At 69.3% G+C, this 57,015-nt stretch carries 50 protein-coding genes (1 of these 50 only partly in view); 25 read left to right on the forward strand and 25 right to left on the reverse strand.

From position 1 onward, the window contains the following. Positions 1-97: 97 nt before the first annotated feature. Genes AC07NG_RS22400 through cysT form a run of 3 tightly spaced genes read right to left on the reverse strand, consistent with a single transcriptional unit; the run spans position 98 to position 2,841 of the window. Complete coding sequence (locus AC07NG_RS22400) at positions 98-1,117, reverse strand: sulfate/molybdate ABC transporter ATP-binding protein (RefSeq protein WP_494596429.1); 1,020 nt, start codon at positions 1,115-1,117, stop codon at positions 98-100. Positions 1,118-1,129: 12 nt separating this feature from the next. Next, positions 1,130-1,972 carry a sulfate ABC transporter permease subunit CysW gene (gene cysW / locus AC07NG_RS22405; protein ID WP_487289560.1) on the reverse strand — a complete coding sequence of 281 codons (843 nt, stop codon included), beginning with the start codon at positions 1,970-1,972 and terminating at the stop codon, positions 1,130-1,132. Next, positions 1,972-2,841, reverse strand: a complete 870-nt coding sequence (cysT, locus tag AC07NG_RS22410) for a sulfate ABC transporter permease subunit CysT (protein ID WP_492856193.1) — start codon at positions 2,839-2,841, stop codon at positions 1,972-1,974. The genes cysW and cysT overlap by 1 nt, the downstream gene beginning before the upstream one ends. 348 nt (positions 2,842-3,189) lie before the next feature. Here cysT and AC07NG_RS22415 point away from each other — a divergent pair, with 348 nt between their 5' ends. Further along, positions 3,190-5,154 (forward strand): rhamnogalacturonan lyase, encoded by a 1,965-nt coding sequence (locus tag AC07NG_RS22415; RefSeq protein ID WP_494596430.1) that lies wholly within the window; start codon positions 3,190-3,192, stop codon positions 5,152-5,154. Beyond that, positions 5,151-6,473, forward strand: coding sequence for an oligogalacturonate lyase family protein (locus AC07NG_RS22420; protein WP_494596431.1), 1,323 nt, complete (start codon positions 5,151-5,153; stop codon positions 6,471-6,473). The genes AC07NG_RS22415 and AC07NG_RS22420 overlap by 4 nt, the downstream gene beginning before the upstream one ends. A 138-nt stretch (positions 6,474-6,611) precedes the next feature. On the opposite strand, the gene AC07NG_RS22425 is transcribed toward AC07NG_RS22420, so the two are convergent. Next, positions 6,612-7,541 (reverse strand): sterol desaturase family protein, encoded by a 930-nt coding sequence (locus tag AC07NG_RS22425; RefSeq protein ID WP_494596432.1) that lies wholly within the window; start codon positions 7,539-7,541, stop codon positions 6,612-6,614. Continuing rightward, the gene (locus AC07NG_RS22430) at positions 7,538-7,912 is read right to left on the reverse strand and encodes a hypothetical protein (protein ID WP_494596433.1); all 375 of its coding nucleotides are present in this window, start codon (positions 7,910-7,912) and stop codon (positions 7,538-7,540) included. The genes AC07NG_RS22425 and AC07NG_RS22430 overlap by 4 nt, the downstream gene beginning before the upstream one ends. 270 nt (positions 7,913-8,182) lie before the next feature. Here AC07NG_RS22430 and AC07NG_RS22435 point away from each other — a divergent pair, with 270 nt between their 5' ends. Continuing rightward, positions 8,183-8,566: a DUF805 domain-containing protein gene (locus tag AC07NG_RS22435; protein ID WP_494596434.1), complete on the forward strand. Its 384-nt coding sequence runs from the start codon at positions 8,183-8,185 to the stop codon at positions 8,564-8,566. 79 nt (positions 8,567-8,645) lie between these two features. Here the strand turns inward: AC07NG_RS22435 and AC07NG_RS22440 are convergent, their stop codons facing one another. Next, positions 8,646-9,182: a porin family protein gene (locus tag AC07NG_RS22440; protein WP_487289568.1), complete on the reverse strand. Its 537-nt coding sequence runs from the start codon at positions 9,180-9,182 to the stop codon at positions 8,646-8,648. 307 nt (positions 9,183-9,489) lie between these two features. Here AC07NG_RS22440 and AC07NG_RS22445 point away from each other — a divergent pair, with 307 nt between their 5' ends. Continuing rightward, on the forward strand, positions 9,490-10,605 hold the full coding sequence (locus AC07NG_RS22445) for a beta-ketoacyl-ACP synthase III (protein ID WP_494596436.1): 1,116 nt from the start codon (positions 9,490-9,492) through the stop codon (positions 10,603-10,605). A gap of 19 nt (positions 10,606-10,624) precedes the next feature. Here the strand turns inward: AC07NG_RS22445 and AC07NG_RS22450 are convergent, their stop codons facing one another. Next, complete coding sequence (locus tag AC07NG_RS22450; RefSeq protein ID WP_494596437.1) at positions 10,625-12,103, reverse strand: M48 family metalloprotease; 1,479 nt, start codon at positions 12,101-12,103, stop codon at positions 10,625-10,627. 169 nt (positions 12,104-12,272) lie between these two features. On the opposite strand from AC07NG_RS22450, the gene tcyJ reads away from it, so the two are divergent. The 4 genes from tcyJ to AC07NG_RS22470 are packed head-to-tail and all read left to right on the forward strand — an operon-like array spanning position 12,273 to position 14,848. Then, positions 12,273-13,070 (forward strand): cystine ABC transporter substrate-binding protein, encoded by a 798-nt coding sequence (tcyJ, locus tag AC07NG_RS22455; protein ID WP_494596439.1) that lies wholly within the window; start codon positions 12,273-12,275, stop codon positions 13,068-13,070. A 3-nt stretch (positions 13,071-13,073) separates the two neighbouring features. Next, positions 13,074-13,727, forward strand: coding sequence for a cystine ABC transporter permease (gene tcyL / locus AC07NG_RS22460; RefSeq protein ID WP_494596440.1), 654 nt, complete (start codon positions 13,074-13,076; stop codon positions 13,725-13,727). Then, the gene (locus tag AC07NG_RS22465) at positions 13,724-14,464 is read left to right on the forward strand and encodes an amino acid ABC transporter ATP-binding protein (RefSeq protein WP_494596442.1); all 741 of its coding nucleotides are present in this window, start codon (positions 13,724-13,726) and stop codon (positions 14,462-14,464) included. The genes tcyL and AC07NG_RS22465 overlap by 4 nt, the downstream gene beginning before the upstream one ends. A gap of 60 nt (positions 14,465-14,524) precedes the next feature. Further along, positions 14,525-14,848: a hypothetical protein gene (locus tag AC07NG_RS22470; protein WP_494596444.1), complete on the forward strand. Its 324-nt coding sequence runs from the start codon at positions 14,525-14,527 to the stop codon at positions 14,846-14,848. Here AC07NG_RS22470 and AC07NG_RS22475 read toward each other — a convergent pair. Further along, entirely contained in the window at positions 14,845-15,579 is a 735-nt protein-coding gene (locus tag AC07NG_RS22475) for an alpha/beta fold hydrolase (protein WP_494596445.1), read from the reverse strand. The two genes, AC07NG_RS22470 and AC07NG_RS22475, sit on opposite strands and share 4 nt — an antisense overlap. Positions 15,580-15,678: 99 nt before the next feature. Between AC07NG_RS22475 and recG the strand changes: the two genes are divergently transcribed. Further along, entirely contained in the window at positions 15,679-17,754 is a 2,076-nt protein-coding gene (gene recG, locus AC07NG_RS22480) for an ATP-dependent DNA helicase RecG (protein ID WP_494596502.1), read from the forward strand. Between the two features lie 177 nt (positions 17,755-17,931). Here the strand turns inward: recG and AC07NG_RS22485 are convergent, their stop codons facing one another. After that, complete coding sequence (locus tag AC07NG_RS22485; RefSeq protein ID WP_492856206.1) at positions 17,932-19,041, reverse strand: DUF3089 domain-containing protein; 1,110 nt, start codon at positions 19,039-19,041, stop codon at positions 17,932-17,934. A gap of 32 nt (positions 19,042-19,073) precedes the next feature. Next, positions 19,074-20,276 carry an acetyl-CoA acetyltransferase gene (locus AC07NG_RS22490; RefSeq protein WP_494596447.1) on the reverse strand — a complete coding sequence of 401 codons (1,203 nt, stop codon included), beginning with the start codon at positions 20,274-20,276 and terminating at the stop codon, positions 19,074-19,076. A 58-nt stretch (positions 20,277-20,334) separates the two neighbouring features. Between AC07NG_RS22490 and AC07NG_RS22495 the strand changes: the two genes are divergently transcribed. Beyond that, entirely contained in the window at positions 20,335-20,589 is a 255-nt protein-coding gene (locus AC07NG_RS22495; protein ID WP_494596449.1) for a type II toxin-antitoxin system VapB family antitoxin, read from the forward strand. Then, positions 20,586-20,972, forward strand: coding sequence for a type II toxin-antitoxin system VapC family toxin (locus AC07NG_RS22500; RefSeq protein WP_494596451.1), 387 nt, complete (start codon positions 20,586-20,588; stop codon positions 20,970-20,972). The genes AC07NG_RS22495 and AC07NG_RS22500 overlap by 4 nt, the downstream gene beginning before the upstream one ends. Positions 20,973-20,979: 7 nt before the next feature. Here AC07NG_RS22500 and AC07NG_RS22505 read toward each other — a convergent pair whose 3' ends face one another. The 4 genes from AC07NG_RS22505 to kdsA all read right to left on the reverse strand — a co-directional run bounded on the left by AC07NG_RS22505 (position 20,980) and on the right by kdsA (position 25,874). After that, positions 20,980-22,464: a hydroxymethylglutaryl-CoA synthase family protein gene (locus tag AC07NG_RS22505; RefSeq protein WP_494596452.1), complete on the reverse strand. Its 1,485-nt coding sequence runs from the start codon at positions 22,462-22,464 to the stop codon at positions 20,980-20,982. 87 nt (positions 22,465-22,551) lie between these two features. Further along, on the reverse strand, positions 22,552-23,790 hold the full coding sequence (locus AC07NG_RS22510) for an FAD-dependent oxidoreductase (RefSeq protein WP_494596454.1): 1,239 nt from the start codon (positions 23,788-23,790) through the stop codon (positions 22,552-22,554). 13 nt (positions 23,791-23,803) lie between these two features. Beyond that, the gene (gene rfaD / locus AC07NG_RS22515) at positions 23,804-24,805 is read right to left on the reverse strand and encodes an ADP-glyceromanno-heptose 6-epimerase (protein ID WP_494596456.1); all 1,002 of its coding nucleotides are present in this window, start codon (positions 24,803-24,805) and stop codon (positions 23,804-23,806) included. A gap of 202 nt (positions 24,806-25,007) precedes the next feature. Continuing rightward, on the reverse strand, positions 25,008-25,874 hold the full coding sequence (gene kdsA / locus AC07NG_RS22520; protein ID WP_492856213.1) for a 3-deoxy-8-phosphooctulonate synthase: 867 nt from the start codon (positions 25,872-25,874) through the stop codon (positions 25,008-25,010). Between the two features lie 79 nt (positions 25,875-25,953). On the opposite strand from kdsA, the gene AC07NG_RS22525 reads away from it, so the two are divergent. The 8 genes from AC07NG_RS22525 (at position 25,954) to AC07NG_RS22560 (ending at position 33,409) form a co-directional block, all read left to right on the forward strand. Then, positions 25,954-27,414, forward strand: a complete 1,461-nt coding sequence (locus AC07NG_RS22525) for a cryptochrome/photolyase family protein (protein ID WP_494596458.1) — start codon at positions 25,954-25,956, stop codon at positions 27,412-27,414. An 89-nt stretch (positions 27,415-27,503) separates the two neighbouring features. After that, the gene (locus AC07NG_RS22530) at positions 27,504-28,730 is read left to right on the forward strand and encodes a class I SAM-dependent methyltransferase (RefSeq protein WP_494596460.1); all 1,227 of its coding nucleotides are present in this window, start codon (positions 27,504-27,506) and stop codon (positions 28,728-28,730) included. A gap of 10 nt (positions 28,731-28,740) precedes the next feature. Beyond that, entirely contained in the window at positions 28,741-29,025 is a 285-nt protein-coding gene (locus AC07NG_RS22535; protein ID WP_487289588.1) for a hypothetical protein, read from the forward strand. Positions 29,026-29,246: 221 nt separating this feature from the next. Beyond that, a complete protein-coding gene (locus AC07NG_RS22540; protein WP_494596462.1) occupies positions 29,247-30,245 on the forward strand; it encodes a cysteine synthase A in 999 nt (332 codons plus the stop codon). Between the two features lie 73 nt (positions 30,246-30,318). Next, a complete protein-coding gene (gene sseA / locus AC07NG_RS22545; RefSeq protein ID WP_494596463.1) occupies positions 30,319-31,179 on the forward strand; it encodes a 3-mercaptopyruvate sulfurtransferase in 861 nt (286 codons plus the stop codon). A 233-nt stretch (positions 31,180-31,412) separates the two neighbouring features. Beyond that, on the forward strand, positions 31,413-31,586 hold the full coding sequence (locus AC07NG_RS22550; RefSeq protein WP_487289591.1) for a DUF1843 domain-containing protein: 174 nt from the start codon (positions 31,413-31,415) through the stop codon (positions 31,584-31,586). 6 nt (positions 31,587-31,592) lie between these two features. Further along, entirely contained in the window at positions 31,593-31,772 is a 180-nt protein-coding gene (locus AC07NG_RS22555) for a DUF1843 domain-containing protein (RefSeq protein ID WP_494596465.1), read from the forward strand. An 86-nt stretch (positions 31,773-31,858) separates the two neighbouring features. Beyond that, entirely contained in the window at positions 31,859-33,409 is a 1,551-nt protein-coding gene (locus AC07NG_RS22560; RefSeq protein ID WP_494596467.1) for a GDL motif peptide-associated radical SAM/SPASM maturase, read from the forward strand. 939 nt (positions 33,410-34,348) lie between these two features. Here AC07NG_RS22560 and AC07NG_RS22565 read toward each other — a convergent pair. Then, positions 34,349-34,825 (reverse strand): hypothetical protein, encoded by a 477-nt coding sequence (locus AC07NG_RS22565; protein WP_494596468.1) that lies wholly within the window; start codon positions 34,823-34,825, stop codon positions 34,349-34,351. A gap of 237 nt (positions 34,826-35,062) precedes the next feature. On the opposite strand from AC07NG_RS22565, the gene metC reads away from it, so the two are divergent. Next, entirely contained in the window at positions 35,063-36,217 is a 1,155-nt protein-coding gene (metC, locus tag AC07NG_RS22570; RefSeq protein WP_494596470.1) for a cystathionine beta-lyase, read from the forward strand. Between the two features lie 222 nt (positions 36,218-36,439). After that, positions 36,440-38,347, forward strand: coding sequence for a glucans biosynthesis glucosyltransferase MdoH (gene mdoH, locus AC07NG_RS22575; protein ID WP_494596471.1), 1,908 nt, complete (start codon positions 36,440-36,442; stop codon positions 38,345-38,347). 4 nt (positions 38,348-38,351) lie between these two features. On the opposite strand, the gene cobA is transcribed toward mdoH, so the two are convergent. The 8 genes from cobA to AC07NG_RS22615 all read right to left on the reverse strand — a co-directional run bounded on the left by cobA (position 38,352) and on the right by AC07NG_RS22615 (position 48,812). Next, positions 38,352-39,134 (reverse strand): uroporphyrinogen-III C-methyltransferase, encoded by a 783-nt coding sequence (cobA, locus tag AC07NG_RS22580; protein WP_494596472.1) that lies wholly within the window; start codon positions 39,132-39,134, stop codon positions 38,352-38,354. After that, positions 39,127-41,811: a molybdopterin-dependent oxidoreductase gene (locus tag AC07NG_RS22585; RefSeq protein WP_494596474.1), complete on the reverse strand. Its 2,685-nt coding sequence runs from the start codon at positions 41,809-41,811 to the stop codon at positions 39,127-39,129. Before AC07NG_RS22585 ends, cobA begins: the two co-directional genes overlap by 8 nt. Before the next feature lie 4 nt (positions 41,812-41,815). After that, a complete protein-coding gene (nirD, locus tag AC07NG_RS22590; protein ID WP_110121841.1) occupies positions 41,816-42,169 on the reverse strand; it encodes a nitrite reductase small subunit NirD in 354 nt (117 codons plus the stop codon). Further along, the gene (nirB, locus tag AC07NG_RS22595; RefSeq protein ID WP_494596476.1) at positions 42,166-44,631 is read right to left on the reverse strand and encodes a nitrite reductase large subunit NirB; all 2,466 of its coding nucleotides are present in this window, start codon (positions 44,629-44,631) and stop codon (positions 42,166-42,168) included. The genes nirD and nirB overlap by 4 nt, the downstream gene beginning before the upstream one ends. 25 nt (positions 44,632-44,656) lie before the next feature. Then, positions 44,657-45,880 (reverse strand): nitrate/nitrite transporter, encoded by a 1,224-nt coding sequence (locus AC07NG_RS22600; RefSeq protein ID WP_110121843.1) that lies wholly within the window; start codon positions 45,878-45,880, stop codon positions 44,657-44,659. 254 nt (positions 45,881-46,134) lie between these two features. After that, on the reverse strand, positions 46,135-47,301 hold the full coding sequence (locus tag AC07NG_RS22605; RefSeq protein WP_494596478.1) for a CmpA/NrtA family ABC transporter substrate-binding protein: 1,167 nt from the start codon (positions 47,299-47,301) through the stop codon (positions 46,135-46,137). Further along, the gene (locus tag AC07NG_RS22610; RefSeq protein ID WP_110121845.1) at positions 47,298-47,876 is read right to left on the reverse strand and encodes an ANTAR domain-containing response regulator; all 579 of its coding nucleotides are present in this window, start codon (positions 47,874-47,876) and stop codon (positions 47,298-47,300) included. The genes AC07NG_RS22605 and AC07NG_RS22610 overlap by 4 nt, the downstream gene beginning before the upstream one ends. Positions 47,877-48,026: 150 nt before the next feature. Beyond that, positions 48,027-48,812 carry a TOBE domain-containing protein gene (locus tag AC07NG_RS22615; protein ID WP_494596480.1) on the reverse strand — a complete coding sequence of 262 codons (786 nt, stop codon included), beginning with the start codon at positions 48,810-48,812 and terminating at the stop codon, positions 48,027-48,029. 120 nt (positions 48,813-48,932) lie between these two features. On the opposite strand from AC07NG_RS22615, the gene modA reads away from it, so the two are divergent. From modA to AC07NG_RS22630, 3 genes are all read left to right on the forward strand, one after another. Beyond that, the gene (gene modA / locus AC07NG_RS22620) at positions 48,933-49,691 is read left to right on the forward strand and encodes a molybdate ABC transporter substrate-binding protein (protein WP_494596481.1); all 759 of its coding nucleotides are present in this window, start codon (positions 48,933-48,935) and stop codon (positions 49,689-49,691) included. Between the two features lie 5 nt (positions 49,692-49,696). Continuing rightward, complete coding sequence (gene modB, locus AC07NG_RS22625) at positions 49,697-50,359, forward strand: molybdate ABC transporter permease subunit (RefSeq protein WP_494596483.1); 663 nt, start codon at positions 49,697-49,699, stop codon at positions 50,357-50,359. Positions 50,360-50,462: 103 nt separating this feature from the next. Then, positions 50,463-52,535 carry a transglycosylase domain-containing protein gene (locus AC07NG_RS22630; RefSeq protein ID WP_494596484.1) on the forward strand — a complete coding sequence of 691 codons (2,073 nt, stop codon included), beginning with the start codon at positions 50,463-50,465 and terminating at the stop codon, positions 52,533-52,535. Positions 52,536-52,708: 173 nt separating this feature from the next. Here the strand turns inward: AC07NG_RS22630 and AC07NG_RS22635 are convergent, their stop codons facing one another. Both AC07NG_RS22635 and AC07NG_RS22640 read right to left on the reverse strand, forming a co-directional pair. Then, positions 52,709-54,271 (reverse strand): alpha-N-arabinofuranosidase, encoded by a 1,563-nt coding sequence (locus AC07NG_RS22635; protein WP_494596486.1) that lies wholly within the window; start codon positions 54,269-54,271, stop codon positions 52,709-52,711. Between the two features lie 1,008 nt (positions 54,272-55,279). Continuing rightward, complete coding sequence (locus AC07NG_RS22640; protein ID WP_494596488.1) at positions 55,280-56,038, reverse strand: FadR/GntR family transcriptional regulator; 759 nt, start codon at positions 56,036-56,038, stop codon at positions 55,280-55,282. A 280-nt stretch (positions 56,039-56,318) separates the two neighbouring features. Here AC07NG_RS22640 and araD1 point away from each other — a divergent pair, with 280 nt between their 5' ends. Further along, a protein-coding gene (araD1, locus tag AC07NG_RS22645) for an AraD1 family protein (protein WP_494596490.1) crosses the window boundary here: on the forward strand, positions 56,319-57,015 show its 5' portion. It continues 302 nt past the right edge of the window; the window shows 697 of its 999 coding nt (coding positions 1-697); the start codon lies at positions 56,319-56,321; its stop codon lies off the right edge, out of view.

Raw genomic sequence — 57,015 nt, forward strand, 5'->3', positions numbered from 1 at the left:
CCCCCCCCCCCCCCCCCCCCCCCCCCCCCCCGGCGCCAGCGCCAGACCCCCTCAGTCGCTTCGCGACAGCTCCCCCAGCGGGGGAGCATATGGTGACTTAAGCCGCGTAGACGTGGCTCTTGGCCGCCGCGACCTTCACCGAGCCGACGAAGCGGTCAGCGTCGGCGCGCGAGGCGGCGATCTCGATCCGCCCGCCGCCGGCCAGGACGGCGTCGACGCGCACCAGGGCGCCCTGGACGTTGACGCGCTCGACCTTGGCCTCGACGCCGTCGTCGGCCAGCACGAAATCATGCGGACGCACGAAGCCCACGGCCGCGCCATCGGCGACGCCGGGAGCCGGCAGGACCAGCGGGCCGGCCGTGAAGCGATCGCCCGAGACCCGGCCCTCGAAGCGGCTGGCCTCGCCGACGAAGCCGCAGACGAAGGCCGAGACCGGATTGTCGTGCACTTCGCGCGGGGTGCCGATCTGCTCGATCTTGCCCTTGTTGAGGATGGCGACGCGGTCGGCCAGCTCCAGGGCTTCTTCCTGGTCGTGGGTGACGAAGATGGTGGTGACGCCGGTGGCGTCGTGCACGCGACGCAGCTCCTTGCGCAGCGACTTGCGGACCGTCGCATCGAGCGCCCCGAACGGCTCGTCGAGCAGCAGCACGCTGGGCTGCACGGCGAGCGCCCGCGACAGGGCCACGCGCTGGCGCTGACCGCCAGACAGTTGCGACGGATAGCGACCGCCCAGGCCGTCCAGTTCGACCAGTTTCAGCAGCTCATCGACGCGTCGGGCGATCTCGGCCTTCGGCGGCTTGTCCTTGCCCTTGCGCACATCGAGGCCGAACGCGATGTTCTTGGCCACGGTCATGTGCTTGAACAGCGCGTACTGCTGGAAGACGAAGCCCACCCGGCGCGCCGCGGCCGAGGCGTAGGTCACGTCGTTGTCGTGGAACAGCACCTGGCCGCTATCGGGGAATTCCAGACCGGCGATGGCGCGCAGCAGCGTGGTCTTGCCCGAGCCCGACGGACCCAGCAGCGCCAGCAGTTCGCCGTCGGCGATCTCCAGGTCGACATTGTTCAGCGCCGGGTAGCGGCCGAACTGCTTCTGGACGGAACGGATGGAGATGGTCATGGCGGCGTTCCGTTAGTGGCCGCCCCGGCGCACGGCCGGTTGGGCGACTTCGAGGGCGGTCTTGAGCACGAGGGTGACGATGGCCAGCAGGCAGAGCAGCGCGGCGACCGCGAAGGCCCCGACGAAGTCGTACTCGTTGTAGAGGATCTCGACGTGCAGCGGCATGGTGTTGGTCAGGCCGCGGATGTGGCCGCTGACCACCGACACGGCGCCGAACTCGCCCATGGCGCGGGCGTTGCACAGCAGCACGCCGTAGAGCAGGCCCCAGCGCACGTTGGGCGTGGTGATCCGCCAGAAGGTGTAGAGGCCCGAGGCGCCCATCGAGATGGCGGCCTCCTCCTCGCTGACGCCCTGCTCCTGCATCAGCGGGATCAGCTCGCGGGCGACGAACGGGAAGGTCACGAAGATCGTGGCCAGCACGATGCCGGGCACGGCGAATATGACTTTCATGTCGTGGTCCAGCAGCCATTCGCCAAACCACCCCTGCAGGCCGAACACCAGCACGTAGATCAGGCCGGCCACGACGGGCGACACCGAGAACGGCAGGTCGATCAGGGTGATCAGGAACGCCTTGCCCGGAAAGTCGTGCTTGGCCACGGCCCAGGCGGCGCAGAGGCCGAAGACGACGTTGAACGGCACGGTGATCGCCGCCGTGATCAGGGTCAGCTTGACCGCCGCCAGGGCGTCCGCGTGGGCGATGGCCTCGATGGCCACGGCCAGGCCCTTGCGCAGGGCCTCGGCGAACACCGCGGCCAGCGGCAGGATCAGGACGAGCGCCAGGAAAGCCGCGACAACAGCCAGGACCAGCGCCTTGACCCAGGTCGGATCCTCGGTGGGGTGACGGGCGCGGGCCATCAGACGAACCTCCGCGAGTAGGCCTGGATGGCGTTGATCACCAGCAGCATCAGGAACGAGACCACCAGCATGACCACGGCGATGGTGGCGGCCTGGGCGTACTGGAACTGCTCCAGCTGGATGATGATCAGCAGCGGCGCGATCTCGGACTTGTAGGGCATGTTGCCGGCGATGAAGATCACCGAGCCGTACTCGCCCACGCCCCGTGCAAAGGCCATGGCGAAGCCGGTCAGCCAGGCGGGACCAAGAGCCGGCAGGATCACCCGCCAGATGGTGGCCAGGCGCCCGGCGCCGAGGCTGGCGGCGGCTTCCTCGACGTCGGCCGACAGGTCGCGCATCACCGGCTCGATGGTGCGCACCACGAACGGCAGGCCGATGAACACCAGGGCGATGGTCACGCCGATCGGGTTGTAGGCGGCCTTGATGCCCAGCGGGGTCAGGAACTGACCCACCCAGCCGTTGGGGGCGTAGAGGGTGGCCAGGGCGATGCCGGCCACGGCGGTCGGCAGGGCGAACGGCAGGTCGACCAGGGCGTTGAGGATGGTCTTGCCGGGAAACTCGTAGCGGACCATCGCCCAGGCGGTCAGCACGCCGAACACGCCGTTGACGACGGCCGCGACCAGGGCCGCGCCGAAGGTCAGGCGATAAGCGGCGAGCGCCCGCTGCGAGAAGGCGGCGGCCAGGAACTCGCTCGGCGACAGCTGCGCGGCCTTCAGGGCCACGGCCGACAGCGGAATCAGCACGATCAGCGACAGGACCGACAGGGTCACGCCCAGGGTCAGGCCGAAACCGGGAATGGCCGAACGACGGCGAAACAAGGGACGGCGCGCCGCGACGGGGCGTTGCGCGGCGGGGGAATCGGCGGTCATCGTCTGATCGTCGTCCTGGATCCGTCTGCGGCCGAAGGCCTTGGAAGATAAGAATGCGCCAGCCATCCTCCCGGCGCCGGCGCGGCGTCAAGCTGGACCGCTTAAATCCCCACCACCTCTGTGGGGTCAATTGAGATTTAGCGGGCGAACCCCGCAGAAAATCTGTCTCGCCGTCACCCTGCCCCCGCGCCTCGAAACCGAGAAGCGAAATCGGCGGCTCGCTCAACCGGCGCCAAGCGAGTTTCACAATGTGAAGTCACAACGCAATTTATGGGAAATGTGTTGCGCGTTCTGGCCGTCGTGCGAAGATCGCGGCAACAAAGTTCAAGATCCCTTTGGGGGGAAATCATGCCTCGTCGCTTCCGCAAGGCCGCCATGCTGGCGTCCGCCGCCGCCTCGCTGCTGGCGCTTCCCGTCCTCGCCGCGCCCCGCCAGGCCGAACGCCTCGACCGCGGCCTGGTCGCCGCCCCCGCCATCGACGGCGGCGTGCTGGTCTCCTGGCGCCTCAGCGGCGACGACGCCCTGGGCCTGGCCTTCAATCTCTATCGCGACGGCAAGAAGCTGAACGCCAAGCCGCTCGCCTTCGCCACCAACTTCGTCGACAAGACCGGCGTCGCCGGGGCGCGCTATAGCCTCAAGACCGTGATCAAGGGCAAGGAAGTCGCCCTGGCCGGCGAGACCGCCGCCCTGAAGGACGGCTTCCTGACCATCCCGCTGCAGAAGCCGCCCGGCGGCGTCACCCCGGACGGGCAGGCCTACGAGTACACCGCCAACGACGCCAGCGTCGGCGACCTGGACGGCGACGGCCGCTACGAGATCGTCCTCAAGTGGGACCCGACCAACTCCAAGGACAACGCCTTCGCCGGCTACACCGGCCCGGTGCTGCTGGACGCCTACACCCTGGACGGCAAGCGCCTGTGGCGCATCGACCTGGGCCGCAACATCCGCGCCGGCGCGCACTACACCCAGTTCCAGGTCTTCGACTATGACGGCGACGGCCGGGCCGAGATCGCCGTGCGCACCTCCGACGGCACGGTGGACGGGACCGGCAAGGTGCTGGGCGACCCGAACGCCGACTGGCGCGAAGGCCCCGAGGAGCGGCCGACCAACGACAAGACCGGCGCCGAGATCAAGCCGGACGGCACGAAGGTGGCCAAGCTCACCGGGCGCATCCTCAAGGGTCCCGAGTTCCTGACCGTGTTCGACGGCCGCACGGGCGCCGCGCTCGATTCGGTCCGGTTCGCCGCTCCGCGCGACCCGACCACCGACCAGCCGACCGCCGAGCAGATGACTAAGCTGTGGGGCGACGGCTACGCCAACCGCTCCGACCGCTTCCTGGCCGGCACCGCCTATCTCGACGGCCAGCGGCCCAGCATCGTCATGGGCCGCGGCTACTACGCCCGCACCACGGTCAGCGCCTGGGACTTCCGCGATGGCAAGATCGTCCAGCGCTGGGTGTTCGACAGCGCCGCGCCCGGCGTGCCGGAAGGCTTCGGCGGCCAGGGCAACCACCAGCTGGCGGTGGCCGATGTCGACGGCGACGGCCGCGACGAGGTCGTCTACGGCTCGATGGCGATCGACGACGACGGCAAGCCGCTGTGGACCGCCAAGCTCTATCACGGCGACACCCTGCACCTGGGCGACCTGGACCCGACCCGTCCGGGCCTGGAGCGCTTCGGCGTCAACGAGAGCCCGAAGATGAACGGCGGCATCGGCTCGGCCATGGTCGACGCCAGGACCGGCGAAGTGCTGTGGACCACGCCGACGCAAAGCGACACCGGCCGGGGCGTGGCCTTCGACATCGACCCGCGCTTCCCCGGCGCCGAGGTCTGGGCCAGCAATTCCGACGTGCTCTACACCGTGAAGGGCAAGCCTATCGAAGGCGTGAAGCACCCGCGCCAGACCAATTTCGGCATCTGGTGGGACGGCGACGAGCTGCGCGAACTGCTCGACCGCAACCAGATCAGCAAGTGGGACTGGACCACGGGCCAGACCAAGGTGCTGTTCACCGCCGAGGGCATGCTGTCGAACAACGGCACCAAGGCCACCCCCGCCCTGTCGGCCGACATCCTGGGCGACTGGCGCGAGGAGCTGATCCTGCGCTCGGAGGACAACACCTTCCTGCGGATCTACGTCACGCCCTATCCGACCGACCGCCGTCTGGTGACCCTGATGCACGATCCGGTCTATCGCGCCGGGATCGCCTGGCAGAACACCGCCTACAATCAGCCGCCGCACACCAGCTTCTTCCTGGGTAACGGCATGAAGAACCCGGAACGTCCGGACATCGCCATCGTGAAGGTGAAGCCGTGAAGAACGCCCTGATCGGCCTGGCGACCGCCTTCGCCATCGCCCTGCCCGCCTTTGCGCCCTCCGCGCTGGCCCAAACGCCGGCCGCCGAGCCGCCGCGCGAGTGGATCGACAAGGACACCGGCCACCGCGTCGTGCGCCTGTCGGACGAGCCGGGCTCGAGCAGTCTCTATTTCAATTTCAACGGCTATACGCCCCAGGGCGACAAGCTGGTGATCTCCACGCCCAAGGGCCTGAGCACGGTCGATCTGGCCACCCGCAAGCTGGCGCCGCTGGTCGAGGAGAACGGCAAGTTCCTGTTCGTCGGCCGCAAGACGCGCTCGGCCTATTTCATCGTCACCGAGGGCGAGACCCGCGTGGTCAAGGCCGTCGATATCGACAGCAAGAAGGTCCGGATCGTCGCCACGTTCGACCGCGGCGACATCCAGACGATCAACGCCGACGAGACCCTGCTAGGCGGGGTGGTGGTGAGCGATCCAAAGATCGAGACCCGCCCCGACGGCGTGCTCAAGCGCGACAACCGCTATGATCAGGCCGCCTACGCCGCCAACGGCCCGGACGGCAAGCCCCTGCCCTTCGCCGAGGCCAAGGAGGTGCGGCTGAACGAGCGGCTCGACTCGAAGATCCCGATGGAGATGTTCGTCATCGACCTGCGCACCGGCCAAAAGCGCGTGGTGCACGCGGCGACCGACTGGCTGAACCACCTGCAGTTCTCGCCGACCGACCCGAACCTGCTGATGTTCTGCCACGAGGGTCCCTGGCACAAGGTCGACCGCCTGTGGCTGCTGCGCACGGATCAAGCCGACGCCAAGCCGGTGAAGATCCACACCCGCACCATGAACATGGAGATCGCCGGGCACGAATGGTTCAGCGCCGACGGCAAGACCGTCTGGTACGACCTGCAGACCCCGCGCGGCGAGGACTTCTGGGTGGCCGGCTATGAGATCGCCACCGGCAAGCGCACCTGGTACCACGTCGAGCGCAACGCCTGGTCGGTGCACTTCAACTCCAGCCCGGACGGCAAGCTGTTCGCCGGCGACGGCGGCGACGCCGAGATGGTCGCCCACGCGCCGGACGGAAAGTGGCTGTACCTGATGCATCCGCGCGGCATCCCGGACGTCGCCGGCATCCACGCCCCGGACTCCGAGCACCTGATCCGCCCGGGCGTCATCGACGCCGAGCGCCTGGTGAACATGAGCGGCCACGACTACCGCCTGGAGCCCAACGTCAACTTCACGCCCGACGGCAAGTGGCTGGTGTTCCGCTCCAACATGCACGGCGGCCAGCAGGTCTATGCGGTGGAGCTGGCGAAGGCGAAGTAACGTCCTTCTCCGCACCCGGACGGATCAGATACCCGTAAAATCCCCGCGAAAGCGGGGACCCAGGTGTTTTATCGTCGAGCACGGCGGGTTGCAGAAAAAGCCTGGGTCCCCGCTTTCGCGGGGATTTTACGGATGGGTTCAGCCGTCGACCTTCCCCTCCGGGAGAGGGGGTTTAAGAGCCTCCCGCGCCCGCCACCGGGCCTTAAGCGTATGCGAGGTCTCCCTCGAACCGTCCGGGCTCCAGCCCGGCGGTCCGAACAGATAGCCCGCCACCTCGCGCGGTGAACGCGCGCCCGCCAGATCCTTGCCGATGCCGATCCACTCGTGGAACACGTTGGTGAAGAGGTTGAAGTTCGCCAGGTTCCGCACGATCCCGTACCGGCATGGCTCGGCGTCGTCCTCGGGGATGAAGGTGCCGAACATCCGGTCCCAGATGATCAGGATCCCGGCGTAGTTGGCGTCGAGATAGCGGGCGTTGCGGGCGTGGTGCACCCGATGGTGCGAGGGCGTGTTGAACACCGCCTCGAACCAGGCCGGCATGCGGCGCACGGCCTCGGTATGGATCCAGAACTGGTAGACGAGGCTGATCCCCTTCTGGATCGCCACCATGGCCGGCGGAAAGCCCAGGAACGACAGCGGCAGCCACAGCAGCCATGTCCCGGCCACCCCGCCGGTCCAGGTCTGGCGAAGGGCCGTGGTCAGATTGTAGTGCGTCGAGCTGTGGTGGTTGACGTGGCTGGCCCACCAGAACCGCCGCTCGTGGCTCAGGCGATGGAACCAGTAGTAGGTCAGGTCTTCGGCGAAGAAGAGCACGACCCAGGCCCAGACGGCGTTCATCGGGATCGTGAATATCCGATGCTCGTAGACCCACAGGCTGGCGGCGAAGACCGCGCCGCCGGTCACTAGGCCGACGATGCTGTTGCCCAGGCCCATCATCAGCGAGGTGGCCGCATCGCGCGGCTCGTAATTGGCCTTGGCCTTGCCGAAGCGGGCCAGCAGCACCTCCAGCACGATGGCGACCACGAAGAACGGGATGGCCAGTTGGACGGGATCGAAGGCCGGCTTCACGCGGCCGTCTCCACCGGCGGCCAGGGCCGGTCGCCCAGGACCAGACGCGGCGCGCCGTCGACGCCGGGCAGCCTGATCCGGCCGTCCTTGGCCCCGTTGGCGACCACGCCAGCCCAGGGCGCGCTGCGGGCGACATAGCCGTCGCCGCGTCGCCACAGCACCAGCGCCTCGGCGCCCGAGCGGGCGACCAGACCGGCGCCGTCGCCGGCCAGCCAGACGCTGTCGATGCGGTGATCCGGAAACTCCTCGGCCAGCAGACGCATGGCCGCGTCGACATCGAGCGGCGGCGTCGGCCGGGCGAGTCGCGCCCAGGCGGCCAGAGCCACCAAGGCGGCTACGGCCAAGGCCGAGCCGACCAGCTGAATGACCATGATCAAACTCAACGTTTCCCCCGATGCTCTTGTTTTCCAAGAACGTTCGGACGCGGGGACCGCCGGGTCAAGCCTCGGCGGCGAAGGCCGCTTTACGGCGAGGCTTGCAACCCCCTAGACTTGACGAAACCGACCCATGCGCGTTCCGCGCGAAATTCTGGACCTTTTCGATGCTGATGCTGGAGCCGTTGCGCAAGTACGCCGAGTTCGAGGGTTCGGGCCACGCGCTCGGAATACTGGCTGTTCTTCCTGTTCCGCGTCCTGGTGTACATGGCCCTGACGGTGGTGGGCGTCGTCGCCATCTCGTTCACCGGCCTGACCACCACCGGGTCGACGCAGCCGGACGCCGCCGCGGGCATCGTCGCCGTGCTGCTGATCAGCCTCTTCGGCCTCGTCACTCTCGCCCTGTTCATTCCGAACCTGGCCGTCAGCGTGCGCCGCCTGCACGACAGCGACAAGTCCGGCTTCTGGCTGCTGCTCTGCTTCATCCCGTTCGGCGGCTTCGTGATCTTCATCTTCGACCTGGTCGACGGCACGCCCGGTCCGAACCGCTACTGGCCGGACCCGAAGGGGCGCGACGGCTTCGGCGGTCCCGGGACCGTTCACCACCACTATCACTACCCGACGGCAGAACAGGCTCCGCCCGTGGTCTGACCGCGCGCTCGGAAGCCGGACACGAAAAGGCGCGCCGTCCGCGAGGACGACGCGCCTTTCTTCGTTTCAGGCCTGAGGCTTAGAACTTCCGGGCGTAGCCGACCGAGACGACGTTGGCGTCGTCGGCGTCGTTGTCGCGGAACTGCTGGCGCGTGTAGTCGACGCGCACGCCGTTCTTGTCGTCGAACTTGTACTGGGCGCCGACGCCGTAGTTGACGCTGTCGGCGTCGTACTTGCTCTGCACGCCGGCCGTGGTCTGCTTGAACTGGGTGTTGCCGTAGCCGATGCGGCCGATCAGATCGATGTTCGGGGTCACCGGCAGGAAGCCGACGCCATAGACGGCGGCCGAGTGGGTCTGCTCGAGGTTGGAGCGGACGCCGGCGCGGTCGATATTGTCGTCCTTCACGCCGCCGGACAGTTCGCCCTCGACGCCGAAGTGCGGGGTCAGCTTCGCACCCAGGCGACCTTGGATCGCGCCGGTGTCGGCGCCTTCCGCGCGCGAGCTGTTGTAACCGAGGTTGCCGTAGATCTCCGGCGACGTCGATTGAGCATGGGCCAGAACCGGAACAGCAGCGACCGACGCGGCGGCCAGGGCCGCAGACATGAGAACCTTCATTTTTTTACTCCATGGTACTGGGATTTCTTGTGCTCCCTCAGCCTCCTCTGGGTATGGGGCCAACGCGGCCCGTATTTGACCGTCCGCGGACTTGTTTGGGGCCATTGCGTGTCGTTTCCGACATTTGCACCAGGGATTGTGGCCAGCCCCGGAAGGTTCCCCGACGGCAGGGCGAATAGCCGCGGCCGATGCGCCAGGGACACGGTCGCCAGCAGGTGACGCGGGCGCGGGGCGTGCTATTGATCCCGACCAAACAGTGATCAGATCGGCGCGCCCATGTCGCGCGCCGGCCATCGGGACAGTCGCCTTGCATCAAGCCGTCATCGCCGCCACGGGACTCTTCACCCCGCCGTTCAGCATCTCGAACACCGAACTGGTCGACGCCTTCAACGCCTATGTCGAGCGCTTCAACGCCGCCAACGCCGAGGCGATCGAAGCCGGCGAAGTGGTCGCCCTGGCCCCCTCCTCGCCCGAATTCATCGAGAAGGCCTCGGGCATCAAGTCGCGCTTCGTGATGAACAAGGACGGCATCATCGACCCCGAGGTCATGCGCCCGGTCCTGCCCGAGCGTCCCAACGACCAGATCTCGATCCTGGCCGAGATGGCGGTCAAGGCCGCGCAGCAGGCGATCGCCGCCTGGGGCAAGCCGGTTTCGGAAATCGGCGCGGTGATCTGCGCGGCCTCGAACATGCAGCGCTCCTATCCGGCCATGGCCATCGAGGTGCAACAGGCCCTGGGCATCGAAGGCTTCGCCTTCGACATGAACGTCGCCTGCTCGTCGGCCACCTTCGGCATCAAGACCGCCGCCGACTTCATCGCCACCGGCAGCGCCAAGGCCGTGCTGATGGTCAATCCGGAGATCTGCTCGGGCCACCTGAACTTCAAGGACCGCGACAGCCACTTCATCTTCGGCGACGTGGCCACGGCCGTGATCATCGAAGAGGCCTCGCAGGCGACGGGCGGCTGGGAGATCCTGGGCACGCGCCTGAAGACCCAGTTCTCCAACAACATCCGCAACAACTTCGGCTTCCTCAACAACGCCGCCCCGGAAGGGATCGGCGCCAAGGACAAGCTGTTCGTGCAGGAAGGCCGCAAGGTGTTCCGCGAGGTGGTGCCGATGGTCAGCGAGATGATCGTCGAGCACGCCGGCGACATCGGCCTGGACGCCACGGCCCTGAAGCGCCTGTGGCTGCACCAGGCCAACATCAACATGAACGACCTGATCGCCCGCAAGGTGCTGGGCCGCGATCCCGAGGCCGGCGAGAACGTCATCATCCTCGACGAATACGCCAACACCTCCTCGGCCGGCTCGATCATCGCCTTCCACACCGCCAACGACGATTTCGTCGCCGGCGACACGGGCCTGATCTGCAGCTTCGGCGCCGGCTATTCGGCGGGCACGGTGTTCGTCAGGAAGCGCTGACGCCTCGGCCGGAGCGCCGTCAGGCGATCGGCTGCAGCGTCACCGAGACCGGCGCTCCGCCCTCGGCGGCCAGGGTCCAGCCCTGGCCGCTACGGCCGATCGCGTAGCAGGTGCGCGCGCCCTTCTCGGAACTCAGGCACAGCCTGCCGCCGTCGATCGCATAGCGCCCCTGCTCCACACCGAAGTCGTGCCGCTGAAACCACGAACCGTCGGCGTTTAGAACGACGCCGCCCGTCCCCACGGGCATGGGCGGCGGGAACATCACCGTACGGCCGACAAAGGCCGCCCCGGCCGCCGCGTCCAGCGCCGCGGTCGGCGAAGCCTTCGGATGCGCCGCCTTCCACTCCATCGCCCGCTGGATCCGGCGGCCGACGGCGGGATGGTCGTAGAAGATGATCTCCTCCAGCCGGCCCGGGGTGGCGGCGCGGTATTCGATGGTCTTGACCAGGGCCTTGGACAGGCCGTCCGGCTCGTTGAAGTGCTCCAGGCTGAAGCGGTCGGCGTCGCTTTCGGCGACGCGGATCAGGCTGCTGGTCACCGGCGTCGCCAGCAGGAACAGCACGGTCAGCACGGCGCTCAGCACCGGCAGGCCGGCCGGATCGGCCACGCCCCTGACCTGGTCGGCGCCCAGCAGGCGCGCGACCGGCGCGAACAGGCGGTCGACCAGGAAGAAGGCGGCGATCGCCAGCAGGCTCATCACCCCGGCGATCCAGATCGCGTGCTGGTGGGCGTAGTGGCCCATCTCATGGCCGACCACGCCGCGCACCTCGGCGATGTCCGCGCCCTTCTTGAACATGGTGTCGCTCATGGCGACGCGGGCCGAGCCGAACAGGCCCGAGACGTTGGCGGTGTAGGCGTTGGACTGCTTGGAGCCGTCATAGACGAAAATCTTGTCGGACGGCACGCCGACGGTCTTGGCCATGGCCACGACCTCGTCGCGCACCGGACCGGCGGGCGCGGGCGTGTAGTGGTTGAAGATCGGCTCGATGTAGAGCGGCGCCAGCAGCAGGCTGGCGGCGATGAACACCGCCGTCAGGCCGCCGCTCCACACCCACCAGGTGCGCGGCGCCTTGCGGATCAGGGCGTAGAGCAGCGTGAAGAACAGGCCGCCGATCACGGCGGTGATCGCCAGCGAGATCGCCCCCTCGATCAGCCAGCCGCTGAAGGCCTGGCTGGTCAGGCCGTACTGCGTCTGCCGCCACCACTGGCTGTAGACCGCCCACGGCAGCGACAGCACGCTGTCGACGACCAGATAGACGACCCCGACCACGAAACTGGCCAGCACGGGCCGCGTGCGCCGCCCCTCGACCCTGCGCCGCAGCCCGGTCAGCAGGCCGCTGCGCACGATCAGGAACGAGACGAGCACGGCGACCAGCGCGCCCCACAGCAGCAGCCAGTGGCCGCCCTGGGTGTAGGCCGTCGCCTTGGCGTGCGCCTCCGGCGGCAGCTGCGCCAGATAGGCGGCGGTGGCCGCGGCCGGATCGAAGGTGTGGGCCATCTTTCAAGTCCCCCAACTGAAACTGGCGGCAGCAAGCCAGAGCCGATGCTCCGCGTCAGGTTAAATCGCCGTCAGGTCGCGCATCGACGGTCATACAAGCGTCTTCCCCCTGGCGGCGGCCAAGCCTCGGTATAGAACTGCGCGGATGACCTTTGCTTCGAGGCCCGCCATGCGATTCCTTGCCCGTCGTGACGTCCTGCTGGGCCTGGGCGCCGGAAGCGCCCTCACCTTGGCCGGCTGCGGCGGCAAGGACGCCGGCGCGGGCCAGAGCGGCGCGGCGCGGGTCGAGGCGACCAAGACCCTCCGTATCGGCCTCGAAGGCACCTATCCGCCGTTCAACTTCCAGGGCGCCAACGGCCAACTGACCGGCTTCGACGTCGACTTCGCCAGGGCCCTGGCCGAGCAGATGAAGGTGAAACCCGAGTTCTTCCCCGCGCCGTTCGCCGGCCTGCTGGGCGCGCTCGAGTCGGGCCGCACCGACGTCGTCATCAACCAGATCACCATCACGCCCGAGCGCGAGGCCAAGTACGACTTCTCCAAGCCCTACACGGTCTCGGGCATCCTGATCATCGTTCCCAAGGGCAAGAGCGGCGTCGTCGGCCCCGCCGATCTGGCCGGCAAGAAGGTCGGCGTGGGCCTGGGCACCCACTACGAGCAGTGGCTGCGCGACAACCAGCCGAAAGCGCAGATCCGCACCTATGACGATGATCCGACCAAATACCAGGATCTGCGGGCCGGCCGCATCGACGCGGTGCTCAACGACCGCCTGGTCGCCGCCGACTTCCTGAAGACCGCGCCCGACCTCGTGGCCGCCGGCCCGCCCTTCGCCCCGCAGAGCCAGGGCGTGGTCATGAAGCGCGATCCCGCCCTGAAGGTTCTGATCGACCAGGCCATCGACGCCCTGCGCGCCGACGGCCGCCTGGTCGCCATCTCGCGGAAATGGTTCGCCCAGGACGTGACGCTGTAGCCGATGACCGCCGCCGAGCTCATCGCCCAGTCGGCCCCGCTGCTGCTCAAGGGCGCGGTCTACACCGTGGCGCTCAGCCTGATCGGCATGGGCCTGGGCCTGGTGCTCGGCTTTGGCCTGGCCTTGATGCGGCTGTCGCGATCGCCGCTGCTGCGCTGGCCGGCGGCGATCTATGTCTCGGCCTTCCGGGGCACGCCGCTGCTGGTGCAGCTGTTCCTGATCTATTACGGCCTGCCGCAGCTGGGGCTGGAGCTGCCGCCGCTGGTCGCGGCCGGCGTCGGCTTTTCGCTGAACGTCGCCGCCTATGCCGGCGAGATCCTGCGCAGCGCCATCGCCGCCGTCGACAAGGGCCAACGGGAAGCGGCCGCAGTCCTCGGGCTGCCGCCGAGCCAGGCCATGCGGCGGATCATCCTGCCCCAGGCCGCCCGCACCGCCGTGGCCCCGCTGTCCAACAGCTTCATCAGCCTGGTGAAGGACACCTCGCTGGCCGCCACCATCCAGGTGCCCGAACTGTTCCGCCAGGCCCAGCTGATCACCGCCCGCACCTACGAGATCTTCGCCATGTATCTCAGCGCCGCGGCCATCTACTGGATCGTCTCCAGCCTGCTCGCCCTGGGCCAGGGCTGGCTGGAACGCCGCGCGGAGGCCCGCCGATGAGCGCCATCCTGGCCCATGGCCTCGTCAAGCGGTTCGGCGACACCACGGTGCTGGACGGCGTCGATCTCGACGTCGCCCCCGGCGAGGTGGTGGCCGTCATCGGCCCCAGCGGCTCGGGCAAGAGCACCCTGCTGCGGTGCCTGGCCGGGCTGGAGGCGCTGGACGGCGGGACGCTGTCGATCGCCGGCGTCTCGGCCGGCGGCAAGGTTCCCCTGGCCCGGGCGCTGAAGGGCCGGGTCGGCTTCGTGTTCCAGAGCTTCAACCTCTTCCCGCATCGCACGGCGGCGCAGAACGTCGCCGAGGCGCCGATCGTGGTGCGCGGCGATCCGCCCGCCAAGGCCCGCGAGAAGGCCCTGGCCCTGCTGACCAAGGTCGGCCTCGCCCACCGCGCCGACGCCTATCCCCGCGCCCTCTCCGGCGGCCAGCAGCAGCGCTGCGCCATCGCCCGGGCCCTGGCCATGGACCCCGAGGTCATCCTGTTCGACGAGCCGACCTCGGCCCTCGATCCGGAGCTCGTGGGCGAGGTCCTGGCGGTGATCCGCGACCTCGCCGCCGAGAAGCGAACCATGGTCATCGTCACCCACCAGATGGAGTTCGCGCGCGATGTCGCCGACCGCACGATCTTCATGGACGAGGGCCGTATTCTCGAAGCGGGACCGTCGGCGGAGCTTTTCGCATCACCCCGTCAGGAACGTACCCAAAGGTTTCTCAGTAAATTGCGAAGCTTGCAGCCATAATTTGGCCTCTGGCGCCCGGCACGCCTCCGGGCTACGCCGTGTGTCTAGAGGCGAGGATTCGTGAAACCCTATATCGACCTGAAAGGCGCCTCCGGCGCCGTGTATCGCTACAAGCTGGCCGAGGATCGCGACCCGCGGACCACGATCGCTGGCAATTACCTGTATCTCAACGCCGAAGGCGACGTGGTGTTCGCTGGTGAGGCCAACAATCTGCATGACTCCACGCGCGGCTTTTCCGAAGCCGCCGAGAAGCACGCGGCCGAATATCTCTATGTGCGCCTGAACGTCTCGGGCGCCGCCCGTGCCGACGAACTGGCCGATCTGCTGGCGGCGCTGTCGCCGGTCGGCAACCCCGAACCGTCCCCCGAAACGCCTGAAGACTAACCTCGAGCCTCGGCGAAGAACTCGCCGAGCCGCTCGACCACGTCAGAGGCCGGCGTGATGATCGCCCCCAGGTGATCGCCGGCCGTCGACACGAACGGCAGACCGTTCTCCGCCGCGAAGGTTTGGGACGGCCCGTGATAGGGATCGGCGATCCCATCCCACAGCAGCACCGGAACGCCCGCCCCGAGCACCGCCTCGGGCGCGCCGTCCAATTGGCCCAGCGCTTCGAAGCAGGCCTGCATCGCCGGCACCATCTCCGGCGTGACCCAGGCCACCAGCCCCGGCGCGACCTGCTGGGAGAAGCCCCAGAAGATGTCGAAGCGGATCGGCCCGGCCGGTCCCTTGGGCACGCCGCCCACCAGATCCCAGCCGCCGACGGTCAGCGACGCCAGGCGTTCGGGATGATGCTTGGCCACGCCCACCGCCATCCAGGCGCCCATCGAATAGCCGACCAGATGGGCCTTCTCCGCGCCCAGGGCGTCGAGCACGGCCACGATGTCGCCCGCCCGCTGTTCCTGGCCGTAGAGCGAGGGGTCCGACGGCTTGTCGCTGAGCCCATGGCCCAGGGAGTCGATGCAGGCCACCGTGAAGCGTCCCGCCAGGGCGGCGACAAACCCGTTGGCCCGCCAGCTGGCGGCGTCCATGAACAGGCCGTGCTGCAGCACCACGAGCGGCCCATGCCCCTCGACCGTGTAGTGGATCTTCTGGCCGCGATGGGTGGCGAAGGGCATGCACGACTCTCGGTGAAATGAGGCGCCAGTCGAGCCGATCCACAAATTCGCGCAAGGCGAACGGGACGGGAACAGCGCGGCTTGGCTATCCTGCCGCCGATGCGCCCCGAGTCGCTCTTTCCGCTGTACGCCGCGATCTCGACCCTGAAGGGGGTGGGGCCTCGCGTCGCGCCCCTGGTCGAGAGGCTGGCCGGGTCGCTGGTGCGCGACGTGCTGTTCAGCCTGCCCCAGGCCCTGATCCGCCGCACGCCGACCACGGCCGCCCTGGCCCAGGACGGCCAGGTGGCGACCTTCGTCGTCACCATCGACGCCCACCTGCCGCCGCAGCGCGCCGGCCAGCCCTGGCGGATCCGGGGCTGGGACGACACCGGCTTCGTCACCCTGACCTGGTTCAAGGGCCACGGCCCGCACCTGGAGCGCCAGCATCCGGTGGGCGCGCGGCGCGCGGTCAGCGGCAAGGTCGAGCGCTACGGCTCGGAGATCCAGGTCGCCCATCCCGACTACATGCTCGAGGCCGAGCGGGTCGACGAGATCCCGCCGGTGGAGCCCGTTTATCCGGCCACGGCGGGCCTGCCCTCGCGCACCTTCCGCAAGTTCGCGCTTGAAGCCCTGTCACGCGCGCCGCATCTGCCCGAGTGGCAGGACCCCGCCTGGCTGGAGCGCGAGGGCCTGCCGCCTTGGCGCGAGGCCTTCGAGCGGCTGCATGGCCCCGAAAGCGAAGCCGACCTCTCGCCCCTGTCGCGCGCCCGCCGGCGCCTGGCCTATGACGAACTGCTGGCCCACCAGCTGGCCCTGGCCCAGCGCAAGGCCGGCAAGCGCGCCCAGCCGGGGCCGCGCATCGTCTCCGGCGACCTGGCCGAAGCGGCGGAAAAGGCCCTGCCCTTCCGCCTGACCGGCGCCCAGGTGCGGGCGCTATCCGAAGTGCGCGGCGACCTGGCCCATGGCGAGCGGATGAGCCGGCTGCTGCAAGGCGACGTCGGCTCGGGCAAGACCGTCGTGGCCATGCTGGCCATGGCCGACGCGGCCGGCGCCGGCTTCCAATCGGCCCTGATGGCCCCGACCGAGATCCTGGCCCGCCAGCACTACGAGACCCTGGCCCCGCCGCTGGAGGTCCAAGGCCTGGCCGTGGTGCTGCTCACCGGCCGCGACAAGGGCGCGGCGCGGGCCGCCAAGCTGCAAAAGCTGGCCGACGGCTCGGCCGCCGTGGCGGTGGGCACCCACGCCCTCTTCCAGGACGACGTGGCCTTCAAGAACCTGGCCCTGACCATCATCGACGAGCAGCACCGCTTCGGCGTCAACGAGCGCCGGCGCTTGCAGGAAAAGGGTGACGGCGTGCACCTGCTGGCGATGTCGGCGACGCCGATCCCGCGCACGCTGGAACTGACCGTCTTCGGCGACCTCGACGTCTCGCGCATCGACGAGAAGCCGCCGGGCCGCACGCCGGTCGCCACCCGCGCCGCGCCGACGCCGCGCGTGCCCGAGATCGTCGATCGCCTGCGGGTCGCCATCGAGGGCGGCGCCCAGGCCTTCTGGATCTGCCCGCTGGTCTCGGAATCCGAGAAGGTGGACCTGCGGGCGGCCGAGGATCGCGCGGCGGACCTGAAGAAGATCCTGGGCTCGCGCGTCGGCCTGGTGCACGGCCAGATGCCGGCGGCCGAGAAGGACGCGGTCATGCAGGCCTTCGTCGACGGCGAGGTCGGGGTGCTGGTCGCCACCACCGTGGTCGAGGTGGGCGTCAACGTGCCCAACGCCAGCATCATGGTCATCGAGCACGCCGACCGCTTCGGCCTGGCGCAACTGCACCAGCTTCGCGGGCGGGTGGGTCGCGGCATGCGCGAAAGTTCCTGCGTGCTGCTCTACGACCCGCCGCTGTCGGAGGTGGCCCAGCAGCGGCTCGATATCCTGCGCCGCTCAGACGACGGCTTCGAGATCGCCGAGAAGGACCTGGAGCTGCGCGGCGGCGGCGATCCGCTGGGCCTCAAGCAGAGCGGCTTCCCCGCCTACCGCCTGGCCGACCCCGTCGCCCACCGCGACCTGATCGCCGTCGCCGCCGACGACGCCCGCCTGATCCTTGCCCGCGATCCCAGCCTGACCTCGCCCCGCGGCGAGGCGGTGCGCACGCTCCAAGCGCTGTTCGACTGGAAGCCGGCGTCAGGCCTGAACGACGCGGGGTAAGAGACCCTTCTCCCCTTGCGGGAGAAGGTGGCGGCCGAAGACCGTCGGATGAGGGGTCTCTCAAACACAAGACCCATCGCCCAGCCTACCCGCGGTATGCGGTTTCGATTTCTGAGAGACCCCTCATCCGACCTGCTTCGCAGGCCACCCTCTCCCGCAAGGGGAGAGGGACCGGGCTCACCGCTTCCCCAACGCCGCCACGCGCGCGGCCGCGTCGGCCTCGATATCCGCCCAGAACAGGTTGTAGCCGTCCACCTTGCGGCGATCGGTCCACGAGCCGGTGTCCCGCAGGGACGGCGACTTCGGCCTCCCGGTGTGCAGCAGGCCGTTCTCGCACTGGGCCCAGACCTGGCGCTTGAGGAAGGCCGGGCGGGCGCCCCATTCCAGCCCCGTGGCGTTGACGGCGCCCAGGTTCAGACGGGCCGGCGCACGCTCGTCGGTGCGCGCCCCGAACACCGGGTTGACGCACAGGGGCTGGCGGCCGTTGAGGTTCTCCAGCTGGTCGCCGCCGATCCAGGTCAGGGAGCGGGCGAGCAGCTCCTGGGCTTTCTGGAAGTCGCCGTCGGTCAGCGAGGCCCAGGCCACCGCGCAGCCGGCCTCGTCGCGGCGCACGCAGGCCGGGACCGGCGAGGTCGAGACATATTCGTCGGCCGGCACGGCGGTCTCGATCAGATAGACCCCGGCCAGGCGGGCCTTCATCGCCGGATCGGGCGCGATCTCGTCGGCGACCAGGCGAGCGGCCAGGCTCCCGCCCTGCTCCACCCCGACGATCACCAGCGGCCGACCCTTGTCGTAGCGGTCGCGCCAGGCGCGGAAGGCCTCGCGCACGTCGCCATAGGCGAAGCGGCGGGCCTCGCGGGCGTCGTCGCGCAAGGTCAGGAAGGTGTAGAGGCTGGCCTGTCGGTAGTGCGGCGCGAAGATCCGCCCCACCCGCGCGAACGGCGCGGCGTAGTTGGGCAGCACCACGCGGTTCAGATAGCGGCTGGCCTTGGGCTGGTCGTAGGGCGCGTTCCAATCGCGCCCGCCGTCAAAGGTCGTGGGGTGGACGAAGAAGACGTCGGCGGCGCGATCCATGCCGGTCGCGCCCCTCGGCAGCAGCGCCCAGGCGGCCGGGTCGGCGTAGTTGGGGGCCGGCGGCGGATCGTAGGTCTGGAACGGCACCTTGGGATCGAGGGTGGTGCGCAGGATGTCGTAGCGCCAATAGAACGCCGCCGTCAGGACGGTCCCCAGGAAGAGGACGCATCCGACGAAGATCCAGCGCTTGAAACCCTTGAAGCGTCCCGCCATGCCCCTCGACTACACCAGAGCGCGGCGGCGCACTACGCCCCTTCCCGTCCGATGATGGCCACCGAGCAGACATTGCTGGCCGGCGCGCCGCCGAGGTTGTGGGTCATGCCGATAACCGGGTCACGCAGTTGGCGCTCGCCGGCCCGCCCCTGAAGCTGCAGGTACATCTCGTAGAGCATGCGCAGGCCCGAGGCGCCGATCGGATGGCCAAAGCACTTCAGGCCGCCGTCGATCTGGCACGGCACCCCGCCGTCGGCGTCGTAGAAGCCGTCCAGCACGTCGCGCCAGCCCCGCCCCTCGGCCGAGATGAACAGGTCCTCCATCGTGACCAGCTCGGTCACCGAGAAGCAGTCGTGCACCTCCATCATCGAGATCTGCTCGCGCGGGCGCTCGATGCCGGCCTCCTTGTAGGCCTTGCCGGCGGCGATGCGGGCGGTGTGGAAGTGGCTGCCGTCCCAGCCGTTGTACTGGCTCTCGTAGCCGTTGGAGACGGACAGCTGCAGGGCCTTGACCGTGACCAGGTCATGCTTGCCCATAGCCCGCGCGATCTCCGGCGTGGTGACGATGGCCGCGGCCGCGCCGTCCGAGACGCCGCAGCAGTCGAACAGGCCCAGGGGCTCGGCGATGATCGGCGCGTTCAGGGCCTGCTCGGCGGTGATGGCTTTGCGCAGGTGAGCCTTGGGGTTCTTGGCGCCGTTGGCGTGACTCTTGACCGAGACGTGGGCGATGGCCCGCTTCAGATCCTCCTTCGAGACCCCGTGCTTAGCGCGGTAGGCGCTGGCCAGCTGGGCGAAGTTGCCGGGGGCCGAGCCGTTGGGCATGACCTGCGGGCTCAGCGTGCCCGGCGCGCCGAACGGCAGGCCGCCATAGCCGGTGTCCTTCAGCTTCTCGACCCCGACGGCCAGCGCGATGTCGGCCGCCCCGGCGGCGACCGCATAGACCGCGCCCCGGAAGGCCTCCGAACCCGAGGCGCAGAAGTTCTCCACCCGGGTGACGGCGATGTTGGGCAGGCGAAGCGCGATCGACAGCGGCGTGCCGCCCTTGCCCGTGCCGATCTCGTCGATGTGGGTCGAGAACCAGGCCGCGTCGAGCTGGCTGGCCTCGATGCCCGCATCGCTCATCGCCTCGACATAGGCCTCGACCATCAGGTCGTCCGGCCCGGCGTCCCAACGCTCGCCGAACTTGCTACAGCCCATGCCGAGAATGGCGACCTTGTCGCGGATGCCGCTGGCCATCGTGGGTCTCCCTTAGCTCGCCTTCTCGGGCGTATTGATCGGGTGTATATACAAAACCATGAGCCTCTATATCCGCAACGCCGAGGCCGACCGGTTGGCCCGAGAACTCATTGAACGGACAGGCGAAACCCTGACCGAGGCTGTCGTCGTCGCTCTGCGTGAACGACTGGATCGCACGCCCGACAAGGCCGACGACCTGGAGGCGCGACTGGCGCGCATCCGCGCGATCCAGGACCGCGTCGCCGCAGCGCCCGTGCTGCACGAAGGCTCGGACGAGGAACTGCTGTACGACGCCGACGGCCTGCCGAAGTGATCGTCGTCGACACGTCGGCCCTGATCGCGATCTTCCAGAGGGAGCCCGAGGGCGAGGCCTTCCTCCAGGCGATCGTCGGGATAGAAGGCTCGTTGGTCGCCGCCCCGACGAGATTGGAAGGCTATATCGTCATCCATCGCCGCTTCGGCCCGGAGAAGGCGGCGGATTTCGAGGCCCTGGTCGCCGACCTGAACCTGACCGTTGTCGCCTTCGACGAACCTCTGCTCGTATTGGCCCGAAACGCCTATCGCGACTACGGGCGTGGCGCGCGCGGCCTGAACTTCGGCGACTGCTTCAGCTACGCCCTGGCCAAGGCGCGCGACCTGCCCCTGCTGTTCAAGGGCGAGGACTTCGCCGCCACCGACGTGAAGCGCGCGCTCTGACACCGCCCTACTCCGCCGCCCGGGCAATCGACGCCGCGACCGCCGCCCGATCCGGCGCGGCCTTCCAGAAGTAGCGGACGAAACCGCGCTTCTCGTCGCGGTCCTTGATGCGGAAGACCATCTTCACCGGCAGGCCGGTCTCGACCTCGCCGGGGGCGACGTCGGTGATGTCGAGCATGATCCGCCCGCCGCCCTCGAAGACGATCATGCCGTAGTGGTTGGGCGGGCTCATCGAGAAGGTCAGGTAGTCGGCCGAATAGGTCAGCACCTGGGCCCGACGCTCGGCGAAGCGGTACGGCTCCTGGGTGTCGACGGCGGGATTGTTGGGGGCCACCGAGATGCGGGTGCGCGGGAACTGGACGACGCCTGTCTCGCGGCAGCGGCCGCCGACCAGGCCCAGGATCTGGTCGCGATTGCGATAGAGCGTGGTCAGGGCCGTCTTGTTGTCCTTCTCGGCCCGCATGCCCCTCTCCCACTCGACGAGGTCGTTGAAGACGAGGAACTTCAGGTAGTTGGTCTCTTCCTGGCGGTCGGCGAGCGCGCCAGTCACGCCTCGGGCCGGCGCACTGTTTCCAGGCCCGTCGCCGGCGCGGAAGACCAGCGCCTCGGCGCCCTGGCCGAACTGGGCGACCAGGATGATCTCGCCCGGCTTGGCCTGCTCGAGCGCATAAGCCAGCAGCAGCGGGCCGTGGGCGGCCCCGGCCTCGCCGAGCTGGGCGGCCAGGGTGTCGCGGACAGCTTCGGGGCGAACGCCCAGCGTCTTGGCGAGGGTCGCGCCCATGCCGGGGAAGACCGAAGGGAAGCAGAAATGGTCCACCTCGCCGGCCGAGACGCCCGCCGCCTCCAGCGCGTCACGGATGGCCGGCGGGACCAGCTTGACGATCCCCTCGTCGCGGATCCAGCGCTCCTCCCAGGCGTAGTCGAACTCCGCGTCCGAGCCTCGGAAGTGATCGACGAAGTCGTCAGTGACCGTGCCCCGGCCGAGGAACGTCGCCGCGCCGCCGTCGGGCGAGACGACGAAGGCGGCGGCGGCGTCGCCGAAGTCCAGCTCCTGGGGCGAAGCGGCGCGGGCCCGGCGGTGTTCGCCGGCGGCGACCAGCACCCGCTTGCCGGCGGCGGCCGCATCCAGGGCCTGGCCCAGGGCCGTCAGTCCGCAGCGCTGCGATCCGGTGACGTCGGCCGAGGCGATCGACGGCTCCAGGGTCAGGGCGGCGGCCAGGATCCCGGCGTTCTGGCGATCGGCGAAGGGCGCGGTCGTGGAGGCGAAGATCGCCGCGTCCACCGCCGCTCGCCCCTCGTCTTCCGCGCCAAGCGCGTCGCGGGCGGCCTCGACGGCCATGGTCAGGGCGTCCTCGTCCCAGTTGGCCATGGCGCGCTCGCCCTTGGCCTTGCCGGCCAGGCCCGGCGCGATCCAGGCGTTGGCGGCGACGACCGCCTTGCGGCTGAGGCGAAGGCGCGGCGCATAGGCGCCCCAGGCGGCGATGCCGACCATGTTCCACTCCCTGACGCACGCCTGTTCCGGCGACTTATCAGGGTTCAGGTTACGCGCGCGGCAAGGCTCCGCAAGCGTGCCCCTTGGTCAACCGGGAAAGGCGTTCTTCGACCTCACCCGCTCCAGGCGAAAGCCGAGGCCCAGCACGCGAGCCGGGATCCGGCGCAGGCGCGGGAAGCGCTCGAAGAGCCGCATCACCGCCGGCGGCTTCAGGGGCCTGCCGCTGAGCGCGGCGCTGACCAGGCGGTTCTGGATCAGCAGCTGCAGCGACTGCATGGCCCGGGTCGGCGGCAAGCGACGACGCTGGACGGCCTGGGCGCGCTCATCCAGCGCAGCGTCGTCGAGCGCGAAGGCGTCGTGCAGGAGGTTGGCGGCGGCGATCGCGTCCTGGACCGCCAGATTGATCCCCACCCCGCCCACCGGCGACATGGCGTGGGCGGCGTCGCCGATGCACAGCAAGCCAGGCTTGGACCAGCGCGTCAGGCGATCGACGGTCACGGTCAGCAGGTGGACGTCGTCGAAGCTGGCCAGCTCGTCCACGCGGTCGGCCAATGCCGGTGCGGCCTGCGCCACCTGCCGGCGGAAGGCTTCGATGCCGGCCGCCTTGATCGCGTCGAAACCGCCCTTCGCGGCGACGTATCCGCACTGGTAGTAGCCCTCGCGCGGGATGGTGACGAACAGGCGCCCGGCGCTGGCGCGGCCCAGCGGCGCCTCCGGGTCGTCGGTCGGCTTGCGGGAAAGCCGCATCCACAGCACGTCCATCGGCGCGCCCAGGTCCTCGACCGGCAGGGCGGCGGCGTCGCGCAACAGCGAGCGGCGGCCGTCGGCGGCGATCACCAGCCGGGCGCGAACCTCCAGCGGCCCGTCGGGCGTGCGCACCTGCACGCCGACTATGCGGCCGCCAATCTCGATCGCCCCCAAGGCCTCGGCGTTCATGCGCAGGTCGAAGGTCGGATAGCGCCGCCCCTGGCCAGCCAGGAAGTCGAGGAAATCCCACTGCGGCATCAGGGCGACGAAGGGCGCGGCGGTCTTCAAGCCATGGAAGTCGGCCAGATGGATCGTCTCGTCGCCGATCTGCGCCGACAGCGTCCGAACCTCGGTGTGCGGCAGCTTCAGAAACTCGTCCAGCCAGCCCAGGTCGGCCACGGCCTGCAGGGTCGAGGGATGGACGGTGTCGCCCCGGAAATCGCGCAGGAAGTCGCCGTGCTTCTCAAGCACCGCGACCCTCACCCCGGCCCGGGCCAGCAGCAGCCCAACCATCATCCCCGCCGGACCGCCCCCGACCACGCAGCAATCGACTTCGAGAACGGCGGCATCGGCGGTCATGACGGGCCTCTCGTCAGCGGTAGGGGTCGTCCGTGTTCAGGAAGCCGGCGACGTAGTCGGCGACGCCGTCCTCCAGCGAGGTCATCGGCGCGTTGTAGCCGGCCGCGCGCAGGCGACTCATGTCGGCCTGGGTGAAGTACTGGTACTTGCCGCGCAGCACCTCGGGCATGTCGAAATAGGTGATCTCGGGCTCGCGGGCGACGGCGCTGAAGGTGGCCTCGGCAAGGTCCTTGAACGAGCGGGCCTTGCCCGAGCCGAGGTTGTAGACGCCGTTGACGTGCGGGCTCTTGGCCAGCCAGGCGATGACGTCGGCCACGTCGCGCACATAGACGAAGTCGCGCAGCTGGCCGCCGTCCTCGTAGTCGGGATGGTGCGACTTGAAGAGACGCACGCCCTCGCCCGCCCGGATCTTCGGCCAGATCTGGCAGACCACCGACTTCATGCCGCCCTTGTGGTCCTCGTTGGGGCCGTAGACGTTGAAGAACTTCAGGCCCACCCACTGCGGCGGGGCGTGACCGCGGGCGGCCTCGCGCACGGCGAAGACGTCGAACAGCGCCTTGGACCAGCCGTAGGCGTTCAGCGGGCGCAGAGCCATCAGGCTGTCGATGTCGTCCTTGCCGTCGAAGCCCTGGTCGCCGTCGCCATAGGTGGCGGCCGAAGAGGCGTAGATCAGCCGCGTGCCGTTCTTCGCGCACCACCGCCACAGGTCGCGCGACAGCACGAAGTTGGACTGCACGATCAGGTCGGCGTCCGGCTCGGTGGTCGAGGAGATCGCGCCCATGTGGATCACCTGCTCGACCTCGTCGCCGCGCACGGCCAGCCAGTCGAACAATTGCTCGGGCGCGACGAAGTCGGCGATCGGGTGCTTGGCGATGTTACGCCACTTGCCCTCGGCGGCCTGGCCCAGCCAGTCGCAGACCACGACGTCGAGCGCCGGATCCTCGCAGAGCTTGGCGACGATGTTGGAGCCGATGAACCCGGCGCCGCCGGTGACGAGAACGATGCGTCTGGACATGGGCGGGTTATGGCACAGGGGGATGGAGGGGCAATAGCGAGCCCTTCTCCCCTTGCGGGAGAAGGTGGCCTCCGAAGGAGGTCGGATGAGGGGTCGCGCCGCCTCATCCGCTGCTTCTCGTCGCCAAGCGGCCGATGTCTATCGACCCCTCATCCGTCGGCTTTCGCCGACACCTTCTCCCGCAAGGGGAGAAGGGAAACGGCTATGCCGCCAGCTTGCGCTTGGCCAGGGCGTCGAACTCCAGCAGTTCGGCCACCAGGCCTTCGAACTGGCTCAACGGCACCATGTTGGGGCCGTCCGATGGGGCGTGGTCGGGGTCGGGGTGGGTTTCCATGAACACCATGGCCACGCCGATCGAGACGGCGGCGCGGGCCAGCACCGGCACGAACTCGCGCTGGCCGCCCGACGACGTGCCCTGCCCGCCTGGCTGCTGCACGCTGTGGGTGGCGTCGAACACCACCGGGCAGCCGATCTCCTTCATGATCGGCAGAGACCGCATGTCGGAGACGAGCGTGTTGTAGCCGAACGAGGCGCCGCGCTCGCAGGCCAGGACGTTGGGATTGCCCGCGCCGGTGACCTTGGCGATGACGTTCTTCATGTCCCAGGGGGCCAGGAACTGGCCCTTCTTGATGTTGATCGCCCGGCCGGTCGCGGCGGCGGCCAGCAGCAGGTCGGTCTGGCGGCACAGGAAGGCCGGGATCTGGATGACGTCGACGGCCTCGGCCACCGGGGCGCAGTGGCTGATCTCGTGCACGTCGGTCAGGGTCGGCAGGCCGGTGACCTCGCGGATCTCCTGGAAGATCGGCAGGCTGTCGTAGAGGCCGATGCCGCGCGCCGCCGTCGCCGAGGTGCGGTTGGCCTTGTCGTAGCTGGTCTTGTAGATCAGGCCGACGCCCAGGCGCTCGCCGATCTCCTTGAGGGCGTGGGCCGTTTCCAGCGCGTGCTGGCGGCTTTCCATCTGGCACGGACCGGCGATGAAGGTCAGGCGTTCGGCGTTGCCGATGCGGACGGCCTTGCCGGTCTCGGTCTTCACTTCGACGACGGCGTTCGGGGCGACGGGCTGACTCAAGGCGGGACTTCCGAATAAAGGTGAGGCCGACAGACGTAGGCGCTGAATTTGGCCCACAGGTGGCCTCAACGGCGGAAAGGTGCAAGTGCGGATCGATCCAGGCGTCCCCGGACCCGTCATCGTGTGGCTGCGCAACGACCTGCGCCTGGCCGACAATCCGGCCCTGAAGGCCGCCGCCGACACGGGCCGGCCGGTGATCCCGCTCTACATCCTCGACGAGACGCCGGGCGTGCGGCCGATGGGCGCGGCTTCGCTGTGGTGGCTCGACAAGTCGCTGCGGGCGCTCTCCGAAAGCTTCAAGGCGATCGGCTCGAAGCTGATCCTACGGCGCGGTCCGGCGCAGCAGGTGCTGAAGGACGTGATCGTCCACGCCCAAGCCGCTGGCGTGGCCTGGAATCGCCTTTACGAACCGGCCGCCATCGCCCGCGACGCCGAGATCAAGACCGCGCTGAAGGCCGACGGCGTCGTGGTGGAAAGCAGCATCGCCGGCCTGCTCAACGAGCCCTGGACCGTGCAGAACGGCTCCAAGCAGCCCTACAAGGTCTTCACCCCCTATTGGCGGGCCGCCCGCGCGCACCTGACCCATGTCGAGGTCGAGCGCGCGCCCAAGCGTCTGGAGACCCCCGAGCACTGGCCCCATAGCGACGCCCTCGACGGCTGGGGCCTGCATCCCCGCAAGCCCGACTGGTCGAAGGGCTTTTCCATCTGGACGCCCGGCGAGGCCGGCGCCCTGCAACGGCTGGACGATTTTCTGTCGGGCGCCGTCGACGGCTATGGCGAGGGCCGCGACGTGCCGGGTCTGGAGGCGACCTCGCGCCTGTCGCCGCACCTGCACTTTGGCGAGATCGGCCCGCGCCAGGTCTGGGCCGCCGCCCGCAACGCCGCCGAGGCCGGCGACGCGCCCCACGGCGAGATCGAGAAGTTCCTGTCCGAGGTGGGCTGGCGCGAGTTCAACCATTCGATCCTGTTCAACTGGCCCCAGCTGCCGGAGCGCAACTTCCGGCCCGAGTTCGACGCCTTTCCCTGGACGGAGAACCCCAAGGGCCTGGAGGCCTGGATCGAGGGCCGCACCGGCTATCCGCTGGTCGATGCGGGCATGCGCGAGCTTTGGGCCACCGGCTTCATGCACAACCGGGTGCGGATGATCACCGCCTCGTTCCTGATCAAGCACCTGCTGGTCGACTGGCGCGACGGCGAGTCATGGTTCTGGGACACCCTGGTGGACGCCGATCTCGCCAACAATGTCGGCAACTGGCAGTGGGTGGCCGGCAGCGGCGCCGACGCCTCGCCCTACTTCCGGATCTTCAACCCGATCGGCCAGGGCGAGAAGTTCGACCCCAAGGGCGCCTATGTCCGCAAGTGGGTCCCCGAGCTGGCCAACCTGCCCGACAGCGTCATCCATCAACCTTGGACAGCGCCCGCGCATCTTTCGGTCGAGGCCAAGCGTAGCTACGCCCGACCCATCGTCGATCACGGACAGGCGCGGGCGCGGGCTCTCGAGGCCTATCGCCAATTGCGCGGTGACGCTTCCGGGGAATGATCCCCTGGCGGACAGCCGCGCACGTTCCCATCTGAAGATTCGGTTTTTTGGGGGTCTGATTTTGTCCCAGGTACGGGACGGGAGCGCCGATGACCGACACCCTGCACGCCCGCTGGCGTAACGACCACCTCCGCGCCGCCCCGGCGGCTTTCCGCGCGGCCATCCGGGTCGCCTGCGAGAACTGGGCGATCGGGTCCCTGACCTTCGTCCTGCCCACGGGCCAGCCCATCCGCATCGACGGCCGCACGCCCGGTCCCGAGGCCGTGGTGCGGGTGCGCGACTACCGCTTCATCCGCCGCGCCTTCGCCTCCGGCGACATCGGCTTCGCCGAGGGCTACATGGCCGGCGAGTGGGACACGCCCGACCTTCCGGCCGTGCTGACCGCCTTCGCCCTGAACTTCGACAAGCTGGCCGCCCTGGTGGAGGGCAATCCGCTGACGCGGCTGATGAACCTGCTGTTCCACCGCTCGCGGCGCAACGACCGCGAAGGCTCCAAGCGCAACATCCACGCCCACTACGACCTGGGCAACGCCTTCTATGCCCAGTGGCTGGACCCGACGATGACCTATTCGTCGGCCCTCTGGGACCAGGACCGCCATGCCTCGCTGGAGGCCGCCCAGACCCGCAAGTACGAGGCCCTGGCCCAGTCGATCGCCCTGACGCCCGACAAGCACGTGCTGGAGATCGGCTGCGGCTGGGGCGGCTTCGCCGAGTACGCGGCCAGGGAGGTCGGCGCCAAGGTGACGGCGATCACCATCTCGCCGGCTCAGCACGAGTTCGCCCGCAAGCGCCTCTTCGCCCAGGGCCTGGCCGACAAGGTCGACATCCAGCTGGTCGACTATCGCGACGTCCAGGGCCGCTTCGACGGGGTCGTCTCGGTCGAGATGTTCGAGGCCGTCGGCGAGGAATACTGGCCAACCTATTTCGGCAGGATCCACGACCTGCTGGCGCCCGGCGGCCTGGCCGGCCTGCAGATCATCACCATCCGCGACGAGCTCTTCGCCCACTACCGGCGGCAGACCGACTTCATCCAGCGCTACGTCTTTCCAGGCGGCATGCTGCCCAGCGAACAGCGCCTGAGGCAGGAGACCGACCGGGCGGGCCTTGCCTGGGAAAACGTCCGGCGCTTTGGCCAGGACTACGCCGACACCCTGACGCAATGGAGCAAGCGGTTCGAGGCGGCCTGGGACGACATCCGCCCGCTGGGCTTCGACGAGCGCTTCCGCCGGCTCTGGAAGTTCTACCTGGCCTATTGCGAAGCGGGCTTCCGCACGGAGCGGACCAATGTCATTCAATTGGGCCTAAGTCGCAGCTAGGAGACGTGCAGTGTCGCTCTTCACCCTGGTGCTGGACTATCACGGCGGCACCTATCTCTCGCAGTTCGACGCCGAGACGCCGACCGAGGCGGTCGGCGCCTGGTGCCGCGAACTGCACGACAACCAGCTGCTGGGCGAGCCCTCCTCTCTGGTGGCCGAGGGCATCATGGCCGACGCGGTCGAGAACAGCCTCGTCGGCATAGAAGGGCTGTGCGGGGCCTGGTGCGCGGCGACGGCCACGGCCGGGGGCCTCGCCCTGCTCAACGTCATCCAGACCCAGCCGACGACGCACTGATGCTGAGCCCGGAGCGCGCCAGGGTTAGGTGCGCGCGGCTAACCCGCCCGGGCGCGCTCCAAATCTTTGAAACTGGAGCCTGCCAATTTTGGATGCTTCATCCAAAATTGGCAGGCTCTGGACCGGCGCTTTCAGGAAATCTGGATTGATCCGGGCGGCCGCATCGCGATCTACCCTGGCTCTAACGGCGCTTCTCCGCGCGAAGACGTAAGATTTCGACCATGCCCGTCACGCCCAACGTTCTCGAAGCCATCGGCAACACGCCGCTGATCCGCCTGAACCGCGCCAGCGAGGCCACCGGCTGTGAGATCCTGGGCAAGGCCGAGTTCATGAACCCCGGCCAGTCGGTGAAGGACCGCGCCGCGCTCAGCATCATCCGCGACGCCGAAGCCAAGGGCCTGCTCCGGCCCGGCGGCCGGGTGGTCGAGGGCACGGCCGGCAACACCGGCATCGGCCTGGCCATGGTCGCCTCGGCCCTGGGTTACAAGACGACGATCGTCATCCCGCGCACCCAGAGCCAGGAGAAGAAGGACGCCATCCGCCTGCTCGGCGCCGAGCTGGTCGAGGTGGACGCCGTCCCCTACTCCAACCCCGACAACTACGTCCGCTATTCCGGCCGCCTGGCCGAGGAACTGGCCAAGACCGAGCCGAACGGCGCGATCTGGGCCAACCAGTTCGACAACGTCGCCAACCGGCAGGCCCACTACCAGACGACCGGCCCGGAGATCTGGGAACAGACCGACGGCAAGGTCGACGGCTTCATCTGCGCCGTCGGCTCGGGCGGCACCCTGGCCGGCGTGGCCCAGGCCCTGCGCGAGCGCAAGCCGGACGTGAAGATCGGCCTGGCCGACCCGGGCGGCGCCTCGCTCTACAGCTGGTACGCCGAGGGCGAACTGAAGGCTGAGGGCAACTCCATCAGCGAGGGCATCGGCCAGGGCCGCATCACCGCCAACCTCGAAGGCCTGGCCATCGACCACCCCTACCGTGTCTCCGACGAGGAGATGATGGAGCAGATCTTCGACCTGGTGCAGCACGAGGGCCTTTGCCTGGGCGGCTCCACGGGGATCAACGTCGCCGGCGCCGTGCGCCTGGCCAGGGACCTGGGGCCCGGCCACACCATCGTGACCATCCTCTGCGACCACGGCTCGCGCTACCAGAGCAAGCTCTTCAACCCCGCCTTCCTGGCCGAGAAGGGCCTGCCGACGCCGCCCTGGCTGTAAGGGGCGCTTGCGCGGGCGAGCGACGCACGTGAAGTTGCCGCCCTCGCGTTCCCAAGCCCGCAAGAGGCCCGTCATGTCCGCCACGCTCATCGATCCGCTCGTCTCGACCGCCTGGCTGGCCGACCACCTCGACGCCCCGGACGTGCGCATCGTCGACGCCTCGTGGTTCATGCCCGGCACGCCGCGCGATCCGAAACAGGAGTTCGAGGCCGGCCACATCCCCGGCGCGGTGTTCTTCGACATCGACGAGATCGCCGACGAGACCTCGCCCCTGCCGCACATGCTGGCCAGCGGCGTGAAGTTCGCTTCTCGGGTGCGCAAGCTGGGCCTCGGCGACGGCGCGCGCATCGTCGTCTACGACAGCACCGGCATCCTGCCGGCCGCCCGCGTGTGGTGGAACTTTCGCGTCATGGGCCACGAGGACGTCGTGGTGCTGGACGGCGGCCTGCCCAAGTGGGTCGCCGAGGGCCGTCCGCTGGAGGACGGTCCCGCCGCCCCGCAGGAGCGCCACTTCACCCCGCGCCTGCAAGCCGATCTCGTCCGTAGCTTCGACCAGATCAAGCGCAACCTGGAAACCGGCCGCGAGCAGGTGATCGACGCCCGCGCCGCGCCGCGCTTCAACGGCGAGGTTCCCGAGCCCCGCGCCGGCCTCAAGAGCGGTCACATTCCCGGCTCGCGCAACATCCCGCTGGCGGCGATCCTGGCGGCCGACGCGACCATGCTGCCCGCCGAGCAGCTGAAGGCCGTCTTCGCCGACGCCGGCGTCGACATCGAAAAGCCGATCGCCACCACCTGCGGCTCGGGCATCACCGCCTCGGTGGTGTCGCTGGCCCTGCACCGCCTCGGCAAGCCGCGCGCGGCGGTCTACGACGGCTCGTGGACCGAATGGGGCGGCCGCGACGACGCGCCGGTGGAAACCGGCCCGGCTGTGTAAAAACACTCAAGATTACACATTCCATATATACAATCTTAAATTGACATTCCGTAGCGGCTGGCTGACCCTCGAAGCGTTGGGGGTCGGCCTTGCGCCACGTCGGACCGCGGCCAAGTCGCGTGCCGCTCCCCACAAGTGCCCGTCAGCTTAAGGACCATCGGCGCGCCAACCGCGCCGAGCACGCAACCGCGCGACCGGCGGACCGACCGGCGCGCCCGTGGGGAGAAAACGTCATGTCGTCCTTCCGACCGCTCTATGGCGGCGCCATCACCGACGCCGTCGCCTCCGGCGACCTCGACACGCTGAAGAAGCTGGCCGCCGAGGCCGAGGCTCACGTCCTGCAGTACGGCGACGTGCCGACCTTGCTGGCCGCCCTGAAACTCGAAATCGCCAAGCTCGAGGCCTGACGCACCATGAGCATCAAACCCTACGGCGTCGCCGTGACCGACGCCATCGCCTCGGGCGAGCTGTCCCGCCTGAAGGAAGCCGAGATCGCGGCCCAGGCCCACCTCGACGAATACGGCGACATCCCCACCCTGCTGGCGCTGCTCAAGCTCGAGATCGCCAAGCTGGAAGGCAAGAAGAGCTACTGACGGGGCGGCGCTTCCGCCGCTCTTCGATGGGCCGGCGGAAGCGCCCGCATCCCCGCGTCTCAGGGCGTTTCGGGGAAGGAACGTGCATGACCGACACTCTTCCATCCTTGCACGGGGCGTCCGTACAAGAGGCCTCCGCAGAAGGAGCATCCACGCATGGAGCGCTCCTGCGGGATCCCTACGCGCCGCCGGAAGGCAAGTCGGTGCGCTACCGGACGGATCGCGACCATGTCGATCTGGTGCCGGTGCACGTGGTCTGGGAAGTCACCCTGGCCTGCAATCTCAAGTGCCAGCACTGCGGCTCGCGGGCCGGGCGGCCCCGGCCGGACGAGCTGAATACCGAGGAAGCCCTCGACCTGATCGATCACCTGGCGGCCCTGGGCACGCGCGAGATCACCCTGATCGGCGGCGAGGCCTATCTGCGACGCGACTGGATCGAGCTGATCCGCCGGAGCCGCCAGAACGGCATCCGCACCGCCATCCAGACCGGCGCCCGCAATCTCACCGACAAGCGGCTGGACGAGGCGGCGGACGCTGGCCTGCAAGGCGTCGGCGTCTCGATCGACGGCCTGCCCGAGCTGCACGACCGGGTGCGCGGCGTGCCCGGCTCCTACGACCAGGCGATCAGCGCCCTGCATCGGGCCAAGGCCCGGGGTCTGGCCGTCTCGGTCAACACCCAGATCGGCGCCGAGACCGCCCAGCACCTGCCCGAACTGATGGAGCGGATCATCGCGGCCGGCGCCACCCACTGGCAGATCCAGCTGACCGTCGCCATGGGCAACGCCGTCGACAATCCCGGCCTGCTGCTCCAGCCCTACCAGCTGCTCGACGTCATGCCCCTGCTGGCCCGTCTCTATCGCGAGGGGCTGGAGCGCGGCCTGCTGATGGTGGTCGGCAACAATGTCGGCTATTTCGGCCCCTACGAGCGGGTCTGGCGCGGCCTGGGCGACGACACCGACCACTGGACCGGCTGCGCCGCAGGCCAGGGCGGCATCGGCATCGAGGCCGACGGCACGATCAAGGGCTGCCCGTCCCTGGCCACCACGCTCTACGCCGCCGGCAACGTGCGCGAGATGAGCATCGAGGACATCTGGCGCTACAGCGAGAAGATGGCCTTCGGCCGCGTGCGCGACGTCGAGGAGCTCTATGGCTACTGCCGCACCTGCTACTACGCCGACGTCTGCCGGGCAGGCTGCACCTGGACCTCGGAGTCGCTGCTGGGCAAGCGCGGCGACAATCCCTACTGCCATCACCGGGTGCTCGACCTGGCCAAGCATGGCTGGCGCGAGCGGGTGACCAAGATCAAGGACGCCCCGCCCGACAGCTTCGCCGTCGGCGAGTTCGCCCTGGTGCGCGAACCGATCCCCGGCGCCCAGACCGTCCCCCTGCCCGTTCGCGACCCGGCCGCCGTGCACGTGCATCATCGCGAGCGCTCGGAAGCCGGCGGCGCCCTGCCGCCCAGGCTGACGGTCTGCCGTTCCTGCGACCAGTACGTCTGGCCCCACGAAACCGACTGCCCCCACTGCGCCGCCGACATCGCACTGGTCGAACGCCAGCACGCCGAAGCGGCCGAACGCCGCCGCTCCCTGATCGAGCAGGCCCAGCGGCTGTTGTCGGGGATCCGGGAAGGCGCCTGATCCCTCTCCCCTTGCGGGAGAGGTGCGCTGAACGCCCCTCCTCCCGTAAAATCCCCGCGAAAGCGGGGACCCAGGCTTTTTCTGAAACGCGCAGCCTGTTCCCTCTCCCCTTGCGGGAGAGGGTGGCCTCCCAAAGGGAGGTCGGGTGAGGGGTCTCTCAAAACTGAAAGCTGCGTGCAGCGGTCAGGCTGGGTGATGCGTCTCAAGTTTGAGAGACCCCTCATCCGACGGCCTTCAGCCGCCACCTTCTCCCGCAAGGGGAGAAGGATCGCGGACGGGGATAGACGAAACTCAATCCCCGGCGACTGCCCCAAAGACCTTAACCAAACCAACCCCTTACAACTTTCTCACCGCTCTGGATCAGACGCGCTCAAACCACCCGCATAATAACCCCGTCTCGCCGCACCGAAGGGGCGCGCGGCCAGCGACCATGCGGCGGCGGGATGCGATCGAGCGGGACTGGGGCGGATTGGGAAGATCCGTCGCGTCCGGGGACCTGGCGCTGGCCAGACCCGCCCGCCGTCGGCTTGGGCGAGGATTACAGAGCACCCCTCTCCTCGTCGCCGTCCAAACGGGAAACCCGGCGGATGGTCCTGGTAAGGCGTTAAGAGCGCCGCCGCCCGGGAAGCCGGCAGTCCAACGACCGCGCGGAGCGCCTAGGCTTCGTCGAAACGGTATCTGTCTACACACCTCCGGGCGTCGCCCGGGCGCTCCGCTCCCCTTCGATCAACTCGCAGCGAAAGCGCGGGGTCGAAAACCCGTTCCCTCTCCCCTTGCGGGAGAGGGTGGCCTCCCAAAGGGAGGTCGGGTGAGGGGTCTCTCAAACCTCAACACCGCGTGCAGCGGTCAGGCCGGGTGAAGCGTCCCATGTTTGAGAGACCCCTCATCCGACGCCTATCGGCGCCACCTTCTCCCGCAAGGGGAGAAGGACGAGCTAAATCACCGCCCCTTGGCGCACGCCGTCCTGGCCAGGTCATAGGCCGCGAAACCCTGCTCCTTGCCGGCGGCGTCGCGCATGACGATGCTCCAGGACAGCTTGTCGGCCTTGTGGCTCCAGCGATTGACGAAGCTGGAGCGGCCGTAGGGATAGGCCATCTCGAAGCCGTCGGCGGCGACCGCGCCCGTCCCCAGCGAAGCCCCGTCGCCGCCGAAGCTGTCGGCCCACAGGCCGACGATCGCGGCCGGCTCGCCCGCCTTGGTCGTGCGGCCGCCGAACAGCAGGTGGGCGGCGTAGGCGTCGGCCGGGTCGGCCTTGGCGTGGCTGTCGGCCTCGACCAGCATCATCGCATCGCCCGCCACGGGCTTGACGGCCAGGGCGATGGTCACGGGTTTGCCCATCACCGCCCCCTCGCCGCTCCAGCAACCCGCCAGGGCCTTCACCTCGGCCGGCGGGCCGACGGCCGGCTCTTCAGCCATGGCGACGCCGCTCGAAAGCGCCGAACACAGCGCCCCAGACAGCGCCCAAGACAGCGCCAAGACCGGAACCGAAACTCTCATGCTGCTACCCCTCATCCGCCGGCCCCCGCCGGCGCGCTCGCGCCTGGATGGCAGATTCTCGCGCCCTGTCGCCACGGCGACGATCAAATCCTTGAACCGCAACCGCCGGCGCTCTTAAACGAGGCGTTCCTTCCCGTGTTCACGAGTCCCGCCGCCATGGACGAAAAGACCCGCCTGATCCGTTCGGGCCTGCAGGCCCAGTCGCTGGCGCGGACCGTCAACCCGCCGATCCAGCGCGGCTCGACCGTGCTGCTGCCCAACGCCGCCTCGCTGTACGACGACAGCCAGCTGACCTACGGCATCACCGGCCTGTCCTCGCCCGCCGCCCTGCAGGCGGCCCTGGCCGAGCTGGAAGGCTCGCCGGACGTGACGCTGTACCCCTCGGGCCTGGCGGCGATCACCGGGGCGATGATGGCGGTGCTGAAGGCCGGCGACGACGTGCTAGTGGTCGACAGCGCCTACAAGCCCACCCGCCGGTTCTGCGACCGCTTCCTCACCCGCTTCGGCGTCACCACCCGCTATTACGACCCCGCTCTGGACGCCGACGCCCTGATCGCCCTGGCCGGCCCGAAGACCCGGCTGATCCTGCTGGAGGCCCCTGGCTCCCTGACCTTCGAGATGCAGGACGTGCCGGCCATCGCTGCGGCCGCCAATGCGCGCGGGATCCTGACCCTGATCGACAACACCTGGGGCGCGGGCCTGCTGTTCAAGCCGCTGGCCCACGGGGTGACGATCAGCGTCCAGGCCCTGACCAAATATGTCGGCGGTCACTCCGACTGCTTCATGGGCAGCGCCACGACCATGGACCCGGTGATCGGCGACGAACTGGGCAACGCCATGTGGGACGTCGGCTGGTCGGTGTCGCCCGACGACGCCTACGCCATGCTGCGCGGCCTGCGCACCTTGGCCACGCGGATGCCGCGCCACGAGCAGAACGGCCTGGCCGTGGCCCGCTGGCTGCAACAGCGGCCGGAGGTCGCCCGCGTGCTGCACCCGGCCCTGCCCGAGGATCCCGGCCACGCGATCTGGAAGCGCGACTTCGGCGGCGCCTGCGGCCTGTTCGGCGTGGTGCTGAAGCCAGCCTCGCAGAAGTCGGTGCACGCCTTCCTCGACGCCCTGACCCTGTTCGGCCTCGGCTTCTCCTGGGGCGGCTTCGAGAGCCTGGCGATCCACTGCGACCCGCAGCTGAAGAGCCGCTCGACGCCGCTGAACCTGGAAGGACCGCTGCTGCGCCTGCACATCGGGCTGGAGGATCCGTCCGACCTGATCGCCGACCTGGAACGCGGCTTCGCGGCGCTGAAGGCGGCCTGACGGGAGCGCGGATCCGTCCGCGCACCGCTTGTTTTCCGCATCGCAACAATTGCCGCAGCTTCGCCGCAAACAAGGCGCGACTGCGGCCAAATCGCTGAATCTGCTGTTCGTTTCAGCAGATCGACAGCTTGGCCACGGTTCGCGAAACGTGACCGTGGTTATATTTCCTTCGCATCGCAACCCATTGCCTGGGTGAGGGTTCTTCGCGCGAAAGGACCCTCGATGGACATACGCCTCGCCGACCGGCTTCCGCCTTGCAACATTCCCCACGAGGCGACGCCGGACGCCTGGCTGCCGCAGGAAACCGAACTCGACATGCCCGTGCGGCCGCTGTCGGCGCCGGCCTCCAGGCGACGGCTGGCGCGCTCTCGTCAGCGGCGGCGGCTGGCTCTGGGCGCCTTCACCCTGCTGTCCTTCGGCTTTGGCCTGACGACCATGCTGGACGCCTTCGTCGGCGGCGGCGTCACCCCGCTGGAATGGATCGACGCGCTGCTGGTCGCGGCCCTGCTGGCCTGGACCGGCTTCTCCTGCGCCGCGGCCCTGGGCGGCTTCCAACTGGCGCTGAACCCCGACAGCTGGGAGCGGCGGCTGGACGATCCGCCGCCGCACCTGCGCAAGCGGGTCGCCCTGCTGGCGCCGATCTACAACGAGGACGTGGCCGCCGTGTTCGCCCGCATAGAGGCCATGCGCGCCGATCTCGACCGCGAGCGGCTGTCCTCGACCTTCGACGTCTTCGTGCTGAGCGACACCCGCGACCCGGACATCGCCGAGGCCGAGCATCGCGCGGTGCTCGCCGCCCGCGCCGGCCCCTCGCCCACCCGCCTCTATTACCGGCGCCGCGAGGCCAACATCGACCGCAAGACCGGCAACCTCGCCGACTGGGTCCGCCGGTTCGGCGGGGCCTACGAATGCATGGCGGTGCTCGACGCCGACAGCCTGATGAGCGCCCGCTCGCTGCGCCGCATGGCCGGGGCCATGGAAACCGACCCGACGCTGGGCGTCCTCCAGGCCGGCTCGACGATCGTCGGCCGCAACACCCTGTTTGGCCGGGCCGAGCAGTTCGCCGCCTGGGCCTACGGACCGCTGGCGACCTGGGCGCTGGCCTGGTGGAGCGGGGCCGAGGCCAACTATTTCGGCCACAACGCCATGATCCGCACTCGGGCCTTCGCCGAGTGCTGCGGCCTGCCGCACCTGCCGGGCAAGGCGCCGTTCGGCGGCGCGATCCTCAGTCATGACTTCGTCGAGGCGGCCCTGCTGCGCCGGGGCGGCTGGGCCGTGCGCATGGCCCCGACGCTGGAGGACGTGCACGAGGAGGCGCCGCCCACCCTGTCCGACATGCTGGTGCGCGACCGCCGCTGGAGCCAGGGCAACCTGCAGCACCTGGGCATCCTCGGCGTGAAGGGCCTGCATCCGGTCAGCCGCCTGCACCTGCTGCGCGGCGCCCTGGCCTACGCCCTGGCCCCCGTCTGGCTGCTGCTGGTGGTGCTGAGCGCCCTACTGGCCGCCTTCCCCTTCCTGGGCGGCGCACAGGAGGAACTCTTTCTCGAAGAAGGCGCCGGCGCGGCCTTCGCCGTGTCGCTGGGCTTCCTGGCCGTCCCCAAGCTGCTGGCCGTCGTTCTCGCCTGCATGGAGGGCCGCGCCGACGGCTTCGGCGGCGCCCGTCGCCTGTGGGCTTCGGTGGCCCTGGAGACCGTGCACTCGACCCTGACGGCGCCGACGGTGCTGTTCGGCCACGCCCGCTGCCTGCTCGACATCCTGGCCGGCCGCGACTCCGGCTGGGCCGCCCAGCGTCGTGACGTCGACAAGATGTCCTGGCGCGAAGCCTTGAAACGGCATGCGCCGGAGATGGTCGCGGGCCTCGCGCTGCTGGTCTGCGCGGCGATCGCCGGCCCGTCGCTGGGGATCTGGATCCTGCCGGCCGCCGTGGGTCTGCTGATCGCGCCGGCCGCGTCGGTGCTGACCGGCAGCGCCCGCTGGGGCGTGGCCCTGCGCAAGCGGGGCCTGCTGGTCGCGCCGTGCGAACAGTCGCCCTCCCGCCTGCTGCGCGAGGCTTATGGCCGTGCGGCCGGCCCGCAGCCGCGTCGCCGCGAGGACGAGGAAGAGGCCGCGGCCGCGATGGCGGCGGCCTGACACTTCAGGCCCGGATCGCCTCTGCTTCGATCTGAGCCAGCTCGGGCGTCCAGCGCAGGTCCTGGGCGCGGCGAGCGACGGCGCCGATGACGATCAGCACAGGCCCGCCGGTTCCGCCGGCCAGCAGTTGCGGCAGCGTGTCGAGACGACCCGTACGCAGGGCCGCGGCCGGATCGCCGGCCCGCTCGACGACCAGCGCCGGGGTGCTGGGCGAACGACCGGCCGCGATCAGGCGGCGGCCAAGTTCGGCGGCGGCTTCCCCGCCCATATAGACCGCGACCGTGGCCTCGGGATCCGAAGCGGCGGCCCAGTCTTCGATCACGTCGCCGCTGCCGACACGGGCCGTGGTGAAAATCACCCGACGGGCCTCGCCGCGATGGGTGAGCGGAAAATTGAACTGAGCGGCGGCGGCGCTGGCGGCGGTGACGCCGGGCACCACCTCGACGCACACGCCATGCGCACGAAGAAACTCGGCCTCCTCGCCCACCCGGCCGAACACCGACGGATCGCCGCCCTTCAGCCGCACCACGCGCAGGCCGCGACGGGACAGGCGCAGCATCAGGCGGTTGATCGCCTCCTGCTTCATGCTGGGCCGGCCCGAGCGCTTGCCGGTGAGGATCCGCACGCAGCCGGCCGGCGCCAGGGCGATGGCCTCGTCCGAGACCAGGGCGTCATAGAGCAGCGCCTGGGCGCCCTCGACCGCACGGGCCGCACGCAGGGTCATCAGGTCCACCGGACCCGGACCAGCGCCGACGAGCAGAACGTCTCCCAGCGACACGTCACGCATCGGCGGTCTCCTTGGCCTTGAGGGAAGCAGCGGCGGCGATCATCCGGGCGATCTCCGGACGGCACGAGCCGCAATTGGTGCCGGCGCCAGTGGCCGCGCCGACCGCATCGGCGGTGGCCGCACCGGCCGCGATGGCGGCGTCGACGACCTTGGCGCCGACCTTCAGGCAGGCGCAGACCATCGGGCCCTTGTCGACCGGCGCGCCGGGCGGACGGCCGATCAGCAGCGACGATCGATCCTGCGCGGACAGCTGGTCCAGCGCGAACAGGTCGGCCAGCCAGTCGCGCGGCGGCAGGCGGCCAGCGGCGGTCTGGAACAGCACGGCGACCAGCCTGCCGTCCTCGATCCAGGCTTCACGGCGCGAACCGGCGCCGGCGTCCTCGAACACCGTGGTCTCGCCCGTCAGGCCCTTGGTCAGGCGCTTGCGCAAGGCCTCACGCTCGGAGGCGTCGCCCCGACCGGCGAACTCGTGCAGCTGGGCGGCGTCCTGCGGGATGCGCCGCCAGACCAGATCGAGATTGGCCGGGGCTGCGACGCTGTCGCGGGTCAGGAAGAAGCCCTTCCAGGTCTCGCGATAGGGCCGCGCCCGGGCCGGGGTGTGCTTGAACTCCGGCTGGCCGGAGGTGGGATCAAGGTTCGGCGCGATCAGGTGGTTGGACTTGCCCGACGGCGCGAAGGCGTCTGTCCAGTGCATCGGCATGAACAGGCCGCCGGGCCGCTGGCGGTCGGTGACCTTGGCCAGGGCGACGGCCTCGCCGCGCACGGTTGAGACGCGCGTCAGGGCGCCATCCTTGATCCCGGCGGCCTCGGCGTCGTGCGGGTGGATCTCGACGAAGGGCTCGGGGGCGTGGCGGCAGAGGTCGGGGGCCAGGCCCGTGCGGGTCATGGTGTGCCACTGGTCGCGGATGCGACCGGTGTTGAGCGACATCGGATAGGCGTCGCTGACAGCATCGGCCGGCCCCTTGGGACGGACCGGAACCATCCGGCCGCGAGCGTCAGGCGTCTGGAAGCGGCCGTCGTCGAACAGGCGCGGCGTCCCCTGCCCGGTCATACGGACCGGCCATTGGATCGGCGTCATGGCCGCGTAGTCGTCGGGGGTCATGGCGGCCATGCCCGTCAGGTCGAGCAGGCGCGAGCCCTTATTCTCATAGGCCGTCAGGCGCGCCCATTCGCGGAAGATCGAGGCCTGCGAAGGCCAGCCGAAGCCGTCGAAGCCCATGCCCTGGGCGACGTCGGCCATGATCCGCCAGTCGGCGCGGGCCTGGCCGGGCGCGGGGAACAGGGCCCGCTGGCGCGAGATGCGGCGCTCGGAATTGGTGACCGTGCCGTCCTTCTCGGCCCACGCCAAGGCCGGCAGCTTCACATGGGCGTAGGCCGTGGTGTCGGTCTCGACGCAGTCGGAGACGACGACGAACGGGCACGTCTCCAGCGCTTCGCGCACCGCGCCGGCGTCCGGCAGGCTGACGGCGGGGTTGGTCGCCATCACCCAGATCGCCTTGATCTTGCCCGACCGCACGGCCTCGAACATCTCGACGGCCTTGAGGCCCGGCGCGCGGGCGGTGTTGGGCGCGCCCCAGAAGCGGGCGACGCGGTCGCGGTCCTCGGCTGCGAAGTCCATGTGGCCGGCCAGGGTGTTGGCCATGCCGCCCGTCTCGCGCCCGCCCATGGCGTTGGGCTGGCCGGTGATCGAGAACGGGCAGGCGCCCGGCTTGCCGATCCGGCCGGTGGCCAGATGGGTGTTGATGATCGCCAGCCCCTTGGCGACGCCCTGGGCCGACTGGTTGGAGCCCATCGAGAACAGGCTGACCGTCTTCGGGTGGGCGGCGAACAGGTCGTAGAAGGCCAGCAGGTCCTCGATCGCCAGGCCGCAGTCGGCGGCGACGGCGGCGGGCGACTGGTCGTCCTGGGCCAGAGCCTCGCGGACGGCGTCGAAGCCGTTCACGTGCTCGCGGATGTAGTCGAGGTCGAGGTGGCCGCGACGGTCGAGTTCGGCCAGCAGGCCGTTCCACAGCCGCACGTCGCTCTGCGGCGCCAGGGCCAGGTGAAGGTCGGCGCCCTCGGCGGTGTCGGTGCGGCGCGGGTCGATGACCACATGCTTCTGGCCGCGAGCCTTGGCGGCCTCCAGGCGGCGGAACAGGATCGGATGGGTCCAGGCGGCGTTGTGGCCGGCGAAGACCACCAGATCGGCCTCGTCGAGATCCTCGTAGCAGCCGGGCACCAGGTCGGCGCCGAAGGCCTGCTTGTGGGCGGCCACGGCCGAGGCCATGCAGAGACGGCTGTTGGTGTCGATGTTGCCCGAGCCGATGAAGCCCTTCATCAGCTTGTTGGCGACGTAGTAGTCCTCGGTCAGCAACTGGCCGGAGACGTAGAAGGCGACGCTGTCGCGGCCGTGGCGGGCGATGGTGTCGCGAAAGCGCTTGGCGATCAGCGCCGTGGCCTCGCCCCAGCTGGCGACACGGCCGTTGATCGTCGGCTCCAGCAAGCGCCCCTGGAGACCGACCGTGGCCCCGAGGGCCGAGCCCTTGGAGCACAGCCGTCCCTTGTTGGCCGGGTGGGCGGTGTCGCCCGACACCGCCAACGTCCTGCCGCCGCCCGCCGCTCCTGCAACGCCGCAACCGACGCCGCAATACGGGCAGGTGGTCCTGACGGTCGCGATGACGCCGGAGCCGTCGGCCATGGCGTCAGTCCGCCATCACCGGCTGGGCCAGCAGGACGCGGCCGTCCTGCACCCGCACCGGCACCACGGGCGTGCAGCCCTTGCCGGCGTCGGCGCCGGTGGGGTGGCCGGTCTTCAGGTCGATGACCCAGCTGTGCAGCGGACAGGTCACGCCGTGGCCGTGGACGATGCCTTGGCTGAGCGGTCCGTGCTTGTGCGGGCAGCGGTCGACCAGGGCGAAGACCTGGCCGTCGCTGGTGCGGAACACCGCCACGTCGCCCTGCGCCGTCGCCACCCGACGCGAACCGCGCTCCGGAATGTCGGTGACGGCGCCGACGTCGTGCCAGGCCGGATCGATGTCGAAAGTCTGGATCGTCATTCCGCAGCCATCCCCATCGGAAGCGTCGCCATCGGCTTGAATTCACCGGCCTCGACGCCCTTGCTGGCGCGTTCGGCCCACGGGTCGACCTGGGCGGTCTCCTGCGACTTCACAAAGCGGGCGAAGAGCGCGGCGCGGTTGTCGAGGTCCTCGACCGTGGCGGCATGGATGGCTTCCAGGCCGATGCGGGCCATCCATTTGTAGATCCGCTCCAGGTACCAGCCGCCCTCGCGGTACATCTGCATGACCGCCGAGATCAGCTGGATCGCCTCTTCCTCGGTGGCGACCTTGGTCAGCAGTTGCGTGCCCTGGATGTGCAGGCCGGCGGCGCCGCCGACATGGATCTCATAGCCGCTGTCGACGCAGATCACGCCGATGTCCTTGCAGGTCGATTCCGCGCAGTTGCGGGGGCAACCCGACACGGCCAGCTTGACCTTGGCCGGCGCCCACGAGCCCCACATGAACTTCTCGAGCTTGATGCCGAGGCCCGTGGAGTCCTGGGTGCCGAACCGGCACCAGTCGCTGCCGACGCAGGTCTTCACCGTGCGCAGGCCCTTGGCGTAGGCGTGGCCGCTGACCATGCCTGCGGCGTTGAGGTCGGCCCACACCGCCGGCAGGTCGTCCTTCTTGACGCCCAGCAGGTCGATGCGCTGGCCGCCGGTTACCTTCACCGAAGGGATCGCGTACTTGTCGGCGACGTCAGCGATGGCGCGCAGCTCGTCGGGCGTCGTCATGCCGCCCCACATGCGCGGAACGACCGAATAGGTGCCGTCCTTCTGAATGTTGGCGTGGACGCGCTCATTGATGAAGCGCGACTGGCTGTCGTCCTTGTATTCGCCGGGCCAGGCGCACAGCAGGTAGTAGTTCAGGGCCGGACGGCACGAAGCGCAGCCGTCGGGCGTGGTCCATTCCATGGCCTGCATGACGGCGGGCATGGACTTCAGGTCCTGGGCCAGGATCGCCTCGCGCACCACGCCGTGCGGGTGATGCGTACACTTGCACATCGGTTTGGGGCCGGTCTGGGCCTTGAAGCCGTCGCCGAGCGTGGCGCGGATGACCTGCTCGACCAGCGGCGTGCACGAGCCGCACGAGGCCGAGGCCTTGGTGACGGCGCGCACGTCGTCCAGGCTGGTCAGGCCCTGGGTGGTGATGGCGGAAGTGATCGCACCCTTGCAGACGCCGTTGCAGCCGCAGATTTCCTGCGTATCGGGCATGGCCGCAACGGCCGCACTAGGGTCCAGGCCGGACAGACCTTCCGTGATCGCCTGACCGAAGATGATCGTGTCGCGGATGTCGGCGACGTCGGTCCCGGCCCGCATCAGGTCGAAGTACCAGCCTCCGTCGGCGGCGTCGCCGAACAGCACCGCGCCGGCGACCTTGCCGTCCTCGATCACCACGCGTTTGTAGACGCCGCGGCCGGCGTCGCGGAACACGATGTCCTCGCAGCCCTCGCCGCCGGCGAACTTGCCGGCCGAGAACACATCGACGCCCGAGACCTTCAGGCGGGTCGACAGCACCGAGCCGGCATAGGCGCCGGCCCCGTCGGTCAGTTCCTCGGCCAGGGCCCGGCACATGTCCCAGATGGGGGCCACGAGGCCGTAGCAGTTGCCGCGGTGCTCGACGCATTCGCCGACCGAGAACACCGCCGGATCGGAGGTGCGCATGGCGTCGTCGACGATGACGCCCCGATTGACCTGCAGACCAGCGGCTTTAGCCAATGCAGCATTGGGACGGATGCCCACGGCCATCACCAGGATGTCGCAAGGCAGGGTCCGGCCGTCCTTCAGCTTCAGGCCCGTGACCTTGCCGTCCTCGCCGACAATGGCTTCGGAGTGGGCGCCGAGCACGGTCTCGACGCCGCGCTCCAGCAGGGCCTCGCGCAGCAGGTAGCCGGCGCTCTCGTCGAGCTGGCGCTCCATCAGCACGTCCATCAGGTGGACGACGGTGGCGCCCATGCCGCGACGGGCCAGGCCATAGGCGGCTTCCAGGCCCAGCAGGCCGCCGCCGATGACCACGGCGCGGGCGCCGGGCTTGGCCGAGGCGGCGATCATGGCGTCGACGTCGTCGAGGTCGCGGAAGGTCACCACGCCCGACAGGTCGGCGCCCGGCAGCGGCAGGCGGAACGGATCCGAGCCGGTAGCCAGGATCAGCTTGTCGTAGGCGACCTCGAGGCCGCCCTCGGCGATCACCTTGCGGCCTTCCAGATCGACCCCGGTGACCCAGCGGCCGGCATGCAGGGTGATGCCGTTGTCGCGGTACCAGGCCTCGTCGTTGATGACGATGTCGTCGAAGGTCTTCTCGCCCGCCAGCACCGGCGACAGCATGATGCGGTTGTAGTTGACCCGCGGCTCGGCGCCGAAGATCGAGATCTCGTAGCGCGAGGGATCGCGCTTGAGGATCTCTTCGACCGCCCGGCACCCGGCCATGCCGTTGCCGATGACGACCAGCTTTTCCTTGGTCATGACTTTGCTCACTTGGAAAAGAGGATCAGACGCGAACCGGAGCGGCTTCGGCGCCGTGCAGGGTCGGCCAGACGGCGCGCCAGCGGGCCTTGAGGCCGTGCAGGGCGAAGAGCGCGAACAGCGCCAGGAGCGCGAAGCCGAGGAAGCCGATCTGGTAGTCGCCGGTCAGCTTCTTGGCGAGGCCGAGGGTCGAGGCCAGGTAGAAGCCGCCAATGCCGCCGGTCATGCCGATCAGGCCGGTCATGACGCCGATCTCCTTGCGGAAGCGCTGCGGGGCCAGCTGGAACACCGCGCCGTTGCCGGCGCCGAGGGCCAGCATCGAGAACATCAGCACCGCCAGGGCCAGCCAGTGCGAGGGCAGCTTGAAGCTGGCTACTGCCAGGCCGAAGGCGGCCAGGGCGTAGACGACGGTCAGGGTGCGCACGCCGCCGAAGCGGTCGGCCAGGCCGCCGCCGACCGGGCGGATGAATGAGCCGGCGAAGACGCAGGCGGCGGTGAAGAAGCCGGCGATCACCGGATCCAGGCCGTATTCGGCGTTGAAGTAGATGGTCAGCGACGAGGCCAGACCGACGAAGCCGCCGAAGGTGACGCCGTAGAGCAGCATCAGCCACCAGGCGTCAGGAACCTTCAGGACATCGAGATATTCGGCCAGCTTCTTGGGCGCGGGCTGCTCGGGAGCGTCCTTGGCCAGCAGCATGTAGACGACGAAAGCCACAGCGAGAGGGATCGCGGCCAGGCCGATGACGTTCTGCCAGCCGAAGGTCTTGGCCAGCATCGGCGCGAACAGGGCGGCCAGGGCGGTGCCCGAGTTGCCGGCGCCGGCGATGCCCAGGGCCAGGCCCTGGTGCTCCTGCGGATACCAGCGCGACGCCAGCGGCAGGGCGACGGCGAAGGAGGCGCCGGCCACGCCCAGGATCACGCCCAGGGCCAGGACCTGATTGTAGTTGTGCACGCCCAGCAGCCAGGCCGTGACCAGACCGCCCAGCACGATCAGCTGGCCGAACATGCCGGTCTTCTTGGGACCGATGCGATCGACCAGGATGCCGTTGACAAGGCGCAGCAGAGCGCCGGCCAGCACGGGGATGGCGACCATCAGACCCTTCTGGGCCGGGTCGAGCCCGAAATCCTTGGCTATGGCCACGCCCAGCGGGCCCAGGATCACCCAGACCATGAACGACAGGTCGAAATAGAGGAACGCGGCGAACAGGGTCGGCGTATGGCCGGCCTTGAGGAAGTCACGAGAGATCATGATGCGCCTCGGAGTGTTGCGTGTCTGCGAGAGCGAGGCGTCGTCGCCTCGTCGGGTGACCGCATCCGAGCGGTCGTCTCTGGCAGCCACGGACGCCGTTGTCCGAAGGCTTGAACTAACAGAACAACGGTCCGGGGACGGATGTCACCAACCGAAGAGGCGCCGCCCTGCACAACGTCGCCACAGCATGATTGCTCAGCAAAAGGGCGCCGATGGCGCCCAGGCATTGTGCAGATGCGAGAGACGAAAGCGCCTCAGGCGCGAGCGCGGCCGATCGAAAACCCAGCGGCGTAACGGCCGGCGAGCGTGGAATCGAAGGCCGGCCCCTCGAACAGCGGCGCCAGCTCCGGCGGGCCGTCGTCGAACACCTGGGCGGGATCGACGACAGGACCCGCGGTCAGGGCTGCGGCGCGGAACATGTCCGGGCGATAGACCGCGTCGGCCGCCGCCTCGAGATCGATGTCGACCGCGACCTGCCCCCAGCGCACCATCTGCGACAGGAACCACAGGGCGTGCTCACGGCGCGGCAGGCCCGCGCCGTCGCGATGGAAGACGATCTCGTCGTTCAGCGCGCGGGCCAGGGCTTCGGGCGCGACGCCGACGTGGTCCGGGCGGGCCAGCAGGTCGATCAGGTCCTGCCGGTTGGCGGGATCGTCCGCCCAGGCCGAGGCGCGGATCATCGCCCGCAGGGCGGCGCGCAGTTCGTCGGGATAGTGGTGAGCCCAGGCCTCGGTGACGCCGAACACCTTGTCAGGACCACCCGGCCAGAAGGCCGAGGCCGTGATCAGCACCTCGCCCAGGCCTTCGAGCACGGCCACGGCGTTCCAAGGCGCGCCCACGCAGAAGCCGTCGATGTCGCCGGCCCGCATCTGCTCGACCATGCGAGGCGGCGGGGTGACAACCAGGCGCACGTCACGGTCCGGGTCGATCCCGGCCTGCGCCAGCCAGTAGCGCAGCTCGTAATTGTGCATCGAATAGGGGAACACGACCGCGAAGGTCAGGGGCGACAGCCCCTGCCCCGCCCGTTCGGCGATCACCCGGGCCAGGGCCCGGGCCGAGATCGGCTGCTCGGCCATGGCCTCCGGATCAGCCGCGCGCATGGCGTCCGCCAGGGCGGTCGAGACGGTGATGGCGCTGCCGTTGCGGTTCAGGGCCATGGGGGCGATCAGCGACGGGCCGACGTCGAGCGTCAGACCGCCGGTCGCGCCGGCCGCGGCGGCCAGGGCCATGGGCGCCAGCATGTGGGCGCCGTCCAGCGCGCCGACGGCGACCTTGTCGCGGATCGTCGCCCACGAGGCCTCTCGGCTCAGAGAAACGTCGAGCCCTTCCTCGGTGAAGAAGCCGAGGGACTTGGCCACCACCAGCGGCGCGCAGTCGGTCAGAGGAATGAAGCCCAGCTTCAGATCGGCGAGCCCGCTCAAGAGGCGTCCCCCTTCAACACTCCCGCGAAAGCCAGCAGGTCGGCCGCGATCGCGCCGATGGGCTTGCCGCGGTCCATGGCCAGCTTGCGCAGCAGGCGATAGGCGCCGTCCTCGTCCAGCCCACGCTCCTTCATCAAGAGGCCCTTGGCCCGCTCGACCGTCTTGCGGGCCTCCAGGTCGGCCTTCACCTTGGCGAGGTCCCCGCGCAATTGCTGGGTCAAGGCGAAGCGGCTCATGGCCACGTCGAGAATCGGCCGGACGCGCGCCGGCGCCAGGCCGTCGACGACATAGGCCGCCACGCCGGCCCGCACGGCCTGTTCGGCCAGGCCCGGCTCGGAGCGGTCGACGAACATCACCACGGGACGCGGATTGGCCTGGCTGGCCTCACGCAGGCTTTCCAGCGTGTCGCGATCGGGACTTTCGGCGGCGATCACCACCACGTCGGGCGCGAACTCGATCGCTTCGCGCTCGTCGAAGCGGGCCGAACGACGGACCTCCAGCGGGTGCACGCCCTCCAGCCCTTCGGCCACCAAGGCGGCGCGGGCCGGATCCGGATCGATGACGAGAACGCGCATGGCTATCGCCCTAAGGACCGCGACGGCGCGGGGGGAGCGTTTTGCGCCCATGGCCATGCTTGTACATAGTTCCGCTCAAGCATGAGGCGCCGTTGCATAGTGCTAGTGCAGATCAGGCCCGCCGCCTCTGCGACCAAGGGTGGCGCCGGCCTAATCGACAGCCAGGATCACGTCCGACGGCGCGATCAGCGCGTGGACGCCAGCGCCGGATTCGAAAGCCCCGGCGAGGTCCCGCGCGACCGTGGCGACCAGGGTCTTGCCCTCGGCCAGGGCGACGACGATCTCGCTGGCCGCCTCGCCGTCCTCGCGGTCGAGAACGACGCCCGACAGCCGGTTGTCGCCGGACGCGGCGGGCGGCTCGGCGGTCAGGCGTACGAAGCTCGACTTGATCAGGGCTACGGCGGGCCGCCCCACGGCCAGGCCCAGCTCCTCGGCGCTGCGGCGGGTGATCACCGAGGCGATCTCCAAGCCGCCGCCCAAGGCCAGACGAACCTCGACCGTGACGCCGGCCGGGGCCAGAGCCACGACGGTTCCGCGCAGCGCGTTGCGGGCGCTGGTGCGCAGACCCAGGCTCCAGAAGAGGTCGGCGCCGTCTTCCGACGCCAGACCCGCCTCTAGCCGCAAAAGAGCCGCCCCGACCTCGCGCTCCATATCTCGGAAGGCCTTGATGACCGCATGGCCCCGCGCGGTGACCTGGGCCGCGCCGCCGGACTTGCCACCGGCGCTGGCGGCGATCAGCGGCGCGTCGAACAGGTTGTTCAGCGCCTGCACGGCGTCCCAGGCGCCCTTGTAGCTGAGGCCCAGGCGCTTGGCGGCGGCGCTGATCGAGCCGAGCTCGGCCACCGCCTCGACCAGGGCGATGCGCTCCAGGCCGACACGGGCCAGGGCCCCGCGCCGCAGGATCAGGCTGGCGCTGAGATCGCTCGCTTCGCTCATCGAGACGCCTTTCGACTCCGTTCGCCCGCTTGTCGCCCGGCTGGCCTCGAAAAAACAGCCTGACAGTCGGCGAAAGCTCGTTATGTACTCGCGATGCATAACCGCCGAACCGAGCCGCCGATGCCCTTCGCCCGCCGCCCCCTGCTCGCCGCCATCGTGGCCGGAGCGCTGTCGCTGGTCGCCGGGGCGGCCTTCGCGGGCGAGACCAAGGTGGCGGTGGCCGCCAACTTCACCGAGCCGGCCAAGGCCATCGCCGAGAAGTTCGAGAAGGCCACGGGCCACAAGGCGACGCTGAGCTTCGGCTCGTCTGGCCAGTTCTACGCCCAGATCGCCAACGGCGCGCCCTACGAGGTCTTCCTGTCGGCCGACGTCGAGCGGCCGCAGAAGGCCGAGGCAGAAGGCCTGGCCGTTCCCGGTTCGCGCTTCACCTACGCCACCGGTCGTCTCGTCCTGTGGAGCAAGATCCCAGGCCTGGTCGACGGCAAGGGCGCGGTGCTGGCCAAGGGCAATTTCCAGAAGCTGTCGATCGCCGACCCGAAGGCCGCGCCCTACGGCCTGGCGGCGGTCGAGACGCTGACCAAACTCAAGCTGCAAGACGCCCTGAAGCCGAAGATCGTCACCGGTTCGTCGATCACCCAGGCCTACCAGTACGTCCAGACCGGCGCGGCGGAGCTGGGCTTCGTGGCTCTGTCGCAGGTGATCGACGACAAGGGCGGCTCGCGCTGGGTGGTGCCCAAGGCCGACCACACCCCGATCGATCAGCAGGCGGTCCTCCTGAAGACCGGTGCGGACAGCGAGGCGGCCAAGGCGTTCCTGGCCTTCCTGAAGGGCCGCGAGGCCAAGGCGATCATCCGCCGCTACGGCTACGAGGTGCGCTGACGGCCATGGCCGAGGTCGTCTGGCTGACCCTGAAGCTGGCCACGGTCGTCACCGTGCTGCTGCTGGTGCTGGCCACGCCCCTGGCCTGGTGGCTGGCGCGGGGCCGTTCGGTGCTGAAGCCGGTGGTCGGGGCGCTGGTCGCCCTGCCGATCGTACTGCCGCCGACGGTGCTGGGCTTCTATCTGCTGATCGCCCTGGGGCCAAAGAGCCCGCTGATGCTCCTGCTGGCGCCGTTCGGGGTGCGGACCCTGGCCTTCACCTTCGAGGGCTTGGTGATCGGCTCGCTGGTCTATTCCCTGCCCTTCGCCGTGCAGCCGCTGCGCAACGCCTTCCTGGCGATCGGCGACGAGCCGCTGGAGGCCGCCGCGACCCTGGGCGCGGGCAAGGCGGCGACCTTCTGGCGCGTGGCCCTGCCGCTGGCCCTGCCCGGCTACGCCGTCGCGGCCCTGCTGGCCTTCGCCCACACGATCGGCGAATTCGGGGTGGTGATGATGCTGGGCGGCGGCATCCCGGGCGAGACTGAAGTGCTGTCGATCGAGATCTACCGCCTGGTCGAGAGCCTGGAATGGGACAAGGCTCACCAGCTTTCGGCCCTGCTGCTGGCCTTCGGCTTCCTGGCGGCGCTGACCCTGCTGCTGCTGGAGCGGCGACGGAGCGCTCCGGCCTGAACGGGCGTTTCCCTATTTGGCACGCGGACGCTGGGCGGCCGCCCTGCCTGTGCTATTGACGCGCCTTCGCCCCCTCTCGGCCCGCCTTCGAGTTCCATCGCGCATGTCCGACCCCGCCGCTCCGAACACCGGTTCCGACGACGACGCCCCCAAGGTCGAGGAGACCGTGGAAGCGGTCGCTCCCGAAATGGAAGAGGTCGAGGCGCCGCCCGCGGCGGAAGCGCCCGCCCCGGCCCCGCGCGTTCCGATCTGGAAGCAGCGGCCGTGGCAGATCGGCGCCGGCGTCTTTGTGCTGGCCATCGTCGCGGTCGTGACCTGGCTGTTGTGGTCGCTGCCGCTGGGCCGGGCCCTGGAGCCGGCCAGCAACCCAACCATGGTGCTGATGGCCTCGGACGGCACGCCGATCGCCCGGCGCGGCTCGTACAAGGAGGCTCCGATCGAGGCCTCGAAGCTGCCGGCCTATGTGCCCGGTGCCTTCATCGCCATCGAGGACCGCCGCTTCTACAAGCACATGGGCATCGACCCGAAGGCGATCGCCCGCGCCGTCGGCGCCAACGCCAAGGCCGGCGGGGTGTCCGAGGGCGGTTCGACGATCACCCAGCAGCTGGCCAAGAACGCCTTCCTCAGCAACGACCGCAACCTGCGCCGCAAGGCTCAGGAGGCGTTGATCGCCCTGTGGCTGGAGGCGCGGCTCTCGAAGGAAGAGATCCTGTCGCGCTACCTGTCGGCGGTCTATTTCGGCGAAGGCGCGTTCGGGCTGCGGGCCGCGGCCCGGCACTATTTCGACACCACGCCCGAGAAGCTCAGCGTCGGCCAGGCCGCCATGCTGGCCGGCATGGTCAAGGCCCCCTCGCGCCTGGCCCCCACCGAGAACTTCGAAGGCGCCCGCGAGCGGATGGACGTGGTGCTGGGCGCCATGGTCGAGACCGAGGTGATCACGCAGGCCCAGGCCGACAAGGCCAAGCGCGACATCCGCCCGATCCCGCCGCGCGACAAGCTGCCGACCGGTTCCTACTTCGCCGACTGGGTGTTCCCGCAGGCCCGCGCCGCCTACGACGCCCGCTACGGCGAGACCATCGTCAAGACGACCCTGGACGCCAAGCTGCAGGCCAAGGCCGAGAAGATCCTCAACGACGCCATCGCCCGCGACGGCAAGGTGCTGAACGTCACCCAGGGCGCGATCGTGGCCATGCGCACCGATGGCCGCGTCGTGGCCATGGTCGGCGGCCGCGACTACAAGGCCAGCCAGTTCAACCGCGCCGACGCCGGCCGCCAGCCGGGCAGCGCCTTCAAGCTGTTCGTCTACCTGGCCGCCATCCGCCAGGGCATGACCCCGACCTCGCCGATCCTCGACGCGCCGGTCGACGTGCGCGGCTGGAGCCCGAAGAACCACGAGGGCAAGTACGCCGGCCGCGAAGTGCCGCTGATCACCGCCTTCGCCGGCTCGTCCAACGTGGCCGCCGTGCGCCTGGCCCAGCAGGTCGGCCGCAAGGCCATCGTAGCCACGGCCCGCGACCTCGGCGTCACCGAACCCATCCCCGACGACCTGACCCTGGCGCTGGGCACAGGCCCGATGAGCCTGGTGCAGCTGACCAGCGCCTACGCCGCCATCGCCGCCGGCGAGACTCCGGTCGTCGCCCACGGCCTGGCCGACTGGAAGTCGTCGAAGAAGCCCCGCGCCCTGTCGAAGGCCGAACTGGCCGGCATGCGCGACCTGCTGCGCTCGGCCGTGCACCGCGGCACCGGCGTGGAGGCCGCCATCCCCGGCGCCTTCGGCAAGACCGGCACCACGCAGGGCTATCGCGACGCGATCTTCGTCGGCTATGTCGGCGACCTGGTGATCGGCGTCTGGGTCGGCAACGACGACAACAGCGCCATGAACGGCGTGGTCGGCGGCGGCCTGCCGGCCAAGATCTGGAAGGCCTTCGCCCTGTCGGCCACCGGCGGCGCGCCCAAGCCGGCGCAGGACGACGCCACCACGGCCGCCGAGGACCCGAGCCTGGCCGAACCGCTGCTGGGCCCCGACGGCCTGCCGCTGCCGCCGGAAGCCGCGCCGGTCGAGGGCCAGGCGCCGGTGGATCCGACGGCTCCGGCGCCGCCGGCTCCCGTGCCGGTTCCGGCTCCGGCGACTCCTACCCCGGCCGCCGAGCCGCGCTCCGGAACCCCTCTCCCATAGGGAGACCCGCGCCGCAGGCGTGGGAGGGTGAGGGGTTACGCCGCTGGCGGTACCATCACCCAGCCTCAAAAGAAGAAGGGGTCAGGAACGGCAAACGTCCCTAACCCCTCTCCCTCCCAGGCTATCGCCTGGGCCCCTCCCTCTCCCTATGGGAGAGGGTAGGAACTCGTTCCTCAGTTCAGGTCCAGCACCACCACCGACTTGGCCGGCAGGGTCGCGGTCAGGACGTCGCCCTTGATGGTCGCGCCCTTGAACTCGACCGGCTTGACGGCGTCGGGCTTGTCGAAGGTGTTGCGCGAGGACATTTCCGGGCCGGTCAGGACGCGGCCCTTGGCGGTCTTGGCGGACAGGCCCGTCAGCTTCACCGAGATGGTCGCGGTCTTGTTCGGATCGACATTGGTCAGGGCCAGGTGGACGAGGCCGTCGGTTCCCTTGCCGGCGGTGGCCGTCACGGCCGGGACCGACGACTTGCCGATGGTGTACTGCGGCGCGTCGATCTCGATCGGCAGATAGGTCGCACCCTGGAAGGGCTTGTAGAGGTCGAACACCCAGTAGGTGGGCGTCAGGACCATCTTTTCCTTGTCGGTCAGGATCATCGCCTGCAGCACGTTGACCATCTGGGCGATGGCGGCCAGGCGCACCCGGTCGGCGTGCTTGTGGAAGATGTTGAGGGTCGTGGCGGCCACCATGGCGTCGCGCATGGTGTTCTGCTGGTAGAGGAAGCCCGGCTCGGTGCCCGGCTCGACGTCGTACCAGACGCCCCATTCGTCGACATAGAGGCCGACCTTCTTCTCGGGGTCGTACTTGTCCATGATGGCGCTGTGCTTGGAGACCAGCTCTTCCATCTTCTCGGCCTGGACCAGGGTGTCGCCCCAGGCCTGCTCGTCGAACACGGTGGCCGAGCCCTTCTTGCCCCAGTCGCCGGTCGGGATGACGTAGTAGTGCAGGCTGAGCGCGCCCATGTTCTTGGCCGCGCCCTTCATCAGGACTTCGGTCCAGTTGTAGTCCTGGGCGTTCGGACCCGAGGCCACCTTGACCGGACGGTTGCCGCGCGGCGCGCGGACGAACTCGGCGAAGTTGCGATAGAGGTTGGTGTAGTGCTCGGGCGTCATCTGCCCGCCGCAGCCCCAGTTCTCGTTGCCGACGCCGAAATAGTCGACCTTCCAGGGCTTGTCGCGGCCGTTGGCGCGACGCTCGTTGGCGATGGTCGACTGGGTGGGCGAGGTCAGGTACTCGAGCCACTGGCCCATTTCCTGAGGCGTGCCGGCGCCGACATTGCCCGCGACATAGGTCTTGGTGCCGATCAGTTCGGCGAAGTCCATGAACTCGTGGGTGCCGAAGCTGTTGGGCTCCTCGACGCCGCCCCACAGGACGTTGACGCGGACGGGGCGCTTGTCGCGCGGGCCGATGCCGTCGCGCCAGTGGTAGTCGTCGGCGAAGCAGCCGCCCGGCCAGCGCACGACCGGCACCTTCAGGGCCTTCAGGGCGTCGACCACGTCCTTGCGGTAGCCCTTGATGTTGGGGATCTTGCTGTCCTCGCCGACCCAGACGCCTTCGTAGATGCCGCGGCCCAGGTGCTCGGCGAACTGGCCGTAGACCTCGGGCTGGATGACCGCGCCGGGCTGGTCGGCGCGCAGGGTCCCGCCGACCTTGGTCTGGGCGCCGGCCGCGCCGGCCGCCAGCAGCACCGCGGCGACGCCGCCCATCAGGGCGTGCTTCAGCATCTTCGAGTTCACTTGATTTCTCCCTCTCGTCGCCACGTGGCTCGGTCGCACGGATGTCGACACGGCACGTTGTTATTTGTCTGAGTATACTCGGGCGTACGGAGCGTCAATCGAGGCGGGGCGCCGTGTGGGGGCCAGCAATACAACGACATAGTCAGGCGACGGAGGTTCGGGGCTTGTCGGATGATTGGGCGCACCCTTCTCCCCTTGCGGGAGAAGGTGGCGGCCGAAGGCCGTCGGATGAGGGGTCTCTCAGACTTGAGACGCCTCCGCCCGGCCTGTCCGCCGCTCGCTGTGTTGAGTTCTGAGAGACCCCTCACCCGACCTCCCTCCGGGAGGCCACCCTCTCCCGCAAGGGGAGAGGGAACGGGTGGGCGATCTCACGCGGTGAACCGCTGAGGGTGTGGAGAGGGCGCGGGGCGTCCGGGCCTCGCCCGGATGTGTGAGTTCTAAATACCGTTTCGACGAAGCTCTGACGCCCCGCGCGATCGTTATCCCTCAGGCCGGGGCGCGCGGGCCTCTTCCGCCCTTCACCCCTTCCCCACGCAAGGCTCTCCCGTTCATGCGGCCAGAAGTGCGTCAGGGCGCGAACCCTTGGACGGGCGGGAGCCTATTGGGCGGACCCCCGATGGATGGGTTTACGTCCCCCATCCTCATTTAAGCCTTCAGGCCCGGCTCTCGCCGCTCCTTCAGCCCCGCTCGTTCGCATCGCCGTCGCACGCTTCGGGCCGGATCCTTGCGCCCTCTCCCTGCGACGGGACAGCTCTGATTATGCAGCGGGTTTCAGCGCGTCTGATCCAGAGCGCTGAGAAAGTTGTAAGGGACTGGATTGGTTGGGGTCTCGGGCGCGGTCGCCGGGGATAGACGCTCGCCAATCCCCGTACGCAGACCCCCAACCGTAAAATCCCCGCGAAAGCGGGGACCCAGGCGTTTTATCGTCGAGCGCCTTGGATGGCAGAAAAAACCTGGGTCCCCGCTTTCGCGGGGATTTTACGGGAGAGAGGCAACCCGTCCCCGGATCTAAGCCGGCGCCCGCCGGGAAATCGCCGCGCGGGTGTCGTCCTGGGCGAGGCCGACGAGGCGTTCCATGGCCTGGCGGGCCTGGTCGGCGCGGCCGGCGGCGATGGCGTCGAAGACCTTCCAGTGGTCGGGAATCGGGTCGCGGGCCAGTTCGCGGTCGCGCTGCTTGAAGATGGTGGTCCAGCGCACGGCCGCGCCGATGCTGCTGGACAGGGTGCGCAGCGGTTCGTTGCTGGTGGCCTCGAGCACGGTGTCGTGAAAGTCGCGGTCGGCGGCCCGGCCCGCTTCGGTGGCCAGGGTGTGCTGCTGCATCTGGATCAGCGCCGTGCGCATGCGCTCCAGCTGGTCCTCGTCGCGGCGCTCGGCGGCCAGGGCCGCGGCGGCCGGCTCCACGATCATCCGCAGTTCGTGCAGGCCGGTGAGGAACTCCTCGCTGGGCTCGGCCTCGAAGAACCAGGCCAGGACCTCGGGATCCAGCAGGCTCCAGCGCGAACGCGGGCTGACCCGGGTGCCGGCCTTGGGGCGGCTCTCGACCAGGCCCTTGGCGGCCAGGATGCGGATGGCCTCGCGATAGGCGCTGCGCGAGACGTGCAGCTGGACGCTGGCGTCGATCTCGTTGTTGAGCACGTCGCCCGGCTGGTACTGGCCCGAGACGATGGCGATTCCCAGGGTGCGCGCGATCGACCCGTGGATCCGGCCGGAGAACCCCTCCTCGCGCTCGAACTCGCCGTCCGCGCCCGAACCCTTCGCCTTGCCCACGCCGCCTCCGCTGTCGCCAAACGGCGTCGCCGCCGGTGATGCGGACGACTCTAGCGAGACTAATTGTCTGACGACAAGGAAATTCACCTCGAGGCGAACATTCAGGCGCCGCGACCCCGCCTGGTAAAAGTATGATAAATCAGGTGATAGAACGGTTGGCGACCGATCCGAAGCCCCCTCGCCGGCCGTTCGGCGGACGGTTCGAAGCCCATATATCCGGGTTTGACTTGCCCGCCGCGATCGCTATTTGTCTGACTAATTACAAACGAGAGGATCGACCATGCCCTTGCGGTTCGTGCAGCTGAAGACGCCCGACGGCGCCCGCGCCCTCGCGGCGATCGACGACACGGGCGCGGCCCGCAAGGTCGGCGCCGCCGACACGCTCTACGCCCTGGCCCAGCTGGCCGTCGACAAGGGCGTCAGCCTGGCCGACGCGGCCGCCCCGCTGGGCGAGACGATCGACGTCGCCGCCGCCCTGGCCGAGGGCCGGGTCCTGGCCCCGATCGACCACGCCGACCCCGCCCACCTGGTGATGACCGGCACCGGCCTGACCCACCTGGGCTCGGCCGAGGGCCGCGACAAGATGCACAAGGCCGCCCAGTCAGGCGAGCAACTCACCGACTCGATGCGGATGTTCCTGATGGGCGTCGAGGGCGGCAAGCCCGAGGGCGGCCAGGAAGGCGTGCAGCCGGAATGGTTCTACAAGGGCGACGGCACGCAGCTGGTCGGTCCGGGCCAGGCCCTGACCTCGCCCTCGTTCGCCAAGGACGGCGGCGAGGAGCCCGAGATCGCCGGCGTCTACCTGATCGGCCCCGACGGCACGCCGCACCGCCTGGGCTTCTGCCTGGCCAACGAGTTCTCCGACCACGTGATCGAGCGCGGCAACTATCTGTGGCTGGCCCACTCGAAGCTGCGCCAGGCGGCGCTCGGCCCCGAACTGCTGAGCGGCGAGCTGCCGGCCGACGTGCGCGGCGCGA

The sequence above is a fragment of the Caulobacter sp. GW821-FHT10C03 genome (assembly GCF_059415485.1).

Excerpts from the sequence above, each read along its gene's own strand:
- modA (WP_494596481.1), top strand. The coding sequence starts at position 48,933 with ATGCCCTTCGCCCGCCGCCCCCTGCTCGCCGCCATCGTGGCCGGAGCG.
- AC07NG_RS22485 (WP_492856206.1), bottom strand. The coding sequence starts at position 19,041 with ATGGCGGGACGCTTCAAGGGTTTCAAGCGCTGGATCTTCGTCGGATGC.
- AC07NG_RS22530 (WP_494596460.1), top strand. The coding sequence starts at position 27,504 with ATGACCGACACCCTGCACGCCCGCTGGCGTAACGACCACCTCCGCGCC.
- modB (WP_494596483.1), top strand. The coding sequence starts at position 49,697 with ATGGCCGAGGTCGTCTGGCTGACCCTGAAGCTGGCCACGGTCGTCACC.
- AC07NG_RS22610 (WP_110121845.1), bottom strand. The coding sequence starts at position 47,876 with ATGCGCGTTCTCGTCATCGATCCGGATCCGGCCCGCGCCGCCTTGGTG.
- recG (WP_494596502.1), top strand. The coding sequence starts at position 15,679 with ATGCGCCCCGAGTCGCTCTTTCCGCTGTACGCCGCGATCTCGACCCTG.
- cobA (WP_494596472.1), bottom strand. The coding sequence starts at position 39,134 with ATGCGTGACGTGTCGCTGGGAGACGTTCTGCTCGTCGGCGCTGGTCCG.
- AC07NG_RS22430 (WP_494596433.1), bottom strand. The coding sequence starts at position 7,912 with ATGGTCATTCAGCTGGTCGGCTCGGCCTTGGCCGTAGCCGCCTTGGTG.
- nirD (WP_110121841.1), bottom strand. The coding sequence starts at position 42,169 with ATGACGATCCAGACTTTCGACATCGATCCGGCCTGGCACGACGTCGGC.
- AC07NG_RS22510 (WP_494596454.1), bottom strand. The coding sequence starts at position 23,790 with ATGACCGCCGATGCCGCCGTTCTCGAAGTCGATTGCTGCGTGGTCGGG.
- AC07NG_RS22490 (WP_494596447.1), bottom strand. The coding sequence starts at position 20,276 with ATGGCCAGCGGCATCCGCGACAAGGTCGCCATTCTCGGCATGGGCTGT.
- AC07NG_RS22505 (WP_494596452.1), bottom strand. The coding sequence starts at position 22,464 with ATGGTCGGCATCGCCGCCTGGGGCGCCTATGCGCCGCGCCTTCGCCTC.
- AC07NG_RS22435 (WP_494596434.1), top strand. The coding sequence starts at position 8,183 with ATGGCCCTGACGGTGGTGGGCGTCGTCGCCATCTCGTTCACCGGCCTG.
- AC07NG_RS22600 (WP_110121843.1), bottom strand. The coding sequence starts at position 45,880 with ATGATCTCTCGTGACTTCCTCAAGGCCGGCCATACGCCGACCCTGTTC.
- cysW (WP_487289560.1), bottom strand. The coding sequence starts at position 1,972 with ATGGCCCGCGCCCGTCACCCCACCGAGGATCCGACCTGGGTCAAGGCG.
- tcyL (WP_494596440.1), top strand. The coding sequence starts at position 13,074 with ATGACCGCCGCCGAGCTCATCGCCCAGTCGGCCCCGCTGCTGCTCAAG.
- AC07NG_RS22540 (WP_494596462.1), top strand. The coding sequence starts at position 29,247 with ATGCCCGTCACGCCCAACGTTCTCGAAGCCATCGGCAACACGCCGCTG.
- mdoH (WP_494596471.1), top strand. The coding sequence starts at position 36,440 with ATGGACATACGCCTCGCCGACCGGCTTCCGCCTTGCAACATTCCCCAC.
- AC07NG_RS22560 (WP_494596467.1), top strand. The coding sequence starts at position 31,859 with ATGACCGACACTCTTCCATCCTTGCACGGGGCGTCCGTACAAGAGGCC.
- metC (WP_494596470.1), top strand. The coding sequence starts at position 35,063 with ATGGACGAAAAGACCCGCCTGATCCGTTCGGGCCTGCAGGCCCAGTCG.
- rfaD (WP_494596456.1), bottom strand. The coding sequence starts at position 24,805 with ATGTCCAGACGCATCGTTCTCGTCACCGGCGGCGCCGGGTTCATCGGC.
- AC07NG_RS22555 (WP_494596465.1), top strand. The coding sequence starts at position 31,593 with ATGAGCATCAAACCCTACGGCGTCGCCGTGACCGACGCCATCGCCTCG.
- AC07NG_RS22450 (WP_494596437.1), bottom strand. The coding sequence starts at position 12,103 with ATGGCCCACACCTTCGATCCGGCCGCGGCCACCGCCGCCTATCTGGCG.
- AC07NG_RS22415 (WP_494596430.1), top strand. The coding sequence starts at position 3,190 with ATGCCTCGTCGCTTCCGCAAGGCCGCCATGCTGGCGTCCGCCGCCGCC.
- AC07NG_RS22615 (WP_494596480.1), bottom strand. The coding sequence starts at position 48,812 with ATGAGCGAAGCGAGCGATCTCAGCGCCAGCCTGATCCTGCGGCGCGGG.
- AC07NG_RS22400 (WP_494596429.1), bottom strand. The coding sequence starts at position 1,117 with ATGACCATCTCCATCCGTTCCGTCCAGAAGCAGTTCGGCCGCTACCCG.
- AC07NG_RS22550 (WP_487289591.1), top strand. The coding sequence starts at position 31,413 with ATGTCGTCCTTCCGACCGCTCTATGGCGGCGCCATCACCGACGCCGTC.
- AC07NG_RS22440 (WP_487289568.1), bottom strand. The coding sequence starts at position 9,182 with ATGAAGGTTCTCATGTCTGCGGCCCTGGCCGCCGCGTCGGTCGCTGCT.
- AC07NG_RS22630 (WP_494596484.1), top strand. The coding sequence starts at position 50,463 with ATGTCCGACCCCGCCGCTCCGAACACCGGTTCCGACGACGACGCCCCC.
- nirB (WP_494596476.1), bottom strand. The coding sequence starts at position 44,631 with ATGACCAAGGAAAAGCTGGTCGTCATCGGCAACGGCATGGCCGGGTGC.
- AC07NG_RS22465 (WP_494596442.1), top strand. The coding sequence starts at position 13,724 with ATGAGCGCCATCCTGGCCCATGGCCTCGTCAAGCGGTTCGGCGACACC.
- sseA (WP_494596463.1), top strand. The coding sequence starts at position 30,319 with ATGTCCGCCACGCTCATCGATCCGCTCGTCTCGACCGCCTGGCTGGCC.
- AC07NG_RS22475 (WP_494596445.1), bottom strand. The coding sequence starts at position 15,579 with ATGCCCTTCGCCACCCATCGCGGCCAGAAGATCCACTACACGGTCGAG.
- tcyJ (WP_494596439.1), top strand. The coding sequence starts at position 12,273 with ATGCGATTCCTTGCCCGTCGTGACGTCCTGCTGGGCCTGGGCGCCGGA.
- AC07NG_RS22585 (WP_494596474.1), bottom strand. The coding sequence starts at position 41,811 with ATGGCCGACGGCTCCGGCGTCATCGCGACCGTCAGGACCACCTGCCCG.
- cysT (WP_492856193.1), bottom strand. The coding sequence starts at position 2,841 with ATGACCGCCGATTCCCCCGCCGCGCAACGCCCCGTCGCGGCGCGCCGT.
- AC07NG_RS22565 (WP_494596468.1), bottom strand. The coding sequence starts at position 34,825 with ATGGCTGAAGAGCCGGCCGTCGGCCCGCCGGCCGAGGTGAAGGCCCTG.
- AC07NG_RS22495 (WP_494596449.1), top strand. The coding sequence starts at position 20,335 with ATGAGCCTCTATATCCGCAACGCCGAGGCCGACCGGTTGGCCCGAGAA.